We start from the raw sequence: 54,807 nt of genomic DNA, 5'->3' as shown, positions 1-54,807 counted from the left end.
ACCTGCCGTCCCGGACCTGCCCGGCCCTGCCGTCCCGGACCTGCCCGGCCCTGCCGTCCCGGACCTGCCCGGCCCTGCCGTCCCGGACCTGCCCGGCCCTGCCGTCCCGGACCTGCCCGGCCTGGTCGCGTTCGGCGAACTGCTCGCCTTCGAGCGGATGGCCGTCGACGCCCGGCTCGCCCCCGACCTGCGCCGCCGGGCGGCCCTGAGCGAGATGGCCGCCGCCGAGATCGGCAACTACCGTCGGCTGGCCGACCGGCTCGCCGCGCTCGGCGTGCTCCCCGACGACGCGATGGCGCCGTACGTCGCGCCGCTGCAGGCGTACCACGACTCGACCGAGCCGCGGGACTGGGCGGAGGCGGTGACCAAGGCGTACGTGGGCGACGCCATCACCGACGACTTCATCCGGGAGATCGCCGCAGCCCTGGCCGAGCCGGACCGCCAGCTCGTCCTCGACGTGGTGCACGACTCCGCGTACGCCGACTTCGCCGTCGCCGAGATCCGGGCCGCCATCGCGGCCGACCCGAAGGTGGCCGGCCGGCTCTCGATGTGGGCGCGGCGGCTGGTCGGGGAGGCCCTGTCGCAGGCCGGTCGGGTCGCCGCCGACCGGGGCGCGCTGACCGCCCTCATCGCCGGCAGCGACCGGGTGGACGTGCAGGGACTGTTCCGGCGGCTGACCGAGGTGCACACCACGCGGATGGCCGCCGCCGGGCTGAACAACTGACGCGCGAGCCCGACGACTGACGCACCGGCACACGGAGTGCCGGACGAGTCGGCGTGCCGGGCCGGGTCGGCGGGGTCCGCGACGGGCGACGACGTCACCCGTCGCGGGCTGCCGACCGGGTCAGCGGACGGTGAAACCGACCGCCCGCGGCGACGCCTCGGCGATCTCGACGTAGGCGACCTTGTTGACCGGCACGATCACCCGCCGGCCCTTCTCGTCGGTCAGGGAGAGCGTGCCCTCGTCCTTGGCCATGGCGTCGGTCACGATCTGCTCGATCTCGGCCGGCGACTGCGCGCTCTCCAGCACCAGCTCGCGGGGCGCGTACTGCACGCCGATCTTGACCTCCACAGTGCCTCCTCGTTCGGGCGAAAGAGCCGCCGAGGGGAAGGCTATCCGATCTCGCGCCCCGATGCTCAGGCTGACTCACCTTGCAGCGGGAAGCTGGCGATGCCCCGCCAGGAGAGTGCGGCGACCAACGCCTCCGCCTCCGCCTTGGGCACCTGCCGGCCGCCGGCCAGCCAGAACTGCGCGGCGGTCTCGGCCGCCCCGACCAGGCCGGAGGCGAGCAGCTCGGCGTGTGCCCGGCTGACCCCGGTGTCGGAGATGATGGTGTCGGTGATGGCCGCGATGCAGCCCTGCTCGACCCGCTCGGTGCGCTGCCGGACCGCCGGGTCGTTGCGCAGGTCGGACTCGAAGACGAGGCGGAACGCCTCGCTCTCGTGGTCGACGAAGTCGAAGTATGCGCGCACCGACGCGCCGACCCGCTCCTTGTTGTCGTTGGTGCCGCGCATGGCCTCGTCGACCTTCGCGAGGATCGCGTCGCAGTGCGTGTCCAGCAGCGCGAGGTAGAGGTCCATCTTGCCGGGGAAGTGCTGGTAGAGCACGGGCTTGGAGACTCCCGCCCGTTCGGCGATGTCGTCCATCGCCGCCGCGTGGTAGCCCTGGGCGACGAACACCTCCTGCGCGGCGGCGAGCAGTTGCTTGCGGCGCGCCGAACGGGGCAGGCGGGTGGGCCGGCCGGCTGTCTGTGCACCGTTCCCCACAGCGGTCATGGGAACCTCCGAGTTTCTTCGTACGAGCCGGCATTTCACCCGAACCGGTCTGGGCTCATGGCCCGTCGCGGAATTGGCCCGCCGCTGTAACTTATCGCCACTGTCACCACACGGTAGCCTCAGCGGGGGCGACCAAGGAGCGCGCGGTGAGTGAAACAGGGCAACCCGGTGCCGCCACCCCGGGAGAGCACGGCGACGGGACAGGTCAGCAGGACGACCTGGGCCGGGCCGGCAGCGGGTGGGCGCCCTCGGCGGCCGGATGGTCCCGGGGCCAGGAGATTTCCGGGGCCCGCGAGCAGGGCTCAGCGTGGGGTCCGCCCGACCCGGGTCTCGGCTGGGCCGCCTCCTCACCCCGGCACGGCGACCTGCCGTCGCCGCTGCCCGGTCCGCCGGCCGCACCCGAGCCGCCGGCCCGGGCCAACGGTCACCACGTCAACGGCGTCAGCCACGCCGACGACGCGGCAGCCGGCCGCCAGGCCCCGGTGAGCGCCCCGCCCGGCATCCTCGGCGAGCAGCGCCGCGACCCGGGAGGTGACCGGCTGGTGGTGCCCGCGCAGCGGCCGGCGCCCGCGGCCGAGGAGCCGTCGGGCCCGCAGCACGGGCTCGCCGAGCCCGAGACCGGCCCCGCCCGGCACTCCTCCGCGGACCCGTCGGCCGGCCGCCAGCCGCGCTGGGCCGACCCCGGCCTGCCGACCTCGGCCCCGCCGGCCATGCAGGTCCCGCCCGTCGGCACGGCGGCCAGCGGCTTCGAGGTGCCGCCCGGCTTCCACGCGCCGACCGTCGACCGCTCCACCGAGGAGCCCTCCCCGGCCGCCGGTGCCCCCGGCTGGGCCGACCCGTTCCCGCCGGAGCCGCCGTCCCCCGCCCCCCGGCGCCCGTTCCCGCCGGCCGGCGAGCGCCCGCCCGCGCCCGAGGCGTCGACGGGCGACCGGCCGGCGACCGGCGACCGGCTCTCCGGCGTCGACCGCGCGCTCGGCGCGGAGCGCGCCTTCCGGCAGGAGTACGGCTCCGACCGTGGCCCGGTCGCCGGGCAGGACCCCGCCGAGCAGGCCGGCGGCTCGGGTGCCACCGGCCCCGACCGCGTGCCGGGCGTCGAGCAGGTGGCCGCGGAGCACGCGCCGGGCGCCGACCGTGGGCCCGGCGCCGGCCGGGAACCGGGCGACTCCCGCGCGCCCGCCGCCGAACGGCCACCGGCGACCGAGCCGGACTGGTCCGGCCCGAACTGGAACCGGCCGAGTTGGGGCGGCGGTTGGGCGCCCCCCTGGTCCCGTGAGGAAAGCGAGCCGGCCGGCCGCCGGGCCTGGGACGAGCCCGCCGCCACCGGCCGCCGGTCCCGGGCGGAGGACGAGCCGGCCGGCCGCCGGGCACGCGAGGAGGACGAGCCCGTGGGCCGCCGGTCCCGCGAGGACCGGGCGTCGGGCTGGACCGCCGAGCCGCACCGACCCTACGAGCCGCCGCGCGCCGAGCCGCCCGGCCGGTCCTACGAGGTCGGCCGGACCGAGTCCGCGCCGCGCCCGGCGTACGAGACGCCGGCCGAACCCGCCGACGGGGCGGCGTCGCCCGCGGCCGACCGGTCCCTCCCGGTCCCGGCCGAGCGGCCCGCCTGGGCGGGCGGGGGGCCGTCCGGCGCGCCCGCGAGTGCGCCCCCGGCTGCGTACGACCTGGCCGGCACGGCGGAGGGCACCACTCCCGCGCCGGCCGGGGACGAGACCGCGGGCCCGACGGTCCGGCCGTTCCGGCTCCGGCCGGTGAGCGAGGAACGGCCCCCGGCATCGCCGGAGGCGTCGGGCGGCCCGCAGGCCGCCGCCGGTCCCGCCGCCGCGGCCACCACGAGCGGAACCGGGCGACGTGACCGCACCCCGTCCGCGCCCGCCCCGACGAGCGCACCTCCCTACGCGGCCCGCCGATCCGCCGCCGAACCGGCGTCGACGGCTGAGTCGGCCGGCGACGACCGGCTCCCGGACCGCCCGTCGGCGGTGTTGCCGCAGCGCGTCCCCGCCGAACCGGACGTGCCCGTCGTGCCGGAGCCGCCAGCCGTGGAGCCACCCGCCGAAACCCCGGAACTCGCCCGCATCGCCACCCATCTGCGCCGCGACGACGAGCCCGCACCGCTGCGGGAGCGGCCGGAGGGCTTCGACGTCAACGCGATCCTCGACGCCGTACGCGGGGTGGCCGGGGTTCGCGACGCGGCCCTGCGCCGCACCCCGGCCGGCGCGCACAGCCTGCGGCTCGACCTGGCCGACGGGGCCGACCCGGCCGAGGTGAGCCGGCTGGTCGCCCGCCTGCTCCAGGAGCGGATGGGGCTCGCCGCCGCCCCGCGGAACGTGCCCGGCATGCCGGCCGCCCCGGCCCCGCCGGTGCGCCGCCGGTCGGCCGAGCCGCGCGCCGCCGAGACCAGGTCGCCGGGCTCCGCCGGGCCGCCGGCCGCCGAGACCCGGGTGCCCCGCAGCCGCGCGGCCGGCAGCCCGACCGATGCCGCGCAGGCCCGTGCCGAGCAGCGTCCCGAGCCGGCGCCGGAGCCCCCGCGTCGACGCCGGCAGTCCGCCGCCCCGCACCGGGGCCGGGCCACCGTGGAGGAGCCGGGCTCGGTGTCGGCCGCCCCGGCCGGGACCCCCACCGGCAGCCCGGCGACCGTCGGCACGTCGTACTCGGGCGGGCAGGTGACGACGACGGAGTCCGCGCCGTCCCGGCCGTTGGACACCGGCGGCGCGGCCGGTCCCCGGGTGGTGATCGACCACGTCCAGGTGAGCACCTTCGGGCTCGACGCCACCGTGGAGGTGCGCCTCGTCGCTGGCGGGGCGAGCGCCGCCGGCTACTCGACGGGACCGGCGGTCGACGGGTACGTGCTGCGGCTCTGCGCGGTGGCCGCCGCGGCGGCGGTGGACGAGCTGCTCCGCGGCGGGGATCCCGGGCCGGAGCGGGGCCGCTGCTTCGTGGAGCACGCCGCGGTGGTGCCGTTCGGCAACTGCGAGGTGGCCACGGTCGTGGTGCTGCTCGTCTGCGACGGCTGGGTCGAGCAGCTCGTCGGCTCCGCGCTGGTCGCCGGCGATCCCCGGCAGGCGGTCGTCCGGGCCACCCTGGCCGCGGTCAACCGCCGGATCGAGGCGCTGCTGGCCTGAGCGCGGGGGTGCGGTCCGACGCGCCGGGGAAAGCGGCGCGCGGGCCGCAGGCGTGGTCCGAACGCTGCCGAGCGCCGCAGGCGCGGTTCGACGCGCTGCCGGGCGGGGCGGGCACGGGCAGACTGGAGGGATGAAGCGCGCCACCCTCTGGCCGGACCATCTCCTCCCCGAGCACTCCGTCCCGCCGCCCTGGCCGGGGCGCGAGGTGCGCCTCGACGGCACCGTGACGTACGTCCGGGACACCCCGGCCACCGCCCCCGGCGCGCAGCCGGCGCTCTACGTCCACGGCCTGGGCGGCTCGTCGCAGAACTGGACCGACCTGGCCGGCCTGCTCGCCGACCGCCTCGACGGGCAGGCCATCGACCTGCCCGGGTTCGGCCGCAGCGAGCCGGGGCGCCGCTACACCGTCCCGGCCTTCGCGGAGCGGGTGATCCGGTGGATCGAGCACTCCGGCCGGGGGCCCGTGCACCTGTTCGGGAACTCGCTGGGCGGGGCGATCTCGGTGCAGGTGGCGGGGCTGCGGCCGGATCTGGTTCGGACCCTGACCCTGATCTCGCCGGCTCTGCCGTTCCTCGACTTCCGGCGCTCGTTGCAGGGTCGGATGCTGCCGCTGCTGGCGATCCCCCGGGGCGAGCGCCTGGCCGCCCGGCAACTGGCCAAGCTCGCCCCCGAAGTGATGGCCCAGCAGGTCATGGAGGCGTGCATCGGCGACCTGAGCCGGATCAGCGAGCAGCGCCGGCAGGAGGCGCTGGAGGAGATCCGGGTGCGCTACGAGGCCGAGCACTACGCCGCCGCGTACGTCCGGACGTTCCGCGGCCTGGTCTCCAGTTTCCTGCGGTCGTACCTGCCGGGGTCGGGGTCGCTGTGGCGGCTGGCCGGTGTGGTCCGGGCGCCCACGCTGGTCATCGGAGGGCGGCACGACCGGCTGGTGGACGTCCGGGTGGCGCCGCAGGCCGCGCGGGTCGTCCCGGACAGCCGCCTGCTGATGCTCGACGGCGTCGGGCACGTGGCGCAACTGGAGGTGCCGCGCCTGGTCGCCCGTGCCGTGCTGGGCCTGCTCGCCGAAACGGGGGACACCGCGAAGCGGTCCGACATGGCAGGCTGACCGGGATGTCCTCCGCCCGCCGCCGCCCCGCCCCGCCCCCGACCCGGGGCCATCGGGCCGCAGCCTCCGCCGGCGGGCGTAGGCACTCCACGGGCCGGGCGCCGGCCGCCGCCCAGGGCCCGGACCTGTGCCGTCCCCGGCACCGCCGGCCGGCCCGCCGGCGTCGCCTCGTCGAGCTGGTCGCACTCCTCCTCGCGGTTGGCGCGGCGGTGGCTGTGGTCGCCGACCGGCGGGGCGCCGACGTCGACGCGGAGGTGCTCACCGCCGAGGAACTGGCCCCCGCGCCGGCGGTCGCGCCGGTGTCCGCCTCGCCGGTCCCGGCGTCGCCCGCCGCCGCCACCATGCCCCCGCCGCCGGTGCTGCGGCTGCCCGGGCCGGTGCCGTCGGCGGGCCGGGGCAGCTTCGGCTACGACGACCGGGTGCGCCCGGTGCTGGGGGAGGCCGGCAGGCTGCACCGCTACCGGGTCGCCGTGGAGTCGGGCTCCGCCGAGGACGCGGGCGAGTTCGCGGCCGCTGTCGAGGAGGCGCTCACCGGGCCGGGGAGCTGGGTCGACGGCGGGCTGCGGTTGCAGCAGGTACGCGCGGACGACCGGCACGACTTCACGGTCTACCTGGCCACCGCCGCCACGGCGGGCCGGATGTGCGCGGCGGGCGGGGTCGACATCCGGGTGGGCGGGCGGCCGTACACGTCGTGCCGGGCGCCCGGCAAGGTGATCATCAACCTGGACCGTTGGCGGCTGTCGGTGCCGCACTACGTGAGCGCCCGCGTGCCGCTCTCGGTCTACCGGACGTACGTGGTTAACCACGAGGTCGGGCACCAGTTGGGGCACCGGCACGAGCGCTGCCCGGGCAGGGGCCGCCCGGCGCCGGTGATGATGCAGCAGACGCTCTTCCTCAACGGCTGCGTCGCCAATGCCTGGCCGTACCGCGACGGTCGGCGTTACGCCGGGCCGCCGCTCTAGCCGCCGCCGGCCGGACAGCGGGGCAGGAGCGCGCCGCCGGCTACGGCCTGAACTAGCCGTAGCCGGAATCGCGGCAAAAGCGCGGAAATGCCCAGATCGGCGTGGGACGCTCAGGTCATGACGTCGTCGTCCCCTTGCGACCCGCCTGGTCCGCCGACCCACCGTCCGTCGCCGTCGCCGCGACCCCTGTCCCGGGACCGCCGCCTGCCGGCCCTGCTCCGGGACCGGCGCGCCCTCGGGATCGGTCTGGCCCTGCTGCTCGCGGCGTCCGCCGTGGTGACGCTGGCCCCCCGGCCCGGCGGGCAGGCCGGCGAGCCGTCCACGGGTGATCCGGGCCGGGCGGCGTACGGGGCGGCGGCGGGCGAGCACGAGCAGCGCCCCACCCACACCCCCTACCCGCGGGAGGGCACGGGCAGCTTCGTCGCCGCGACCGGGGACTCCCCGGTGCGGGGCACCGACGGGCCGGTCCGGCGCTACCGGGTGGCCGTGGAGTCGGGCACCGGCCAGGACGTCGCCGCCTTCGCCGCCACCGTCGACGAGGTGCTGGGCGACCCGCGCGGCTGGACCGCCTCGGAGGAGTTCCGGATGCAGCGGGTGGCCGAGGCGGACGACGCCGACTTCACCGTCTACCTCGCCACCCCGGACACCTCGGAGCGGATGTGCGCGGAGGGCGGGCTGAGTACCGAGGGCTACACCTCCTGCCGGCTCCCCGGTCAGGTGATCATCAACCTCGCCCGCTGGCTGGAGGCCGTCCCGGACTACGGGGCGCCGCTGGAGATCTACCGCGCCTACGTGGTCAACCACGAGGTGGGCCACGAGTTCGGCGAGGAACACCAGGCCTGCCCGGCCCCGGGCGAGCCGGCTCCGGTGATGCAACAGCAGACGTACGGACTGGACGGCTGCGTCGCCAACGCCTGGCCCTACGTCGACGGCTCGCGCTACGAGGGCAAGCTGGTCCCCGGGATCTGAATATTCCCGCTCCCGCAGTTCGGGCGACGTGTCCCTCCTCATGGCCGACCGGCCCCACGACGGGCGACAATGGCTCGGTTCGCCATCAGCCGATCCCGGGGAGTCCACCGTGTCGTTGCCCCCGCTCGTCGAGCCCGCCGCCGAGCTGACCGTTGACGAGATCCGCCGCTACTCGCGCCACCTGATCATTCCGGACGTCGGGGTCGAGGGGCAGAAGCGGCTGAAGAACGCCCGGGTGCTCTGCGTCGGCGCCGGCGGTCTCGGCTCGCCGGCCCTGATGTACCTGGCCGCCGCGGGCGTCGGCACCCTCGGCATCATCGACTTCGACACCGTCGACGAGTCCAACCTCCAGCGCCAGATCATCCACGGCGTCTCCGACGTCGGCCGCTCCAAGGCCGAGTCGGCCGCGGCGTCGGTCCGGGAGATCAATCCGCTGGTCGACGTGGAGATCCACAACACCGCGCTGGACCGGGACAACGTCCGCGACATCTTCTCCCGGTACGACCTGATCGTCGACGGCACGGACAACTTCGCCACCCGATACATGGTCAACGACGCGGCGGTGCTGCTCGGCAAGCCGTACGTCTGGGGGTCGATCTACCGCTTCGACGGCCAGGCGTCGGTGTTCTGGGCCGAGCACGGCCCCTGCTACCGCTGCCTCTACCCGGAGCCCCCGCCGCCCGGCATGGTCCCCTCCTGCGCCGAGGGCGGCGTGCTCGGCGTGCTCTGCGCCTCGATCGGCTCGATCCAGGTCAACGAGGCGATCAAGCTGCTCGCCGGCATCGGGGAGCCGCTCGTCGGCCGGCTGATGGTCTACGACGCCCTGGAGATGAGCTACCGCAAGATCAAGGTCCGCAAGGACCCGAACTGCGTGCTCTGCGGCGAGAACCCGACGGTCACCGACCTGCTGGAGGACTACGAGGACTTCTGCGGCGCGGTGTCGGTGGAGGCGCAGGAGGCGGTGGTCGACTCGACCATCACCGCGCTGGAGCTCAAGGAGTGGCAGGACGCCGGCAAGGACATCTTCCTCGTCGACGTCCGCGAGCCGGCCGAGTACGAGATCGTCCGGATCCCCGGCGCGACGCTGATCCCCAAGGGGGAGATCATCTCGGGCGAGGCGCTGGCCAAGCTGCCGCAGGACCGGCAGGTCGTGCTGCACTGCAAGTCCGGGGTCCGCTCCGCGGAGGCGCTCGCCGCGCTCAAGGCGGCCGGCTTCCGCGACGCGGTGCACGTGCAGGGCGGCGTGCTCTCCTGGATCAAGCAGATCGACCCGTCACTGCCCGCGTACTGACCGGTCGCACCAGAGGCCCTTCCGCCCGTGCGGGAGGGCCTCTGTGCCGTGCCGCCAGCCCCGGCACCGGACCCGGTCCGCGCGTCGCGCCGGTCGACGGTGGCTGCCCGGTGGACCCGGCCGAGCCGTTTCCCGGAGGCGGGACCGACTTTTCGCAGGTAGCGTGTCCGCCGTGATCGACATGGACGCCGCGATCGGCTTCGTCGTGGCGCACGGGGACGCGGTGGACCGCGCCCGTCTCTCCCGGTTGCGCACCGGCGCGCCGGTGCCGGTGGAGCTGCTCGACGAGGCCGAGGCCGGGCAGGCGCCCGGCGGTGGCTGGCCGGCAGTGCTCGGCGGCGAGGTCGCCTCGGTCGACGCGACCTGCTTCCGCCTCGCCGAGCTGGACGACCTCGGCGCGCTCGGCCGTCCCGCCGCCCGGCACGCGCTGGACTGGCTCGCCGCCCGGCAACTGCCCGACGGTGGCTGGGAGGAGGACCCGCGGCTGGCCGGCCTGGCTCCGGAGTGGGCCCGCCCCGGTGACCCGGAGGCCCGGCTCTACCTGACCGCCAACGCCGGCTACTGGCTGACCGTCGCCGGGCTCGACGCGCGGGCCGCCGGCCCGCTGGACCACCGGGTCGGTGGGGCGTACGCCGGGGTGGTGCAGGCGGCGGCGCACGCGCTGGCCACGGCGCTCGCCCCCGACGGCAGTTGGCCGTCCTTCCTGCCGGCCGGGTGGCTGAGCGCGGCGGTGCTGCACCGGCAGCAGATGTACGACGAGTCGGCGCGTATCCAGGCGGTGCTGGCCGAGCGGGTGCCGAAGATGTCCCCGGCCGACGTGGCGTGGCTGGCCGCCACGCTGCGCCGGGTCGAGGTGGGCGAGGAGCAGTGGTTGCTGGTGTCCGCCCGCAGGCGGCTCGCCGAGACCCAGCGCAGCGACGGCGGCTGGGACAGCGACGACGGACACCAGTTCGACGTGCACACCACGCTGACCGCGATCCGGGCCTGCCGCCCGGCGGTCACTTCAGCTGGCTGATCACCAGCGGCCACCAGCCGTCGGGGGTGAACGCGGCCGGGTCGATGCTCTCCAGCACCATCCGCAGCTCCTCCGCCCGTTCGGCCCGGCCCGGCTTGCCCTCGTCAGCCTCGACGAAGAGCGCGAACTGGTAGAGGAACTCGACGAAGGCGCGGAAGTGGGTGTTCACCGGCTGCACGTCCTGCTGCTCCAGGTCGAACTGGAGGATCTCCCCGGTGCGCGGGTCGAGCACGTAGAGCAGGTCGGTGTTGTCGGCCACCGCGCCGACCACGATCAGCCGGATGTCCAGCGAGCCGTCCTCGGTGGTCAGCTGGATGGTGTCGTACAGCTCGATGTCGCCTTCGAGGAAGGCGGTGAAGACCACCGCCACGTCGAGCGGGATCTCGTCGCCGTCGGGAAGCATCTCGGGGGTGAAACCCCCCTCCAGCCACGCCTCGCGCGGGTACGGGATGAGCTCGTCCTCGTTCCACAACGCGGTGAACCGGGGATCAGCAGCCATGACGGTCCTTCGCGGGGTCGACGGGTGGGTCAGGAGGAAAGGCCGGCGGCGATCAGCAGCCGCCGCCAGTTGTCGGCGTACTCGCCGGCGTGCCGGCCCTTGCGCAGCCGCAGCTCGACGGCGGCGGGACCGAAGACGGCGGCCGTCAGCTCCGGGTAGCGGGGGCCGAGCACGTACTCGTCGAAGAACGTGGCGACATCGGGGGCGATGACGGTGAACTCGACGTCCTCGTCGGGGTGCTCGTACTGGTAGACGTAGGCGCTGGACTCCATGTAGTAGACGTCCAGGTCTTCCCGGTCGAGGTAGATCGGGTCGCCGCCGCGGATCTCGGTGCGGGGGCCGGCGGGGACGCTGTCCATCTCGTAGCCGACGATCAGCGGGCTGCCCATCGGGTCGTTCGGGTTGACCTCGGCCTCCTCCCACGCCTGCGGGGTGAGGATCTCCTTCGGCGCGTGGAACCGGAAGTCGTCGCCCTCGATGCGCCGGAAGAGGCTGTAGACCTCGGCGACGCCGGGCAGGTCCGCGATCGGCTCCAGCGGCGCCGGTCCCTCGATGCGCACGCCGAAGCCGTGCTCGGCCTCCACCCGGGTGAGCAGCGCCAACTTCTCGGCGATCCGGGCGAGGACGGCGGGGTCCGGCTGGGTCATGGCACGACCTTCACGATGACCGGGGTGCCCGGGGGCACGTCGCGCAACGCCACGGGGAGATCTCTCGGCCGATCTCGCGGTTGGTCCAGGCGTCCATCAGCCTGAGGTTAGCGTGTTCGTCCTTTCCGTCGAGTTGCAGCTCGTGGACGTGGTCCGGGTCGAGTCCCTGGCCCCGGGCGCTGACCGGCCCCCGGCCGCCGTAGAGGCGGTCGACGAGGTCCTTGTTGGCGAGGTACCGGTTGGTCTCCGGGGCAGCCTGGCGATCCGGCGCAACTCTCCACTACGGAGGCTCAGCCGCGCAGGTGGCCGTCCCCGGTCACCACGTACTTGGTGGAGGTCAGCTCGGGCAGGCCCATCGGCCCGCGGGCGTGCAGCTTCTGTGTGGAGATGCCGATCTCGGCGCCGAAGCCGAACTCCCCGCCGTCGGTGAACCGGGTCGAGGCGTTGACCATCACGGCCGCCGCGTCCACCCGGGCCACGAACTCCCGGGCGGCGGTGGCCGAGTCCGTGACGATCGCCTCGGTGTGCCCCGTGCCGTACCGCCGGATGTGCGCGACCGCCACGTCGAGCGAGTCGACGACGGCGACCGAGATGTCCGCGGAGAGGTATTCGGTGGCGAAGTCCTCGTCGGTGGCCGGCACCACCGCCGGCGAGTGGGGCGCGACGCGGTCGTCGCCGTGCACGGTCACGCCCGCGTCGGCGAACGCGGCCAGCACCGGCGGCAGGAAGGCGTCGGCCACCGCCGCGTGCACCAGCAGCGACTCGGCGGTGTTGCAGGTGGACAGCCGCTGCGTCTTGGCGTTCAGCGTGATCGCGACCGCCTTCGCCAGATCGGCGGCGGCGTCGACGTAGACGTGGCAGTTGCCGACGCCGGTCTCGATGACCGGCACCGTCGACTCCTCCACCACCGTGCGGATCAGGGACGCGCCGCCGCGCGGGATCAGCACGTCGACCAGGCCACGGGCGCGCATCAGCTCCTTGACCGAGTCGCGGGTGCTGGCGTCGAGCAGTTGCACCGCGTCCGCCGGCAGGCCCGCGCCGGAGACGGCGTCGCGCAGCACCGCGACCAGGGCGGCGTTGGAGTGCGCCGCCGACGAGGAGCCGCGCAGCAGCGCCGCGTTGCCGGACTTCAGGCAGATTCCGGCGGCGTCGACGGTCACGTTCGGCCGGGCCTCGTAGATGATGCCCACCACGCCGAACGGTACCCGGATCTGGCGCAGCTCCAGCCCGTTGGGCAGGGTCGAGCCGCGGACCACCTCGCCCACCGGGTCCGGCAGCGCGGCCATCTGCCGCAGCGCGTCGGCGATGCCCGCCACCCGCCCCGCGTCGAGGGCGAGCCGGTCCAGCACGGCCCCGCTCAGCCCGGCCGCGCGCCCGGCCGCCACGTCCGCCTCGTTCGCCGCCAGGATCTCCGGCGTACGCGCCACCAGCGCGTCGGCCATCGCGACCAGCGCGGCGTCCTTGGCCGTACGCGTGGCGACGGCCAGCGCCTCCGCCGCCGTACGCGCCCGTCGGGCCTGCTCGCTCACGCTCATCGCCGCACTCATCTCCTCAGTCGTTAGGAAGGGCCCCTTGCTATACAGAATCCGATAACAAGGTGCCCTTCCTTACAGCAGTACCAGGTCGTCGCGGTGGACGACCTCCCGTTCGTACGCCGGGCCGAGCGCCGCGGCGAGTTCCGAGGTCGACCGGCCGAGCAGCCCGGGCAGCTCGACCGCGTCGTAGTTGACCAGCCCCCGGGCGACCGGCGCGCCCTCGACGTCCACCAGGTCGACCGGGTCGCCGGCGGTGAACGCCCCGTCCACGGCCGTGATCCCGGCGGGCAGCAGCGACTTGCGCCGGCCCACCACCGCGGCGACCGCGCCCGGGTCGAGGTGCAGCCGCCCCCGGGGCGAGGTGGCGTGGGCCAGCCAGAAGAGCCGGGCCGCCGGGCGCCGGCGGCTCGGGTGGAACAGGGTGCCGACCGGCTCGCCGGCCAGCGCCGGGGCGGCCAGCGGCGCGGCGGTCAGCACCACCGGGATGCCGAAGCCGGTGGCGATCCGGGCCGCCTCCACCTTCGTCACCATGCCGCCGGTGCCCACCCCGGCCCGCCCCGCGCCGCCGATGTCGACGCCACTCAGGTCCCGCTCGTCGCGCACCTCGCTGATCCGGCTGGAGCCCGGGCGGGTGGGGTCGCCGGTCCAGAGGGCGTCCACGTCCGAGAGGAGCACCAGCAGGTCGGCGTGGACCAGGGCGGCGACGAGGGCGGCCAGCCGGTCGTTGTCGCCGAACCGGATCTCCTCGGTGGCCACCGTGTCGTTCTCGTTGACGATCGGCACGGCCCGCAGGTCGAGCAGCTTGCGCAGGGTGCGGTACGCGTTGCGGTAGTGCGCCCGCCGGGTCACGTCGTCGACGGTGAGCAGCACCTGCCCGACGGTCAGCCCGTGCCGGGCGAAGGCGGTCGCGTACCGGCCGATGAGCAGGCCCTGCCCGACGCTGGCGGCGGCCTGCTGGGTGGCGAGGTCGCGCGGGCGCCGGGCCAGCCCGAGCGGGGCGAGGCCGGCGGCGATCGCGCCGGAGCTGACCAGCACGACCTCGCGGCCGTCGGCGGCGAGTGCGCCGAGGGTGCCGACGAGCGCGTCGACCCGCCCGTCGTCCAGCCCGCCGGCGGCGGTGGTCAACGAGGAGGATCCGATCTTGACGACGACCCGTCGGGCCGCCGTGACTGCGTCGCGCACCCGCCTATTCTGCGTGGTCGGTGCGGGCGCGCCCCGTCGCGTTCTCATATCGTGGCGGGTCGTGAGACCTGACGAGTACGTCGAGGCGGTGCTGGAACTGGTCGAGCGGATCCCGCCCGGCCGGGTGATGTCGTACGGGGCGGTCGCCGACGCGCTGGCCGAGCGCTCGGGACGGGCGTCGGCCCGGCTGGTCGGCTCGATCATGGCCCGGCACGGCGGCGGGGTGCCCTGGCACCGGGTGGTGAACGCGGCCGGCCGCCTGCCGCCCGGTCACGAGCGGGAGGCGCGGGCCCGGCTGCGCGCCGAGGGCACGCCGCTGCGCGGCGACGGGGTGGACATGCGGGCGGCGGGCTGGTCCCCGGAAGAGGGGATGTGACCAACGCCATAACATGAGTAACATTCGGCCCCATGGACGCGCCGCCGGGTGGAGCCGGCTCGCCGGGCGCCGCCGCGCCGGCCGTCCCGGTGCCGACGGCCGCCGGCCCGCCCGCGCCGGGTGGGCTGCCGCGTCGGGTGCACGCGGGGTACGCGCTCGGTTCGCTGGCCACCGGCGCGTTCGGCACCGTGCCCGGGCTGCTCCTGCTGCCCTACCTGACCGACACCCTCGGGGTCGCGGCGGGCGCGGCCGCCCTGCTGGTGCTCCTGCCGAAGGCGTGGGACGTGCTGGTCAACCCGGTCGCCGGCCGCATCTCCGACCGCACCCGGTCGCGCTGGGGCGCCCGCCGGCCGTACCTGCTGGGCGCCGGGGTGGCGCTCGGCGTGCTCTTCGCCGCCATCTTCGCCGCGCCGTTCGGGGCCGGGCCGGCCGCCGGGGCGTACGTCGCCGTCGCCTTCCTCGCCACCGCCACCGCGTTCGCCTTCTTCCAGGTGCCGTACGTGGCGATGCCGGCCGAGCTGACCGGCGACTACGCGGAACGTACCCGGCTGATGAGCTGGCGGATCGCGGTGCTGGCGCTGGCCATCCTCGTCTCCGGGGCGGTGGCCCCGCTGGTGCGCGACGCGGGCGGCGGTGGCGTTGCGGGGCACCGTTGGATGGGGCTCTTCGTCGCCGGGCTGATCGTGGCCGGCGCGCTCGGTGCGTTCCTCGGCACCCGGTCCGCCCCCGAGGGCACGGTGGGGGCGAGCGAGCCGACGTTGCGCGCCCAACTCGCCGTCGCCGGGCGCAACCGGCCGTTCCGGGCGTTGCTGGTCTGCTTCGTGGTGCAGTCCGCCGGGGTGGCCACGATCCTCGCCGGGGTCAACTACTTCGCCGACCAGATCCTGCGCGACCCCGAGGGCGGGCCGACCGTCCTGTTCGCCTGCTTCGTCGGGCCGGCGCTGCTGGTGATGCCGCTCTGGACCCGGGTCGGCGCGCGGGTCGGCAAGCCGAGCGCCCTGGTCGCCGCGTCGCTGATCTTCGCGGCGGGCGCGCTGGCCCTGGTCGCCGCGCCGGTGCTGCCGGGGGCGGCGGTCTACCTCCTGGTCGCCCTGGTCGGCGTCGGGTACGCGGGCCAGCAGGTCTTCGCCCTCGCCATGCTCCCGGACTGCATCGCGTACGACACGGCGCGCACCGGCCGGCGGCAGGCCGGCGTGTTCACCGGCCTCTGGACGGCGGGGGAGACCCTCGGGCTGGCCCTCGGTCCGGGCATCTTCGGCCTCGTGCTCCAGCTCAGCGGCTACGTCTCCTCCGACACCGGCACGGCCGCCGCCCAGTCCGACGGCGCCCGCCTCGGCATCCTGCTCGGCTTCACCGTCCTCCCCGCACTCCTGGTGGCCCTGGCCGTCCTCTTCCTCCGCCCCTACGACCTCACCCCCGCCCGCCTCGCCGAAGCCGAGGCCCGAGCCCAGATCCAGGCCGCCTCCCGCCCCGCCGTCGATCCGGTCGGGGTGGGGACGAATGCCGCTGAACCCCACGGAAAGGGCACCACGACTCCATGATCGACGAGAGGCCGGGCCGGAGCGCGCTGCCCGGGAGCGGGGTGCCCGCCGAGCGGGTGCTGGCCGAGCTGCGGGCGCTGCGGGGCGCTGACCGGCCCACGCACGGGGGGCGGCTCTTCGCGTACGTCTACGACCCGGCGGTGCCGGGGCTGGACGAGCTGGCCGCCGCCGCGCACGCCGGGAGCGCGCACGTCAACGGGCTCGACCCGACCGCCTTCCCGTCGCTGCTGGCGATGGAGAACGCGCTGGTCGGCGCGGCGGCCCGACTGCTCGGCGGCGGCCCGGGCGGCGCCGCGCCGGACGCCGTCGGCAGCGTCACCAGCGGCGGGACGGAGTCGCTGATCCTGGCCGTGAAGGCCGCCCGGGACGCCCATCCGGAGATCGCCGCGCCCCGGATCGTGGTGCCGGCCAGCGCGCACGCCGCGTTCGCCAAGGCGGCGCACTACCTGCGGGTCGCGCTGGACCCGGTGCCCGTGTCGGCGGCCACGCTCCGGCCCGCCGCCGCCGACGTGGCCGCCGCCATCGGCCCGGAGACCGTCCTCGTGGCCTGCTCCGCCCCCTCGTACGCGCACGGCGTCGTCGACCCGGTCACCGAGATCGCCGGGGTGGCCGCCGAGGCCGGGGTGCGCTGCCACGTTGACGCCTGCTTCGGCGGCTGGACCCTGCCGTACCTGCGCCGGCTCGGGGCGCCCGTACCGCCGTTCGACTTCGCCGTCCCCGGGGTCACCTCGATCTCGGTCGACCTGCACAAGTACGCGTACGCCCCGAAGGGCGTGTCGGTGCTGCTGCACCGCGACCCGGCGCTGCGCGCCCCGCAGTACTTCGCGTACGCGGACTGGCCCGGCTACACGATGGTCAACCCGGTCATCGCCTCGACCCGCTCCGGCGGCCCGATCGCCGCCGCGTACGCCACCCTGCGCCACCTAGGCGACGACGGCTACCTGCGGCTCGCGGCGGCGACGCGGGACGCCGTGGCCGGGCTGGCCGACGCCGTCCGCGCGGTCGACGGGCTGCGGCTGATGGCCGAGCCGGAGTCGACCGTCGTCTGCCTCACCGCCACCGACCCGGGGCTGGACCTCTTCGTGCTGGTCGACGAGCTGACCGCCCGGGGCTGGCACACCCAGCCCCAGCTCGCGTACGCCGACCTGCCGCCGAGCGTGCACCTGACCGTGACCGCCGCGGTGGCGCCCCGGGTGGCCGAGTTCGGCCCGGCCCTGGCCGACGCGGTGGCCGCCGCCCGGGCGGCCGGGCCGGTCGCGCTCCCCGGCGAGCTGCTCGCCCTCGCCACCACGCTGACCCCCGACGCGCTCACCCCGGACCTGATCGCCGGACTGGCCGCAGGGCTGGGTCTGGGCGACCTGGCCCCGACCGGTGCGGACGCCCCGGCGGGCCCGGTGCCGGGGCGGACGGCGGTGGTGAACACGCTGCTGAACGCCGCGCCGCCCGCGCTGCGGGAACGGCTGCTGGTGGAGTTCGTCGGCCTGCTGCAACGCCCCGCCTGGTGACCGGCGGCGGCGCCCCGTGCCGCCGCCGGTCACCTCCTACCGGGCGCGGTCGGGTCACGCGGCGGGCAGCCTGAGGTCGGTCGGAGCGGTGTTGTCGGCGGGGGTGCGGTCGGCGGGGAAGGCGCCCCCCACGTTCGCCCGGACGGTCAGCGCGAAGCCGGCGAGTGTGCGCGCCGGCCCGCCCGGCGCGACGTCCACCCGCACGCGGAACCGGTACGACCGGGAGCCGCCCGCCGGGATCTGGCTGTCACCCGTGCAGAACATCGTCTTCGTGTCGTCGTTCTGGCCCTGGTGGAAGCAGCCGCCGATGCCGGTGCCGTCGAGGTTGATTGTCGCCTCCACCGGCAGCACCACGATCAGGTCCCCGCTGTCGTAGGCGCGGGTGCCGGCGTTGGCCATGGTGACGTCGAGCCAGCCGGCGTAGGTGCCGCCGGACGGTTGCAGGGTGAGGGCGCGCGGGGCGTCGATCGACAGGTCGACGTACCGGGCCGAGGTCGCCGACGGCGTGCCGCCGGGGCGGGGCCCGGACGGGGCCGGCGCGCCGGTGGTCGGCGCCGGCGTCGCCGTGCGGCTCGGTGTCGCCGAGGGGGTGCCGCTCGGGGCTGCGGGCGGGCTGGACGGTGACGGCTCGGGCGGGGCCGATCCGGTCGAGGGCCGGGCGGAGGGAAGGTCGGTGGGGTCGGTCGCCGTCACGGGTGCGGGCGGCAGACGGACCGCGCTCCCGGCCAGCCCCACCGCGCCGGCCAGCAGGACGACCGCCGTCGCCACCGCCGGGACGGCGGTCCGGTTGCGCAGCCGGCGGTACGCCCGGCGGCGCGGCTCGTCCGGATCAGGGTCGGTGACCTGACGCAGACTGGCCGAGCGCAGTTCGGCGAAGGCGCCCGCCAGCCGGTCGGGACCCAGGTCCCGCTGGTCCATCTCAGTCCACCGTCCTTCGGGTCGGGGGTGCCGCCGGGCGGCTGCCGTCCGGATGCTCCGGGCCGTTGTCGGAGAGGCTGGCGGCGAGTGTCGTGCGGGCGCGGTGCAGCCAGGACTTGACCGTCCCGGGGGCCACCGCGCAGTCCTCGGCGATCTCGCCGACAGTCAGTTCGGCCAGGTAGTACAGCACCACCGCGCGTCGCTGCTGGGCCGGCAGCGTACGGAGCGCGGTGGCGAGCGCGACCCGGTCCGGGCCCGGTCCGTCCACCGCCTCCAGCCGCTGGCGCTGGTGGAACAGCCGGGCCGTTCGCAGCCGGCGCCACCGGCTGACGCCCGCGTTCCAGGCGACCCGGCGGACCCAGGCCACCGGGTCGTCGTAGCGGGCGATCCGGTGCCAGCGCGGCCACGCCCGGCTGAACGCCTCCTGCACCAGGTCCTGGGCCTCGCCCATGTCGCCGACGAACGCGTACAACTGCACCACCAGCGGCTGGAAGTGGTGGCGGTAGACGTCGTCGAAGCCGGGACCGGCATCCTCCACCACCGCGGCCCTCACCTCGATCGTCGGTCGCTCCGTCCCGCGTGGCGGAGGGGTGGTGCGCGGCCGTGGGGTCACCCACGGCCGCGCATCGGTCTGCGTCATTGTCTTCAGTCGGCGGCGGTGACGGTGAACGCGGCGGTGTTGTCGGCCGGGTCGACGTCGAGCCGCTCGCCGTCCCAGCCGAAGACGGCGTACAGCCGCACCGAGCCCGTGCCCAGGTCGCCCGGGGCGACCTCCGCGGGCGCGCGGAGCAGCAGCGACACGGTGCGCTCCTCACCCGGCAGGAACCGCCCGCCGGGCACGGTGCAGGCGCCGGCGCAGGTCTCCTCCGGCTCGATGCCGGCGAGGCTGACCCCGGCCGGCAGCTTCGGCTCCAGCCAGTACGCGTCGTGCGCGGCGTCGCCCGCGACCCGCACGGTCACCGGCAGCCGACCCCGCCAACTCCCGTCCTCCTGCCGGGTCAGGGTCGCCGCCCCCACCGCCAGCGACGCGTCCGTCAGGGTGTCCCAGACGTACGGCTGGGGGTCGCGCAGCGAGCCGGTGGTGGAGCGGAACAGCGTGCTGAACTCGCTGCTGTCGTTGGTCGGGTTGGCGTCCCCGGTCTCGACCGCCACCCGGCCCGACGGGGCGGACATGGCGTGGTCGCGCAGGGTGGTCGACACCCGGAAGTCGACGGTGAACTCTCGGCGCTCACCCGGCTGGAGGTCTCCGCCGGGAACCAGGCAGTAGATCGTGCGCACCGGGTTCGGGCTGCCGGAGAAGCACGGCTCCGCCGGGGTGAGCCCGGCGAAGGCGCCCGGCACCGGCTCGGTGACGGTCAGGTTGAGGGTGCCCGCCTGGGCACCCCGGTAGGTGACGGTCACCGGCAGGCTGCCGGCGTACCCACGATCGGTCGGTTCGAGCACCAGCCGGCCGACCGACACCGACGTGTCGGCGGGCACGGCTGCGGCCTGCGCGGCGGGCACCGCCGTGCCGAGCAGGGCGAGCCCCGCGCCCAGAACGCCGGCGGCGAGCCGACGGGCGATGGTACGTGCCATGTCCGTGTCCTCCAGTTCCCCGTGGTTCCGCCCGCGGCCCTCGCCGTCGGGCGGTGTTACGGGCAAGACACCTGTCACCCCCGGGAACGGTTGCGGCCGGACGAACACGAACTGACGTCGCCTAGCCGACAGTGGGGCGGCCGAAGTCGCGCGGACCGAGCGACCGGTCGGCGGGCCCGGGGGCTGTGGTTGACTGGTGGCGGGGCTCGGGGAAGGGGGCGGTCGTGCAGGTGCCGGGAGTGCTCGGCGAGCCGATCCGGTTCGTGCTGAACTGGGGCCGCCGCTACTCGCTCTGGGTCTTCAACTTCGGCCTGGCCTGCTGCGCGATCGAGTTCATCGCCACCAGCATGGGCCGGCACGACTTCATGCGGCTCGGCGTGATCCCGTTCGCGCACGGCCCCCGGCAGGCCGACCTCATGGTCGTCTCCGGGACGGTCACCGACAAGATGGCCCCCGCGATCAAGCGGCTCTACGACCAGATGCCCGAGCCGAAGTACGTGATCTCGTTCGGCGCCTGCTCCAACTGCGGCGGCCCCTACTGGGACTCCTACTCGGTGACCAAGGGCGTCGACCAGCTCATCCCGGTCGACGTCTACGTGCCCGGCTGCCCGCCCCGGCCAGAGGCGCTGCTGCACGGCATCCTGCGCCTCCAGGAGAAGATCGCCGCCGAGCAGTCCGGGATCGGCGGGGTGCCCCGGCCGGACGCGCTGGCCGCGCCGGTCGACGCCCCGCCCGCCGACGCCGGGTCCACCGGCGCGGTCCCGCGCTCGGCGGAGTCGCTGACCGCCCCGCCGGTTCGCCCGCCCACCCGCTGAGGCGCGTACGGTCCGCGCCGACCCCGGCCGTGTGCCCACCCGCGCCGACCCCGGCCGTCGGGTCGGGAAGGGCCGGTCGGTCGGACGACACCCCCGGGTGGTCGGCGGGGGCTAGCCTGCGCACCATGAGCCAGTCCGCGGACCAGCGTTCCGCCCACATCGTCCACGTGCTCACCGAGGAGTTCGGCGAGTCGATGGCGCTCGACCCGGCCGCCTTCCGGCGCAAGTTCCGCAAGATGGCCGCGTCGCCGTTCGCCTTCTACCGGGGCAGCGCCTCGCTGTTCTACGCCGACCAGCTCGGCGCCTTCGCCGACGACCGGTTCCTTGACGAGCGGACCAGCCGGGTGTGGATCCACGGCGACCTGCACGCGGAGAACTTCGGCACGTACATGAACGCCTCCGGACAGCTCGTGTTCAACGTCAACGACTTCGACGAGGCGTACGTCGGGCCGTTCAGCTGGGACCTGAAGCGCCTGGCGGCCAGCGTGGCCCTGCTCGGCTACGCCAAGGCGCTCTCCGACCGGGCGATCAGCGACCTGGTCGCCGGCTTCGCCGGGTCGTACCTGACGGAGCTGCGGGCCATCGCCGCCGGCGGCGACGACGCGATCGGCTCGATCACCCTGGACAACGCCGACGGGGTGCTGCGCCGGGTGCTCCAGCAGGCCCGGCTCAACACCCGGGTCGACCTGCTCGCCACGCAGACCACCATCGACAACTACGAGCGGCGGTTCTCCCTCGGCGACGGCGTCTTCGAGGTCGACGGCGAGACCCGGGCGAAGGTGTGCGCCGCGTTCGAGCACTACCTCGGCACGTTGCCGGTCTCCTCGGCCCGGCTGCGCCCGGTGGCGGCACACATCAAGGACGTGGTGCTGCGCAAGGGGGTGGGCATCGGCTCGGCCGGGCTGCCGTCGTACAACCTGTTGCTGGAGGGGCACACCCAGGCGCTGGAGAACGACGTCGTCATCTACATGAAGCAGGCCCAGGTGCCGGCGGTCGCCCGGCACATCGCCGACGAGTCGATCGCGGGCTACTTCCAGCACCAGGGGCACCGCACCGCCGAGTCGCAGCGGGCGCTCCAGGCGCACGCCGACCCGTGGCTGGGCTTCACCGAGCTGGACGGGGTCGGCCAGCTCGTCGCCGAGGTCTCCCCGTACGCGGCCGACCTCGACTGGGCCGACGTGAACGAGCCGGAGGAACTGGCCGGGGTGCTGGCCGACCTGGGCCGGGCGGTCGCCCGGATGCACTCGGTCGCCGACGACGAGTCGAGCCACGACCTGGTGGACTACTCCACCGAGGAGGCCATCGTGGCGGCGGTGGACGCCGACGAGGCGGGTTTCGTCGCACACCTCGTCGACTTCGCCCACGCGTACGGGGTGCGGGCCCGGCAGGACCACCAGCTCTTCGTCGACCTGTTCCGCAACGGCCGGCTGCCCGGCCTCTGAGCGGTGTCAGGAGGCGAACTCCAGCACCACCTTGATGTCGTCCGGTTCGGAGGTGTACGCCTCGGCGTACGCCTCCACCGGCACGCGGCGGGTGATCAGCGAGCTGAGCCACGACTGGTCGGCGCGGGTCAGCGCCTCGGCGGCCAGGTCCCAGTGCCGCCGGTTGGCGTTCACCGACCCGAACACCACGTTGTTCTCCAGCACCAGGGCGCGGTTGAGCGCCCCGGCGTCGAAGTCGATGGTCCGCCCGCCGCTGGACACCCCGGTCAGGCAGACGATGCCGGTCGGCCCGGCCTGGCACATCACGTCCAGGACGACGACCGGCGCCCCGGTGCACTCCAGCACCACGTCCGGTGCGAAGTCCAGTTCGCTGACCGGCCCGGTGTGGTAGGTCGCCCCGAGCGCCCGGACCAGCTCCGGCTTCGGCCCGGTGGTGCTGCGGTCCAGCACGTGCACGGCGAGCCCGCGCTGCGTGGCCAGCAACGCGGCCAGCAGGCCGATCGGCCCGGCCCCCGTGACCAGCACGATCTGCGGCTGCCACTTCGCGCGGGCGCCGATCCGCTCGATGTGGTCCCACGCCTTCGCGACCACACTGGTCGGCTCCAGCAGCATGCCGACCGGGGCGAGCGCCCGGTCCAGCCCGACGGCGAACCGGGGTTGCACCCGCCACCGGTCCCGGGCGAAGCCGGGCAGCGCCTTGATGCCGTGCTCGGTGAACTGCCCGTTGCGGCACATGTCCCACTCGCCGACCGCACAGTTCGGGCAGGGCACCGGGTCGGGGCGCCGCACGATGCCGGCCACCAGGTCGCCGGGCTGCAGGGTGCCGGACGGGTCCTCCAGCACCCGGCCCAGCGACTCGTGCCCCAGCACCAGCCGGTCCGTACCGGGGGGCGCCTCGCCGTACTCGCCCGCGATGATCTCGTGGTCGGTGCCGCAGATCCCGACCGACAGCGCCTCGACCAGGATCGAGCCCTCCTCGGGCGACGGCTCGGGATGGTCCTCCACCAGCCGCAGGGAGTCGGCGACACCAGGGGTGACAGTCACAGCACGCACGGCCTCATCTTTCCCCGCCGGCCAGCCCGCCGCCGGGCAAAGCGGCCAGATCGCCCGCGAATCGGCGGGACCGGCCGGGGCCGTCCGCCGCCCGGGGGCCTCGGCTCGCTCCGGCGGGCCCCGCGGAAGAGGCCCTAGGATCAGCGGCATGACTCCGGAAGAGGTCGGCCAGCGGATGGTCGCGCTGCTCGCGCCCGCCGAGGCCACCCCGTCGGTCTCCGGCGGTCAGGCGCACGCCCGCGCCACCGTCGACGTACCCCCGGCGACCTGGCCGGACGCGCTCCGCGCGGCCCGCGACGACGCGGAACTGGCCTGCGACTTCTTCGACTGGCTCTCCGCCGTCGACGAGCTGGCCGGCGGCTTCGACGTGGTGGCGCACCTCTGGTCCACCACCCACCGGCACGGCCTCCTGCTGCGCACCCGCGTGCCCCGCGAGGCGCCGGCCGTCGCCTCGGTGGTCGACGTCTACCCGGGCGCCGCCTGGCACGAGCGGGAGACGCACGAGATGTTCGGCATCGACTTCCCCGGCCACGCCGGGCTGGCGCCGCTGCTGCTGCCGCCCGAGTTCGAGGGTCATCCGCTGCGCAAGGAGTTCGTGCTCGCCTCGCGGGTGGCCAAGCCGTGGCCGGGCGCCAAGGAACCGGGCGAGTCCGAGGCCGGGGGCGGGCGCCGACCGGTCCGCCCGCCGGGCGTGCCCGCGCCGGGGGAGTGGGGGACGACGCCGACGCCGGCCGGCGCGGGCGGTGCCGGCGAGGGCCCGCGCGGCGGCGTCCCGGCCCGCCCGGCCCGGGAGCGGCCCGCCCGGCCGGCCCCGGGGGCCCGTCCGGCCCGTACCGCCCGGCCCGCCGGCGGTCCGGCGCCGGCCGACCCGACCGCCGAGGCTCCGGCGCCGGCCGACCAGACCGCTGCCGACGGTCCGGGGGCAGCCGGCCCGACCGCCGCGGACGCCGGTCCACTGCCGGGTGCGCCCGGCGGTCGCGGCGAGGGGGCCGCCCGCTCCGGACCGCCGGCCGACCGGCCGTCCGGGCAGGGGCCGGCCGCGACCGAGCGGGCCGACGACGGAGGTACGCCCTGATGCCGCTGTGGTTGGAGCTGGTGATCCGGGTGGGTGGCGTGCTCGTCGCCTTCCTGACGCTGCCGCTGCTGGTCGGCCAGGCCGAGCACAAGGTGATGGCGCACATGCAGGGTCGGCTCGGCCCGATGTACGCGGGCGGCTTCCACGGCTGGGCCCAGCTGGTCGCCGACGGCGTGAAGTTCGTGCAGAAGGAGGACGTCACGCCCCGGGAGGCGGACCGGGCGGTCTTCCGGCTCGCTCCGGCGGTGGCGCTCGTGCCCTACCTGCTGGTCCTGCTGGTGATCCCGCTCGGCCCGGACGACCTGGTCGGGCAGCCGCTCGACATCGGCCTGTTCTTCGTGCTGGCCGTCGTCGGGGTGGGCGTGCTGGCGGTGCTGATGTCGGCGTGGGCGTCGGCCAACAAGTACAGCCTGCTCGGCGGGCTGCGCGGGGCGGCCCAGCTGCTCGGCTACGAGCTGCCGCTGGTGCTGGCCGCCGCGTCGGTGGCGATGGCCGCCGGCACGCTGAGCCTCTCCGGGATCGTGGCGGCGTGGCAGCCGTGGTGGCTGCTCTGGCAGGCCCCCGCCATGGTCGTCTTCTTCCTCGCCGGGCTCGCCGAGATCCGCCGCCCGCCGTTCGACATGCCGATCGCCGACTCGGAGCTGGTCTTCGGCTACATGACCGAGTACACGGGCCTGCGGTTCGCCTTCTTCCTGCTCGCCGAGTACGTCGGCATCGTGGTGATCGCGGCGCTCACCACCGTGCTCTTCCTCGGCGGCTGGCAGGGGCCGTTCGCCGATGCGCAGCTCGGCTGGCTGTGGACCCTGCTGAAGGTCTTCGCCGTCTCGTTCGTGATCATCTGGCTCCGGGTGTCCTACCCCCGCCTGCGCGAGGACCAGCTCCAGCGCCTCTGCTGGCTCATCCTGGTCCCCGTCTCCCTGGGCCAGCTCGTCCTGACCGCCGCCGTCCGCGTCGCGCTGTAAGGAAGGGCACCTTCCTAACGTATTCGGTATAGGAAGGGCCCCTTCCTTACACCTCGGCCGGGTGCCGGCTCAGCGCAGCGGGGTGTGGGCGGGGTCGACCCGTTCCGCCGGCGGGGGCGGCGGGGGCGGGGTGCCGTTGCCGAAGGGGCGACCACCGAGGGCCTCCCGGCCGTGCGGGGTGAGCCAGTTCCCCAGGTCAGGGCCGAGCGGCACCACCCCGGTCGGGTTGATGTCGCGGTGCACCTCGTAGTAGTGCCGCTTGATGTGGTCGAAGTCCACCGTGTCGCCGAAGCCGGGGGTCTGGAACAGGTCCCGGGCGTACGCCCAGAGCACCGGCATCTCGGTCAGCTTGCTCCGGTTGCACTTGAAGTGGCCGTGGTAGACCGGGTCGAAGCGGACCAGCGTGGTGAACAGCCGCACGTCGGCCTCGGTGATGGTGTCGCCGACCAGGTAGCGCTGCCCGGCCAGCCGGTCGCTCAGCCAGTCCAGCCGGTCGAAGAGCCGGTGGTACGCCTTCTCGTACGCCCCCTGGTCGCCGGCGAAGCCGCACCGGTAGACGCCGTTGTTGACATCCCGGAACAGGATCGCGCTCAGCTCGTCGATCTCGTCGCGCAGCCGCTCCGGGTACAGCTCGGGCGCGCCCGCCCGGTGGTACGCCGTCCACTCGGTGGACAGGTCGAGGCTCATCTGCCCGAAGTCGTTGGTGACCACCTGCCCGGTCGGCACGTCCACGATCGCCGGCACGGTGATGCCGCGCTCGTAGCCGGGGAACCGCGCGAAGTACGCCTCCGCCAGCCGCTCGATGCCGAGCACCGGGTCGCGCCCGCCCGGGTCCAGGTCGAACGTCCAGCTCCGCTTGTCGTGGGTCGGGCCGGCCACCGCCATCGAGATCGCGTCCTCCAGCCCGAGCAGCCGCCGGACGATGATCAGCCGGTTCGCCCACGGGCAGGCGCGGCTGACGGCCAGCCGGTACCGGCCGGACTGCACCGGCCAGCCGTCCCGGCCGTCGGCGGTGATCCGGGTGGCGATGTAACGCTGGTCCCGGGTGAACTCGCCGCCCGGCTCGACGTACCTGCCGCCGGTCCGCATCAGCACCTCGTCGCCGCTGGCCGTGCCGCCGCTGCGGCCCTCGGTGGTGTCGCCCACGCCCGCTCCCTCCGCCGTCGCCTGTCGCTCGTCCCATCATGGCGGTTCCGTCGCCCGCCGGCGCACCGAGCGCCAACCCTTCGCCGGCGCACCGAGCGCCAGCCCGCTGCGCCCGCGGGCTCCTCCCGGCACGGCCGGCGTCCGGGTCGGGCCGCGCGGCCGGCGGTTACGCTGCCGCGATGACCGATGTGGAGGCGACGGCCCGGCGCTTCATCGCCGACGTGTGGAACGCCGCGCGGGAGGAGTCGGCGTACGAGCTGATCGCGCCGGAGTGCCCGGGGCTGGGCGGCGACGGCCCGGAGGCGACGCTCGCGTGGCACCGGGAACGCCGCGCCGCCTTTCCCGACCTGCGCTACAAGATCGTGGACGTGGTGGCCGCCGGGGACCGGGTGGCGGTGCACTGGCGGGCAGCCGGCACCCAGGTCGGCCGGTTCGGGCCGGTGCCGCCGACCGGACAGGTCGTCAGCTACTCGGGGGCGAGTTTCCTGCGCTTCGACGACGCCGGCCGGATCGTCGACGTGTGGAGCTGCAACGAGCTGTTCCAACTCCTCCAGCAGCTCGGCGTCGAGATGCTCCCGCCCGCCGCGGGTGGGATCAGCGGGACCTCGGCATGATCCTGCTGAGCGGGATGTCGATCTCCCACGGCTCCGGAACCAGGATGCCGTCGGTCATCCGGGCCTGCTCGACGTAGACGCGCTTCGCCGGGTCGAGCTTGTGGGTGTGCACGACGATCCCCGACTCGGTCTCGATCCGCCAGAAGTAGGGGATGTCCGCCTCGGCGTAGAGCGCGGGCTTGAGCACCCGGTCGATGCTCCGCGACCCCTCCGAGACGATCTCGACCACCAGCATCACCTCGTGCGGGCGGTAGTGCGAGGGGTTGCGCGAGGCCGAGTCCAGCTCGGTGACCAGCACGTCGGGGATGAACGCCCGGGTCCGGGAGAGTCGCACCTCGACGCCCTGCGTGACGTCGAGGTCGGGCGGGCAGGTCTCCTGAAGAGCCGCACCGAGCATCAGTGCGATCGACTGGTGGAGTCGCGTGGGGGAGGGCGACATGATGGGGTTGCCGTCCAGGAGTTCGTGACGGCGGCCGTCGTCAGGCAAGCGGTCGAGATCGTCGGCCGTCCACTCGCCCGGCGGCGGATAGTCGTCGTGCAGCGCGGCGGTCATGGCGAGCCCTTTCCGGTGCGTCGTTCTCCCCAGGGTCACGCTACTCTCACCGACCCCCGGGTGGTGGTCGCGCGCGGGGGGGGCCACAGGGCAGGATGGTCGGCATGACCGACCGCAGCGAGCGCAGCGAGCCGGGCGGCGCCGGCCCAGAACGTGGCCTGCCGGGCGCGGGCCTGGTCAAGGGGCTCGCGGTCACGCTGAAGACGATGACCCGCCGCTCGACCACCCAGCAGTACCCGGACGTCGCCCCCGAGCTGCCGCCCCGCTCGCGCGGGGTGATCGCGCTGCTGGAGGAGAACTGCACGGTCTGCATGCTCTGCGCCCGGGAGTGCCCGGACTGGTGCATCTACATCGACTCCCACAAGGAGGAGGTGGCGGTGCCCGGCGCCGCCCGCCCCCGCCAGCGCAACGTGCTCGACCGATTCGACATCGACTTCTCGCTCTGCATGTACTGCGGCATCTGCGTGGAGGTCTGCCCCTTCGACGCGCTCTACTGGTCCCCGGAGTTCGAGTACGCCGAGTACGACATCAAGGACCTGCTGCACGACAAGGACCACCTGGGGCAGTGGATGGGCACCGTGCCGCCGCCGCCCGCGCACGACCCGAACGGCGAGCCGGCCAAGGAGGAGACCGCCGCCGCGCGCAAGGCCGCGGTTCCGGCCACCCCCGCCGCCCGTCCGGCCGCCCCGCCCGTACGTCCCGAGCCCGAGGCCGGCGCATGACCGGTGTGGACGTGCTGCTGCTCGCCCTCGGCGCGGTGGCGGTCGGTTCGGGGGTGCTGGTGGTGGCCACCCGGCACCTGGTCCGGGCCGGCCTCTACCTGGTGGTCTGCCTCGGCGCGCTGGCCGGGATGTACCTGGTGCTCACCGCCGAGCTGGTGGCCTGGGTGCAGGTGCTGATCTACGTCGGCGCGGTGGTGGTGCTGCTGCTCTTCGCGGTGATGCTCACCCGCGCCCCGATCGGCGCCTCCGACGACCTGGACCGGCCCGGCTGGCCCGCGGCGCTGATCGGCGGGGGCACCGGGTTGGGCCTGGCGGCCCTGCTGGTCGACGCCTACCGCTGGACGGCCGTGGACCTGCCCGACGCGGGCACCGCGGAACGCCTGGGCGACCAGATCTTCCGGAGCTGGGTGCTCCCGTTCGAGGTGCTCTCGGTGCTGCTGCTGGCCGCTCTGGTCGGGGCCATCGTGCTCTCCCGTCCCGACATCGGCCGGCCGAAGGACGGGCCGGGCACCGACCGGTCCGACAGCGGCAGGCCGAAGACCGACCGGCCGGGCGCGGCCCGGCCCGGTGGGCGGCCGGGCGCGGCGGTCACCGGGGGCGGTCCGGGCGGCGACGGCGGGCGGTCGCGGTGAGGCCCGTCATCCCGTACGTCACCGCCGGGCTGCTGTTCGGCCTCGGCGTCTACGGCGTGCTGCGTCGGCGTAACGCGGTGCTGGTGCTGATGGCCGTCGAGCTGATGCTCAACGCGGTCAACCTGATCCTGGTCACCGCCGACACCACCGTGCGGTCGCAGTTGCCGCACGGCGGGCAGGTCTTCGCGCTCTTCGTGATCGTGCTGGCCGCCGCCGAGATCGGGGTCGGCCTGGCGATCGTGCTCCAGCTCTACCGGCTCCGGGCCAGCGTCGCCGTCGACGAGGTCCCGCTGACCGAGCGCCCGCCGGCCGCACGTCCGGCCGGGCCGGCCGCGGCCGGGGTCGCCGGCGGGACCGCCGCCCGGCCCGGGTCCGCCGCCGGGACCGACGCCCGGCCCGGGCCCGACCGTCCGGAGGGGGAGCGGTGAGCACGACCACGACGCTCGGCGCGCTGCTTCCGGCCGTACCGCTGGTCGCGGGCCTGCTCGGCCTGCTGCTGCCGCCCTCGCCGCGCGGCGCCGGGACGGGCGGGGACCGGGCCCGCCGGACGGCGATCGCGCTCGGCGTGGCCGGGGCGGCCGGCGCGCTGGCGCTCGCCGTCGCCCTGCTGGTCGCCCTCGACCGGCCGGCCGAGGCGTCCACCACCTGGGTCGACCTGGGCGGGCTGACCGTGACCCTCGGGGTCCGGCTCGACTCGGCCGCCGCGCTGGTGGCCGTCGCGGTCGCCGCGGTGGCCCTGGCCGTGCAGGTCTACTCGATCGGCTACCTGCGCCGGGGTCCGCACGACGACGTCGACGCCGACCACCGCTACCCGCCGTACGCGGCGCAGATCAGCCTCTTCACCGCCGCCATGCTGCTGGTGGTGGTCGCCGGTGACCTGATCCTGCTGCTGGTCGGCTGGGAGGTGATGGGCATCTGCTCCTATTTGCTCATCGCCCACGACCGCCGGCTGCCCGAGGCGCCGGCCGCCGCGATGAAGGCGTTCCTGGTGACCCGCGTCGGCGACGTCGGCTTCCTGCTCGGCATCGCGCTGCTGGGCGTCTCGGCCGGCAGCTTCCGGATCGCCGACGTGCTCGCGCACGACCACGGCACCGGCACGCTGACCGCCGCCTGCCTGCTGCTGCTCGCCGGGGTTGCCGGCAAGAGCGCCCAGTTCCCGCTGCACACCTGGCTGCCGGACGCGATGGCCGGCCCGACGCCGATCTCGGCGCTGATCCACGCCGCCACCATGGTCGCCGCCGGCGTGTACGCGGTGACCCGCCTCTACCCGCTGTTCGAGGCGGCCCCGGTCGCGCTGGCCGTGCTGGGGGTCATGGCCTCCGTCACCCTGCTGCTCGGCGCGTTCGCCGCCACCGCGCAGGACGACCTCAAGCGGGTGCTGGCCTGGTCGACGGTCTCCCAGATCGGCTACATGACCGGCGCGCTCGCGGTCGGCTCGACTCCCGCCGCGCTGTTCCACCTGCTCACGCACGCCGCGTTCAAGGCGCTGCTCTTCCTCGCCGCCGGCGCGGTGATCCACGCGGTCGGCACCACGCTGATGTCCCGGATGGGTGGGCTGCGCCACGCCATGCCGGTCACCTTCTGGTGCACGGTGGTCGGCCTGGGCGCCCTGGCCGGGCTGCCCCCGCTGTCCGGCTTCTGGAGCAAGGACGGCGTGCTCGCCGCCGCCGGGGAGGCCGCCCTGCACGGCACCGGCCCGGCCCCGTCCTGGGTGGGCTGGCTGGTCTGGCTCGCCGGGCTGGTCGGCGTCGCGGTCACCGCCTGGTACGCCACCCGCCTGCTGCTGCGCACCTTCTTCGGCGAGACGCGGATCCCGCTGGCCCACCCGCACGACCCGCCCGCCGTGATGCGCTGGCCGGTGCTGCTGCTCGCCGTGCCGGCCGCCCTGCTCGGCCTCGCCGGCTTCGACTGGGCCTTCGCCCGCCGGCTGCTGCTCACGCCCACCGCCGGCGCGCCGGCCGGGGAGCACGCCCTGATCCACGTCGGCCCGGAACTGCTGCTGCCGCTGGCACTGCTGGCCGTCGGGGCGGGGCTGGCCTGGCTCCGCTGGCGGCGGGACCCGGCCGCCGACCCGGCGACCGCGCTGGGCCCGCTGCGGCCGGTCTTCGCCGCCGCGTTCCGGCTCGACGACGTCCAGCGTGCCCTGGTCGTACGTTCGACGACGGCGTTGGCCCGGGCGACGCGTACGACCGACGAGGTGGTGGTGGACGGCGCGGTCGAGGGCAGCGGCCGGGCCGCGCTCGGCCTCGGCAGCGGGCTGGCGGCCCTGCACCGGGCCGCGCTGCCGCGCGCGGCAGCCGGGGTGCTCGCCGGCGCGCTGCTGATCGGGCTGGCCGCCGCCCTGATCGGAGGGGCGCCGTGAGCGCGAGGAGTGAGCCGGGTTTGCGAGCCCCGCAGTCGCGAACCGAGGTGACGTCCGTGAGCGCGAGGAGTGAGCCGGGTTTGCGAGCCCCGCAGTCGCGAACCGAGGTGACGCCGTGAGGTTCGGGGAGTTCCTGCTGGTCGCGGTGCTGGCGCTGCCGGCGCTGGGTGCGCTCGCGGTGGCCGCGACGCCCCGGGAGCGGGCGGCCCGGGCGCTCGGCACGGCCGTCGCCGGGCTGACCCTGGTGGCCGCCACGCTGCTCGTCCTCGGCGAGCGCGGCTGGGTCACCTACGCGGCCGACGTGCCCGCGGTGCGCCCGTGGCACCGGCTCGACCTGCCCTGGGTGCCCGGTCTGGACCTGCGCTTCCACCTCGGGGTGGACGGCATCTCCTGGCCGCTGGTCGTGCTGACGGCCCTGCTCACCCTGCTCTGCTGCGCCTACACCCTGTGGCGGGTGCCCGAGGGCGGCAGCGGGCGGGCGCTGGTGGCGCTGCTGCTGGTCGTCGAGGTCGGCATCCTCGGCACCTTCCTCGCCCTCGACCTCGTGCTGTTCTTCGTGTTCTTCGAGGTCGTCCTCCTGCCGATGTACGCGATCATCGCCGGCTGGGGCGGCGCGGACCGGCGGCGGGCGGCCCGCAAGTTCGCCCTCTACACGCTGTTCGGCTCGGTGCTGCTGCTGGTCGGCGTCTACACGGTGGTGGCCGCCGCGGGCACCGCCGACATCATGGCGCTCACCGGCGGAGCCGAGCTGTCCCGGAGCACCCAGCTCGCCGCGTTCACCCTGCTCGCGCTGGCGTTCGCGGTGAAGAGCCCGCTCTGGCCGCTGCACTCCTGGCTGCCCGACGCGCACACCCAGGCGCCCACCGTCGGCAGCGTCGTCCTCGCCGGGGTGCTGCTCAAGATGGGCACGTACGGGCTGATCCGGATCGCGGTCGGCGTGGCGCCGGAGGGCGCCCGCTGGGCCGCCCCGGTGCTCGGCGTGCTCGCGGTCGCGGCGATCCTGGTCGGGTCGCTGGTCTGCCTCGCGCAGCGCGAGCTGAAACGGCTGATCGCGTACTCCAGCGTGGGGCACATGGGCTTCGTGCTGCTCGGGGTCGCCACGCTCACCACCACCGGCATCCAGGCGGCCCTGATCGGCAACGTCGCGCACGGGGTGATCACCGGCCTGCTGTTCTTCCTCGCCGGCGCGGTCAAGGACCGTACGCACACCGGGGCGCTCGACGAGCTGTCCGGGCTGCGGGAGACCGCGCCCCGGCTCGCCGGGCTGTTCGGCTTCGCCGCCGTCGCCTCGCTCGGCCTGCCCGGGCTCGCCGGCTTCTGGGGCGAGGCGTTCGCGGTGGTGGCCGCCGTCGAGGTCGGAGGGCCGCTCTGGACCACGCTGGGCGTGCTGGCCGCGCTCGGCGGGGCGCTCACCGCGGCGTACTTCCTGCGGTTGCTGCGGCGGGTGACGCACGGGCGGCCCAGCCCGGCGGTCGGGCGGCTGGCTCCCGGCCTGGCCGGCGCGGAACTGGCCGCGTGGGCGCCGCTGGTGCTGCTGGCTCTCGCGGTCGGTCTGGCCCCGACCCTGGTGCTCGGCGTCGCCGAGGCCCCCGTGGACGCCCTCGTGGAGGTGCTGCGATGAGCGAGCCGGGCCGACGGAACGGACGCGGCGAGGTGTCGGCGTGAGCGTGGTGCAGAGCGTCGACAACGTGGCGCTGCTCCCGGCGTACCTGGCCGCCGGGACGGCCGTGCTGGTGCTGCTCGCCGACCTGCTGGTGGCCCGCTCCCGGGTCACGCTGGCGACGGCCGCCGCCGGCGCGGTCGCCACGGCGCTCGGCGCGGCCCTCGTCGGCGCCGGGGACGAGCGGCGGACGTTCTGCGTCGGCCCCGACTGCTCGTACGTCTTCGGCGGCCGGGCCGCCCTGGTCGCGGCGGTCGTCGCCCTGCTCACGCTCGGGGTGCTCGCGCTGTCCGGGCCGCTGCTGCGGGCGGGGCAGTCGCCGACGGGGGAGTACTGCTTCCTGCTCGCCTGCTCGATGACGGGCGGCGTGGTGCTCGGCGCGGCCGGCGACCTGATCACCCTGGTCGTGGCGCTGGAGACGCTCACCCTGCCGCTCTACGTGCTCGTCGGGCTGCGCCGGGGCAGCCTGGCCAGCGCCGAGGCGGCCGTCACCTTCTTCGTGGTCAGCGTGATCGCCACCACGCTGACCCTGCTGGGGGCGGCGCTGCTCTACGCGGCCACGGGCGGGCTGCACCTGGGCCGGCTCGGCGCGATCCTGACCGACCGGCCGGACCTGCTCGACCTGCCGTTGACCACCGCCGCCGTGGCGCTGGTCGTGCTGGGGCTGGCGTTCAAGGTGGCGACGGTGCCCTTCCACGCCTGGGCGCCGGCCACCTACGACGGCGCCCCGCTGCCGGTGGCGGCATACCTGTCCACCGCCTCGAAGCTGGGCGGCGTGGTGGCCCTGCTCGCCGTCGTGCAGCACGCGCTGCCGGCCCACGTGACGGGGCCGGTGCTCGCCCTGCTCGCGGTGCTGACGATGACCGTGGGCAACCTGGTGGCGCTGCGCCAGCGGCGTACGGTCCGGCTGCTCGCCTGGTCCTCGGTGGCCCAGGCCGGCTACATCCTCGCCCCGCTGGGCGCGTTGGCGCTGGCTGCCGGACGCACCGCCGACGCCCGCACCGCCGCGTACGCGGCCGCCGTCGCGTACGCCGTCTTCTTCGTGGTGCTGGAGCTGGCGGCCTTCGCGGCCGTGGTGGCGTTGCGCCCGGCGGGCGCGGACGGCGGCACCGTCGACGACCTGCGCGGCGCGGGCCGTCGGCACCCGTGGCGGGCGGCGGCGCTGGGGCTGGCGCTGATCGGGCTCGCCGGTCTGCCGCCGGGCCTGGCCGGCCTCTTCGCCAAGGTGACCGTGGTCCGTTCCCTGCTGGACGGCGGCGCGGGCTGGCTGGCCCTGGTGGTGGCCGTGAACGCGGTGCTCGGCCTCGCCTACTACCTGCGCCTCACCGCCGCCCTCTGGGCCGCCCCGCCCGTGGCTCCGACGGCCCCGGTCGCCGGGCCCACCGCCCCCGCCGGTGGGGACGCCACGCCGGTCGGTGCCCCGGCCCCCGCCGTGCGGGCCGGGACGGTCGGCGCGGCGCTGGTCGGGGCGACCGTGGTGGCCGTGGTGATCGGTTTCGCTCCGCAGCTCGTGCTCGACCTCGCCGCCCGCTGAGCGAACCCGTCAGGCGGCGGGCTCCCGCGCCCGGATTCCCGCTGATCGTGGCGGTAATCGCAGGCGGGCACTCCGGACATCCCAGGCAACTCACAGCCATGAGACGGATGGTTGACGGGTACCGGGTTGTTGAAACGGTCAGCGGGTCCCGCGTGGATCCGCGCACCGAAGGAGTGATCGTGCACCACAACCGTCTGAAGACCGCCGCGTTGCTCGGCCTGCTCACCTCGCTGATCCTGGCGGTGGGCTACTGGTTCGGCGGCAGTGGCGGACTGGTCATCGCCGTCGTCGTCTCGCTGCTGATGAACGGCGTCACCTACTTCTACTCCGACAAGCTCGCGCTGCGCTCGATGCGGGCGCAACCGGTCAGCGAGGCACAGTTCCCCGAGCTGTACCGGATGGTCCGCGAGTTGGCCACCGAGGCCGGGCAGCCGATGCCGCGCCTCTACGTGAGCCCGACGTCCCAGCCCAACGCGTTCGCCACCGGGCGGAACCCGCAGCACGCGGCCGTCTGCGTGACCCAGGGGATCACCGAGATCCTCGACTACCGGGAGCTGCGCGGGGTGATCGGGCACGAGCTGTCGCACGTCTACAACCGGGACATCCTCATCTCCAGCGTGGCGGCCGGTCTGGCCGGCATCATCACCATGCTGGCGAACATCGCCTGGTTCATCCCGCTGGGCGGTGGCGACGACGAGGACTCCCCGAACCCGATCGTGCTGCTGCTCACCATCGTCCTGGGCCCGATCGCGGCCACCGTCATCCAGCTCGCGATCAGCCGCAGCCGGGAGTTCCAGGCGGACGCCTCCGGCGCCCGGCTGACCCGGGACCCGCTGGCCCTGGCCAGCGCCCTGCGGAAGATCCACATGGGCACCCAGCGCCGGCCGCTGCCGGCCCAGGGGCAACTCACCAGCACCGCCCACCTGATGATCGACAACCCGTTCCGGGGCGGCGGCGTGGCCGCGCTCTTCTCCACCCACCCGCGGATGGAGGAGCGGGTCGCGCGCCTGGAGCAGATGGCCGCCAGCAGCGGCCCGGTGCAGTTCCAGCGCTGAGGCGTTGATCACCTCTCCGCCCGTGCCCGGCGCCGCCGGGCACGGGCGGACCGCTGTGTGAGCGTGTTAACCGTTTCGTCCCGAGGCCGGCCGGCGTTAGGGTCGGAAGGGGTTTTCGCTCATTACAATTCCTTGGAGGTCGACCGTGGCCGCACTGCGCCAGTACCTGGGCGTCTGGCGGATCCCCGGGGCACCGATGCTGCTGGTCACCGGCATCATCGGGCGGCTCGGGATCGGGATGACGCCGCTGGCGCTGCTGCTGGTCGTCGAGCAGGTCACCGGGCGATACTCGCTGGCCGCCGTCGCCGGGGGCATCTACGCCCTGGCCGGCGCGGCGCTCAGCCCCGTGGCCGGCCGGATCGCCGACCGGATCGGCCCCAGCCCCGTGCTGCTCGGCACGGCGGTCGCCCACCCGCTCGCCCTGATCGGCCTGCTCTGGTCCGCCCGCGCCGACGCCGGCAGCCTGGCGCTGGTCTTCGTGGCCTCCGGCGTGGCCGGGGCGACGTACCCGCCGCTGACCGCCGCGATCCGGGGCGCCTGGAACGACCTGACCTCGCCCGCGTCGGGCCGGCGACAGCTGCGCAACACCGCGCTCGCCGCCGAGACCACCCTCTTCGAGATCGTCTTCGTGCTCGGCCCGCTGCTGGTCGCCGGCTTCATCCTGGTCGCCGACGCCAAGGCCGCCCTGGTCGGTTCGGCCGTGGTGACCCTCGTCGGCACCACCGCGGTGGCGCTGGGCCGGGTGATGCGGGGCTGGCAGCCGCACCCGCGCGAGCACCACACCAGGGGGCTCGGGCCGCTGCGCGTCCCCGGTTTCCCGGCGCTGCTGCTCTGCGTGGCCAGCCTCGGCATCGCCTTCGGCGCGGCCGGCGTGACCGTGCCCGCGTTCGCGACCGACTACACCTCCGACGACCCGGACAGTCTCGCCGGCGTGCTGCTGGCCGTCTGGGGCGTCGGCAGCGCGTTGGGCGGGTTCTGGTTCGGCGTCCGCAAGCCGGCCCGGAACATGACCCGGCAGTTCGCGCTGCTGCTCGCCGCGGTGGCCGGCAGCTTCGCCGTCTTCGCGGTGATGCCCACCCCGGCGGCGCTGGGCACCGCCCTGGTGATCGGCGGCGCCACGATCGCGCCCGCGCTCACCCTGGAGAACACCCTGGTCGGCCGGATCTCGCCGACCAGCATGCTCAACGAGGCGTACACCTGGGTGGTGACCATGTCGGTGGGCGCCAGCGCCGCCGGCGGCGCGGTGGCCGGCCTGATCGTCGACCACGCCGGCGGGGTGCCCTGGGCGTTCCTCTTCGCCGGGGCGGCGGTCGCCGTCGGGGCCGGGATCGCGGCCCTGCCCGCCGGCCCCATCGCCCGCGCGGAGGCCACCGCGGTACGCGCCGAGGATCTCGTGCCCGCCTGACCCGCACCGCCGGTCGCCGGCTGACCCGCACCGCCGGTCGCCGGCTGACCCGCACCGCCGGTCGCCGGCTGTCCCGGCCGCCGGCGGGGTCAGCGCTGCTGCGTCATCCGGTCGGCGAGGCGACGCAGCGCCGGCGCGGCGGCGAGCAGCGCCTTCCGGTCGGCGTCGTCCAGGCCCGCCAGCGCGGCGCCGAGCAGGTCCCGCCGGTGCCGCCCGTACGCGGCGATCCGCTCCCGCGCCGCGTCGGTCAGTTCCAGGCGGACGGTCCGCCGGTCGACCGGGTCCCGGTCCCGGTGCAGCAGCCCGGCGGAGGTCAGCTCGCCGACCAGCGTGCTGACCGTGTTGGGCGCGGTGCCCAGCCGCTCCGCGGCCTCGCGGACGCCGACGCCCGGCTGCCGCTGCACCAGCCGCAGCACCTCCACCTGCGCGTCCGGCAGGGCGACGCGGCCGGCCCGCTGGCTGGCCGCCCGGCGCAGCACCCGGTGCAGGTCGCCGAGGGCTCCGCTGAGCTGGTCCACCGTCTCGTCCGTCACAGGACACTCTCCCCGCTTCAACAACTCTGTGGGCAGAGCTATCGTATGCGGGCCGCCGCCACGGAGGGGACCGCCATGCCGCACGCCACCGCGCCGCCCGTACGCCCGGACGAGCGCGTCGCCGCGCCGACGGGACGGGCCGCCGCGGTGCTGCTGGTGCTGCTCGGCACGATCACCGCGTTCGGGCCGCTCTCCCTGGACACCTACCTGCCGGCGTTCCCGGAGATGACCCGCGACCTGGCCGCCAGCCAGGCACAGATCCAGCTCTCCCTCACCACCTGCCTGATCGGCATGGCGCTCGGCCAACTCGTCACCGGCCCGCTCAGCGACCGCTGGGGCCGGCGCCGACCGGTGCTCGTGGGCGTCGGCGCGTACACCCTGCTGTCGCTGCTCTGCGCGGCCGTGCCGTCGGCCGAGGCCCTGGCCGCGGCGCGGTTCGCGCAGGGCTTCGCCGGCGGCATGGGCGTGGTCGTCGCGCGCGCCGTCGTCCGCGACCTCTACGCCGGCCGGGACGCCGCGAAGTACTTCTCCCGGCTCACCCTGGTCTTCGGTATCGCCCCGATGGCCGCGCCGGCCTTCGGCAGCCTGGTGCTGCGTTTCGGCTCCTGGCGTACCGTCTTCGTCGCCCTCGCGGTGATCGGCGCGCTGCTCGCCGCCGCCGTCGCGTGGCGGCTGCCGGAGACGCTGCCCGCATCCCGACGCAGCACCGGCGGCCTCGCCGCCACGGCCGCCGCCGGCCGCTCGCTCTTCACCGACCGGATCTTCCTGGGGTACGCGCTGGCGCAGGGCCTCGCCTTCGCCGGGCTGTTCGCCTACATCTCCGGATCGTCCTTCGTCTTCCAGGACGTCTTCGGCGTCTCGGCCGGCACGTTCAGCCTGATCTTCGGCGTCAACGCGCTCGCCCTGGTCGCCGTCGGTCAGGCCAACGCCCGCCTGCTGGACCGCTTCGAGCCCCGCAGGCTGCTGATCGGGCCGCTCGGGGTGGGGGTGCTGGCCGCCGCCGCCGTGCTCGCGGGCGCGCTGCTCGACGCCCTGCCGCTGGTGGCGGTGGCCCTGTTCGTCTTCGTCGGATCGCTCGGCATGGTGACGCCGAACGGCACCGCGCTCGCCCTGGACCGGCACGCCGCCCACGCCGGCACCGCCGCCGCCCTGCTGGGCGCCATCCAGTCGGTGGTGGGGGCGGCAGCGGCGCCGCTGGTCGGGCTGGGCGGGGAGGGCAGCGCCGTTCCGATGGCCGTGGTGATCACCGGTGCGGCGGTCGCCTCCCTCGCCGTCGTCCTCACCCTGGCCCGCCCGCGCCGGTCCACCACGGCGACCTCCGCCGAGGGCTGACTGTGAGCATGGCGGGACTGGTTCCCGCCGGTGGTAGGTGGCGGCGTCAGAAGTTGAAGTCCCGGATCGCGGCGCCGCCCGACGCGGCCGTCGCCACGAAGAACTCGACCAACTCGGCGTGGTGCCGCTCCAGGCGGTCGAGGTCGTCGTCGTCCCAGAGGCCGGGGTAGACCCTCGCCTCGGACATCCCCTTCGGGTCGAAGTGCCGCGCAAGCGCCTCGAACGGCGTCGCGCTCAGGGCGCGGGCGGCCTCGGCGACCCTGCCGTCGTCCCAGCCGAAGAGGGTGCACTCCTCGTCGATGACGTCGCCGTTCTCGTAGAGGTCGACCCCCACCTCCGCCCCGTCCAGCAGGAACTGGAGGCCGGCCCAGGCCTTGTCGAGGCAGCAAACCGGCCGATCCTCGTCGTCGACGACGTGCTCCGCGGCCCACTCCGGGTCCGCGAACGCCCGGTCCAACTCCTCCGAGGTCACCCGGGTGAACGACAGCACACTCCCCATGGATCCACCACTCCACATCGGCCCGGTCGAATCGGCGGCCAGTCTGATAGCCCCCTCCGACGACCGGCGGGCACCGGCGAGCACCACGGAGCCCGACCGCAGGGGCCCAGGCCCTCGCCGGGCCGCCGGCCGTCAGACGGAAATACCGAACGACGACCGACGGCAACGACGTCTGCCAGGCTGCAGCAGGTCGACGACCTGATGATCAGCCAGGGCGGCTGAGGCTTACCGATAGTTCGTGAACTGGAGGGCGAGGCCGAAGTCCTCGCCCTTGAGCAGCGCGATGACGGCCTGGAGGTCATCCTTCTTCTTGCCGGTGACCCGGAGCTGGTCGCCCTGGATCTGCGCCTGGACGCCCTTCGGGCCCTCGTCGCGGATCTTCTTGCTGATCGCCTTGGCCTTGTCCGAGTCGATGCCCTGGATGACCTTGCAGTCGATCTTGAAGGTCTTGCCCGACGAGCGCGGGTCGCCGGCATCCAGCGACTTCAGCGAGATGTTCCGCTTGACCAGCTTCTCCTTGAAGACCTCCAGCGCGGCCCGTACCCGCTCCTCGGTCTCCGCCTGGAGGCTGATCGCCTCCTCGCCCGACCAGGAGATCTCGGCGCCGGTGCCCCGGAAGTCGAACCGCGTCGCGAGCTCCTTCTCCACCTGGCGGAGGGCGTTGTCGACCTCCTGGCGGTCGACCTTGCTCACGATGTCGAACGACGGGTTCGCTGCCATGCTCATGCTCCTGCTGTCCGGCGGTTTGTGGTCCTGTGTCCCCCGCTGACCAGCGGTACGACCCCCTGACGGTACCCGGTTGCGCTCCTGCCGGGGGGAGCCGCTATCCTTGCTTCCGCTGCCGCGTTACGACGCGGTGGGGTGCCCTGGCGGGTTGCCCGAGCGGCCAATGGGAGCGGACTGTAAATCCGTCGCGAAAGCTACAGAGGTTCGAATCCTCTACCCGCCACCAGGAGCACCAACGGCCCCTGACCAGCAGGAATGCTGATCGGGGGCCGTTGTCGTTTGTCTGGCCGAGTCCGGCTGCGTCCAGCCGTTGACGACTGGTTGTGGGCAGATCGTGGGCGGGTCGATCTTGCCTCTGGGGGCTCCTCTGGGGCTGCGCCTGCCGGGCTGGCGCGGGCCGTGCGCGTAGGGACCGGCTGAGGGCTCTACGGCTGGCGTGTCGCTGGCTGCGGGAGGTAGGCCGGGGGCAAGCCAGTCCCGGGGTTGGACTGGCGCGGCAGTCGGAAGCCCCGGCCCTCGACCAGGTCGACCCGTTCGGCTTCCGTACCGCCCTGGCCGTAATCGTGCCGCTGCGGATTTGGGGGCGGCGGTCCGGCGGCAGTCGGCGGCTCTCCGCCCCGGTGCCGAAGGCAGCCGGGGCGGCTTGCCGCCGGCCGGCTCACCGCCCCCGCGCCGCGCGGAGCGCGGCGCCTTGATCAGAAACAGGGATATTCGGCAGTTACGTGTCCGGCACTCATTTCTTCCGCGGCTGATGTGCGACATGCGTCCGCCAACTGATCTGCGACAGGCCACGCGCTTCTCGCGGCATGAGAGGGTCGGGAGCGGTTGCCGCCTTCGATGCGTCACGGTCGGCCCTCACCGTCTGGCAGGCAGGCGGGGTTAGCCGAGCGGGCACAATGCCGTGGTGGACTGGCCGTTGAAGGTGCCGACCCCTGTGACCAGGACGACTGAGTAACCAAGGCCGACTGTCGTGCACGTGCTGGCACGTTGTCCGGCGCTCATGTCCAGCGCTCAGACAGGGACCGCGACAGGATGCAGGGTGCCGCTTTTATACTCGGCTTGAAGGTGACTGGCGCTCGCATTAACTGTCACATGCCGGACACTTTGGGCGACCGGGCAGGCTGAACGGTCCTGATGGGCGGCCGAACGGTCCGTCCCCGATCCCCAACAGACGGTCGGAAACGCAGGTTGTGAGATCGACCATCTCCACCTTCGACGTTAGCCTGGGGAGATGGGGTACCCATACGAGGACTTGGACGATAGCCAGTTTGAGAGGCTAGTGGTGGAGTGCATGCGGGAGCTCTTCGGCGATGGCGTGCAGTCATTCACGCCTGGACCCGACGGCGGCCGAGACGCACGCTTCCACGGCACTGCCGCCAGGTTCCCCAGTACCGCCGAGCCTTGGACTCAAATCACTATCGGTCAGGCGAAGCACACCAACGCCACCAACGCGCATTTTAGTGACAGCGACTTCAGCAGCACCGCCGAGAGTTCCGTGCTTTCAGAGGAAATCCCGCGAATCCGGAAGCTCGTAGCAGACGATGAGGTGCACAACTACATTCTTTTTAGCAACAGGCGCTTGGGCGGGGTCACTGCCCCTGCAATTATCAAACGCCTTGCTGAGGAGACCGGCCTCGACAAATATCGGATCCATCTCGCTGGCATTGAGTTCATCGATGCCACGATTCAAAGGTATCCAGATATCCTGCGACGAGCCCGAATCGACCCACTCGATGGCCCGCTGCTCGTGAGTAGCTACGATTTGGCTGAAGTCATACTGGCGATCTCCAAAGGACTTGAGGCCCCGCTACCGCCCGACGATGCCCCTGTTGTCGATCGGGTTGGATACGAAGAGAAAAACCGCATTAACGGAATGACTCCGGAGTTTGCGAAGGTGCTCAAGGATCGCTACCTGCACGAAACTCATAGGATTAAGAGATTCTTGGCAGACCCGTCTAACGCTGACATCTTGCGACATTACGAGGGTGCGGTCGATGAGTTTCAGCTAAAGATAATCGCAAAGCGTAAGAGCTATCAGTCATTCGACGCTCTATTTAACTACCTCGTGGATCTTCTCTTCAATCGAGACGCCGTTTTGTCGCGAAACCGACGTCTAACTCGGGCGATGGTGTTTTACATGTACTGGCACTGCGACATCGGAGAGACTCCAGATGCTGCGGCCCAATAAGCACTCCCACCCGGATCAGACCGTGTTGGCGGCTTCTACCGTGCTACTCGCCGAACTGAAGCACAAGCGAGCTGTGTCGTATACCGACCTCAAGACCACGCTCGACAAAGCGACCCGGGGATCCGACTACCTGTTCACTCCCGCAGTGAGCTTGTTGTACCTCCTCGGCCTTGTGGAATACCGCGCAACTGCCGATCTATTTGAATATGCGGGGAAGTGATGAGGCTAAAGAGGATCTACTCCAATAGGCCGGATATTTTCGCGCCAATAGAGTTCAACGAAGGATTCTCGGCCGTCATGGCCGAAATTCGCGTCCCCGCCAATCGCCTTCTTGACACACATAATCTTGGCAAGAGCACCCTCGCAGAGCTTATCGATTTCTGTTTGCTGAAGGGCAAGAGCGGCAGCTTTTTTCTCTACAAACACAAGTCTCTCTTCGAGAAGTTCATCTTTTTCCTAGAAGTTGAACTGCCCTCCGAGGGGTACCTCACCATTGGTCGCCCCGTTGATCCCGGCTCAAAAATCCATTTCAAGCGCAGTAAGACGTCGATCGAGGACATGGCGGCACAAGGGAGTCCCGACTGGGATCACTCAGGTGTGTCCTTTGAACGTGCCAAGTTGCTGCTAGACGGAATGCTAGCGCTTGACGCGATCCGACCTTGGGGTATCCGAAAGCTAGTAGGTTACCTAATTCGCTCCCAAAGGGACTATCTCGACGTTTTTCAGCTCAGTAAGTTCGCCGGAAAGCACCAGGACTGGAAGCCCTTCGTTGCGCACCTACTCGGCATGAACTCCACACCTGTAGTTGGCCTGTATCAAAAGAGGGAGGAGCTTGTAAAAGCCAACGCAGATCTTGCCACCCTAAGTCGAGAGTGGAGTGGTGAGGATGTCGATCCGTCTGTTCTTGACGGTCTAATCTCCGTGAAGAAGCGCGACATCGACGCCAGGACGGGGGCCCTCGCGAGTTTCAACTTCCAAGAGGAAGACAGTCGCGCCACGTCAGATCTAATCGATCGCACCGAAGCACAGATTTCGGCACTGAACGAAGAGAGCTATCGCTTAACGCAGCTGATTCAGCGCATCGTGGAGTCTCTGGAGGAGGAGCAGGTTCTCTTTCGGCCAAAGGATGCTGAAAAGCTTTTCCGCGAAGCAGGCGTCCTTCTCGGGGATCAGGTCAAGCGTGAATACGATCAGCTCATCGCATTCAATCGATCGATCACAGTGGAGCGGCAAGAGGCCCTTCAGTCCCAGCTAAGCGAGAGCAGGGTCAGGCTTGCAGAGTTGCGGGTAGAACTGGACGCCCTCAACCAACAGCGCGCTCAGTCGCTGGATTACCTCAGAGTCTCTGATTCGATGGAGAAGTACAAGGCGTTGTCCTTGGAGCTGAGCAACCTTCAAGGTGAGTTGAGCGTACTTGAGGCCAAGCGAAATGCCGCAGCCAGACTGGCGGAACTTCGGCGGCAGCAGCGGAGCCTAACTGAGGACTTCGGACATCTTCAGACTGAGGTCGAGACCCAGATCGAAGAAATTAGCCGCGATGAGGAAAGCCGCTTTGGTCGGCTTCGCCGCTACTTTACCCAGATCATCTATGAGGTTTTGGGGCAAAACGCAATTATCGCTATCAGGATGAACGGTCAGGGCGGTCTAGATTTTACCGCCGAGTTCATTGAAAATAGCGGCGTGGCAACAAGCGGCGATCGCGGTACGTCCTACCGAAAGCTCCTCTGCATTGCCTTCGACCTAGCCTTTCTTCGAACCTACCTCGATGTTCCATTTCCTCGTTTCGTCTATCACGATGGCGCATTGGAGCAGTTGGAGCCGCGTAAGCGTGAGAAGTTGATCGGTGTGTTCCGCGAGTATGCGGCACTTGGCGTACAGCCGATAATCTCACTTCTCGACAGCGACTTGCCGGAACCGGTTGGCTCAGGTCTGGAAACGCTAATGCCAGAGGACATTGTGGTTACGCTTCATGATGAGGGCCAGGAGGGTCGCCTGTTCAGGATGGCGAAGTGGTAGCAACTTACCCGGCGACGCGGTTCGGGGGTTACAGGGCGCAGTCGGGTAGCCGATAGGTTCTTACTACTTCTTGCGCCCTGCCGCTTCTTCGCACAATCACCTCTCGTTCAATTAGCGCGGCTCCCACTTCTATCTTGAACAAGATAGCGAGGTCCGCATCAGCTGCAACCTCACGCTCCTTTGTCTCAGCTTGGCTGGCGGGAGGGACGAAGGCGACCGCGTACGTGCCACGTCCGTGTTCGGTAGCAACCAGCCCGGCGTCCCGCAAAGCAGCGATTGCGTGGCGGATCGTTCCGCGGCTCACCCTGAACTCGGAGGTAAGGGTGCTTTCTGCGGGCAACAAGGCGCCTGGCGGGATCTCGCCGTCCTCGATTCGCTGTCTCAGCTCGTTAGCGATAGTCCGATATCGGGGCTGGCCATAGTGCGGGGTGGGCACCTGCTCACCGTACCTGGCACTTGTCTTACCAAGCGCCAACCAAGTGACCCGTTTCGGCGTATGGACAACTCGTCCACTCGTAGGTACGTTTCCTCATGTGCGGCCGAAGTGACGGTCTGTATCAGGGGTGGTGCCATGCCGGCCCTGGCCGCACCTACGCGTGGCGTCCTGTCGGGCCGGTTGCGGTAGCCGCGCGGACAAGTTGGTTCGGCGATATTCGACCCGTCCGCGTTCGGACGGTGCGCCGTGCCTTCATCCGGACCGGTGGCCAGGTGCATTCCCCCGTGGCTGGCCACCGGTCCCCGCCTACCTGTGGAGGTGCGATGTCCGGTTCTCATCGTCGGCGCCGCTGGTTCTCGTCCTGGCGCTCCTGGAGGCGTCCGTCGGCCCGGTCCGCCAGCACCAACGCTCTGTCGAGTCCACGCCAGGCTTTTGTCCCGACCTCGCAACGGTGGTCCGTGGAGCCGACGCGGGAGTTGCCCGCGCTGCGGTACGCGCCGCTGATGACGCGGGCGCAGGCCTACCGGGGCAACGGTGGGCGGTGGCCGCGATGAGCCGTACGAGCAAACCGGCCGGCGTCACGAGTCATCCGGACTGGTGCGCCCCGGATCGCTGCGGCCTCCTGGTGCCGCCGCTGATGACGCACATGGCCCGCCGTCATCGCGGCCCGATGCACCGGGTCGGTGACACCAGGGCGAGCGGGCTCATCGTTACGTACCTCATCGGTGCCGACGCCCAGGTGCCCTTCGTCGCGGTTCATGCGACGTGTCGGGCCGGGAACGCCTGGGCGGAGCTGCCGTTGCCGCAGGTTGCCGAACTGGTCGAGACGCTCCGCGGGCTACTGAAGCAAGCTGACGGCCACCAGGGGGCCGACGATGAGTGAGGGCGAACCCATGGCGATGCGTCGGCCGTCGTCTTTGATCAAGCCGGTCGTGTGCCCAGTGTGGTGCAGGGGCTGCGGACCGAGCGACCCGATGCACCGGGGCTTCCCGTCCACCATTGGGCGGGAGCGGACTGGCTGGGTCACCGTTCAACTACTTGTCGATCGGTTCGCGCGCCGGGACCTGGCCGTGAAGCTCGACGCGACCCGCTACGGCGCAACGCAAACCGTGCTCCTGTCGCCAGCGCAGGTGGACCGGCTCATTGACGAGCTGACGCAAGCCCGCCTGGAGATGTTGGCAACGGTTGGTCGACACAGATGGGTGGGGGAGACGCAGTGAACACCAACAGTCGTCCGGTCATAGCGGTCCCTAGCGCTTCCGGCCCTCGCCGTGCGCAGTCACCGCGAGCGGCGGTAGCGGTCCCTCCGGTTCCCGAGCGGCCCGCCGGCGGGACCACCTGGCAGACGTTGGAACGTCTAGGGGGTACGGTGACCGGTGTGCATGGCCGGGACTGGCGCCCTCGCTACCTGCAACTCGCGGAGGAGTTGCGGGCAAAGATCATGAGCGGTGAGCTGGCGCCCGGCACGCTGATGCCGAGCGAGACAGAGTTGGCCGAGACGTCTGGCCTGTCCCGGACCAGCGTCCGCAACGCAATCCGACAGCTTCGGGAATGGGGCCTGGTCCGGGCCGAGCAGGGGCGCGGCACCTACGTGCGGGCACCCCGCCAGCGGGTACGCCGTCGCAACACTGAGCGATACCAGTGGGAGAAAGACCGGGTTCTGCTCGACGAGGCTGAGCGGTTGAAGACCGGCGCAATCGAGCACGACACCGGCCTGACAGTCGACGACCTCAAGTTCCACGCCGAGTACTCCCGCGTCGACGCGGACGAGGAGATGGCGGTGGCCTTGCAGGTCGAGCCGGGCACGCCGCTGCTGCGCCGGGTCTACTGGACGTCCTCCCGCCACGAGAACGCGCCGCTGACGCTGTCCTACTCCTACCTCCCGTACGACCTAGTGGCCGCGAACCCGGACCTGCTCGACGAGAGCAAGGAACCATGGCCCGGCGGTACGCAGCACCAGCTCTACACGCTGGGCATCGAGCTGGACCGGATCGACGACGAGGTTCGGGCCCGGCCGCCGTCACCTGATGAGGCCGAACTGCTGGACATCGACCCGGGCGTCTCCGTGCTCACCGTGCGAAAGACCTCGGTCGACACCACGGGCCGCGTCGTCGAGGTCGCCGACGCGGTGATGCCGGGTGACCGCACAGAGCTTGTGTACTCCCACAAACTCCAACGGTGGAAAACTTGACGCAGATCGTCTCGGTCATCACTCCAGTCCACGCGCCCAGCATCGAGCACCTCGCTGGCGCCTACGAGTCGTTGGCCAAGCAGGAAATGCCTGCCGGGTGGGACTGGCAATGGCTTGTCCAGGAAGACGGGCAGACCGGCGCCCTGGTCGACGCGCTGCCCGATGATCCTCGGATCAGCCTCGGCACCGGCCGTTCCGGTGGACCTGGGGTGGCCCGTACCCTTGCGCTGGCCCGGGTGTCGGGGGATCTCATCAAGGTCCTGGACGCCGATGACCAGTTGACCCCTGGTGCGCTTGCCCGGGACATCGCCGCGTTCGCCGCGCATCCTCACATCGGCTGGGCTACCTCGCGCGTACTCGACTTGCTGCCCGACGGGTCGACGGCCGGATGGGACAAGGACCCGGCCGGCGGGGTCGTCGACCGCGGTTCGGTCCTGTCGTTCTGGCAGGCCAACGACTACCGGGCATCGGTGCATCCAGCGACCCTGTGCCTGCGGCGGGATCTCGTCTTCGCCCTGGGCGGCTGGATGGCCCTGCCCGCCAGCGAGGACACCGGCCTCCTGCTCGCCGCCAACGCGGTGAGCGAAGGTTACTTCACCCGCGAGTACGGCCTGCTCTACCGCAAGTGGCCCGGCCAGGTCACCAGCCAGGCTGCACACCGGGAGCCGGGCGAGTATCAGGCCCGGATGAGGATCATCGAGGCCAGAGCTAGCGTCCTAGCCTCGATGATCCCGCACGGCCTACCGCTCACGCCCCTGGCGTAGCCTCGTGCCCCGGCATGCCATGGGTGCGGCGCCGCTGCTTCATTTCTGCCTCGTAGATGTGCCGCCGCCCACCGGCCAGCTTCTCCCGCGCGTCCCGCTCGATCTCCTGGAACGCGGCGTAGTAGCCGTCGTCGAACTCCTCCACGATCTGGAAGGTCCACCGGCCCGGCAGCAGGTTACGTCCTAGAAGTTCGTGCTCGACTCGGTTCGCCACCTCGTCATGGCCGGCCTGTCGCAACAACTCAATCACTCGGTCCAGCGTCAGGTCCGCTCCACCGATCAGTTGATGGGCCGAATAGAGATGTCCACGGACTCTATGTACCGTCTCTAGGGCTTTGCTCAGCTCCCCCAATGCTTCTATCGTCAAGTCATCCACGCCTTGGGGCCGAGAGTGTGCCGAGTCCACTGACTGCTCCTGCTTCTCCATCTTGCCGCACTACCCAGCCACCAGCTGCTTAATCGCCGAGTGGGCTTGCAACCGCAAGAAGCGCTCGAAGATTATTCGACCTCAATCTTGAAGTTCGATTCTTTCTCAAGACCCTTTCCCGTTTCCGACTTCTTCCAACCTTTTGGCCATACACTGGCTCTCACTTCTTTCTCTTCCGAGACAGTCGCTCCGGTAAAATCGAACTCCCCAGCAATTTCGAGGACTCGAAAGAAGGCTTGACCTTCGAACCGTGCATCATCGAAACTCACGTCTCCGCCGAAGGTGGACCGATCAAAGCCGAGCCTGTCGCAGAACCGACTGCCGTCGAACCATGCATCCTTGCCGAACTCTGCTCTCAAGAAGCGGAGATTGGCCTGGAAGACGCAGTGGTCAAGGTTGGCGTCCGCCGCGAATGAAGAGTAATCGAAGAGTGTGGTGCCCCCAAACGCGGCGAAGCTAAAAGTCGCTTCTTCCTCGAACTTGGCTCGCGTAAATCTGACCGAATCTCCGAAGTGGCTTCTGCCGAACTCCGCGCCTGATGCAAATCGCGCCCCTGCGAAATTCGCCTCTCCTGCAAAATGGGCGGCCCGAAAGTCGGGGCAACTATTGAACGTTGCGCCCAAGAAGTTCGCTTTGCCTACGAACTTAGCTCCGTTGCAGCTAAAGGTGCCAAGTTGTGTACGCGAGAAATCGGCATCAATTAGAGTGGCCTCTGCCAAATCGAAACTGAGGCTGCCCCAGAATATTCCGCTCGAAACTGCCTGCTCATCGTCCTTGGCATGCCTGACCAAAATCCTCTGCGCGGCAAGTCTTACCTGCCGCTCGCCAGCCCATCTCTCCGTCTGCTGGACATGCTCGGTCACATTATCAGATGGCTGATCCGTGTTCGGAGCAGGCGGGAGTGGCATCCGCAGGTACGCACAGATTACTTCTGTAATGCTTTGCCGATGCATCGGATTGTCTTGCGCTAGTCGTTCAAGAGCATAAAGGCCCGCAAGCCTGACAGGCGCCTTCTCTGAACCCAGCTGCTCTGCTGCTTTAACGTATAGCTCCGTCACTCGTTTTTCGCCAGCATCGTACTCCGTCGCCTGCTGGCTCCGTTCAGCTAATTGCTGGCGACGAAGCGCCAGCAATAGCGCAAGGGCGCCAGCAACGCCTGCGCCTACCGATAGGCCGGTCCGGATTGCATTTATTCGTAGCTGCGCCTTCTGTGGGTCAGCCTCTTTGGGTACTGCCGACTGCAGCCATAAGGTTGCAGTCCAAGTGGCGACTACAACAACTAATGCTCCAGCGGGAAAGACCCATGATCGAATAGGCCTGAGCTGTCGGTCCGGGGGTAATGGTGCAGCAGATGGCGCTAGCCCTGGTTTGGTGCGCCGATTGAGCCGCATTCCAAACACTAGAGCGGCTATGCCAAGCGCCGCGATTGCAACCGCGAGCCAAAAATCGGCCAATCTCGGGAGTGTCCTAAGCCACCATTCGGCCGGTATGGGAGTGAGGATCGCTAGAACAACTAAAACCGCTCCGACGATTAGTAAGGCTTTGGATGCGCGGATAGTCACGTAAACATGATCCCTTACTCCTCTGATCATCCGGCCCGCGCATACCAATTCGGACATACCTCCTGATTAATGGCAATATGCGCGACGACGGCTTCAGAGAACTTGTTGACTTGTCTGCCAAGTGCCGTCTACCTTGGAGCCTCAACTTGGCAGACATGCCAACAACCTGGAGGTTGAGCGATGGCTCTGCGTGGCGGTACGAGGTTCGCCGTGCGTTGTGAGGACGTGTTCCCGGCGGGGTGCGCGTTGGTGCCCGAGTCGCTGGGTGAGGTGGAGGACTACGACGAGAAGACGGGGCGGCGTTCGCCGGCGAAGGACAAGTTGACCGGCCAGCGGGTGTGGCAGGTCCGGGTGATGGACCTGGACCCGGAGCTTGGGAAGCGGTCCCGGGAAACGACGGTGAAGATCTCGGCGGACTACCAGCCGGTGCCGCCGACGGGCGCCCCGTTCGAGGCAGTGGAGTTCGACGGCATGACGGTCACGCCGTACGTGTCGAACAACGGCCGGATGGCGTATTCGCTGCGGGCGACCGGGATGCGCGCCCCGGCGGGCGTGGCCAACAAGGCGGCGGCGTAGCCGCATCAGGTGGGGGCGGGGCTGTCAGGTCTTGGCGGACGGCAGCCCCGCCCTCTGTCTCTTCCCCCTGCTCTGTCGAGAGAGGTAGTGACGTGTCCAAGCGTAGGCGTTCGGCTGCCCCGGCTCAGCCTCGGTGCGGCGTGTGCCAGTCCCGGTTCGACCCGGCCGGCGGTGCGGCTGACCGCTGCCCGCTCTGCGTCGGACAGCTCGTTCTTCCCCTTCCTCCGGTCCGGGACTCGTCGGGTCGGTTCGTGTCGCTGCGGGGTGCGCGATGATGCGCCGGCCGCGGGGCGAGGTGGTGATGACGACCGCCGGGGATCTGATGGTGATCCGGCCGAAGCGGTTCGAGCTGCCGATGTGGGCGGTCGTCCTCGGCCTGGTGCTGCGCTGGCTCGCACGGGGCTGCTGGTGGTGCCTGCGCCACCCGGTCACCGTGGGCCTGGCCGTGCTCGCCGTCGTCCTCTACGCCGACCACGGCTTGGCGGGCCTGGTCGTGCCGCTGGTCCTGGCGTCGGCGGTGTCGGCCGTGTGGCGGTGGCGCGATGAAGAGTCCTGGTGGCGGTGGTGCGCCGGGCCGCTGCTCGGCCGGTTCCGTCAGGTCTTCGTGTACCGGCGGGCGTGGCGTGAGGCCATGACCCTGTGCGGCCTCGCCGAGACGTACGACCATCGCGCGGTCCTGCCCGAGCTGCTGCGCGTGCGCTCGGACCAGGCCCTCGACGTGCTGACCATCCGCATGGTCCGCGGGCAGACCCCGGCCGACTTCCAGCAGGTCACGGCGAACCTCGCGTACGCCTTCGGCCGGCGGCACGCCCGGGTCTACTCCGAGCGGCCCGACGACCCGCCGAACCGGACCGGCTATTGGGCGTTGCTGCTGCGGCTGGTGGACCGGGTGCGGTTCCGGGACCGGCCGACCGTGATCTACCTGGTGCTCGTCCGCACCGATGCCCTGCGGCCGGTCGTGGCCCCCTTCGACGCTCCGGCCGTCCCGGACTTCACCGCCCTTCCCCTCGCGCGACGGGAAGACCTGGGCACCTGGTCCCTGCACCTGCTCGCCACGCACGTCCTCATCGGCGGGGCCACCCGGTCCGGCAAGGGCTCGGTGCTCTGGTCTCTGGTTCGCTCGCTGGCCGGCGGCATCACCTCCGGCCTGGTCCGGCTCTGGGTGATTGACCCCAAGGGCGGGATGGAGTTCGCCATGGGCCGGCCGCTGTTCGCCCGGTTCGCCTGCAAGTCCTTCGAGGCCATGGCCGACCTCCTCGACGAGGCCGTGACAGTCATGCGGGAACGGCAGGCCCGGCTCGCCGGCACGGTCCGGGTGCACACCCCGACCGAAGCTGACCCCCTGGTCGTGGTCGTCATCGACGAGATGGCTGCGCTGACCGCGTACCTCCAGGACGTCGAGCTGCGCAAGCGCATCGCGGGCTCGCTGGGCTTGCTGCTGTCCCAGGGTGCCGGCGTCGGCGTCCTGGTGGTGGCCGCGTTGCAGGACCCGCGCAAGGAGGTGCTCCCGTTCCGGGACCTGTTCCCGACCCGGATCGCGCTCGGCCTGACCGAAGCGGCGCAGGTCGACCTCGTGTTGGGAGACGGTGCCCGCAACCGGGGCGCCCTGGCCGACCAGATGCCCCGGTGGGCCAAGGGCGTTGGCTACGTGATCCTCGACGGCACCCCCGAACCTCTGCGCGTGCGGTTCTCGTACATCACCGACGACCACATCCGCGAGCTTGCCCGGGAGTACCCGGCCCCGGCCGACGCGGCGGACATCCTCGCCCAGGTCGGCAGGGAGTCGACCCCCGAACCGGTCCGGCCGTCCCTGCCCCGGCCGCGTCGCGGGCCACTGCTGCCCGACGCGCTGCGCAACATCCTCGACGCCGACGGAGGTGAGCCGCGGTGACCACCCAGACCGACAGCCGGCGCTTCTACCGGCTGCGCGCACCCAACCCAACCGGCCCGACGGCGGTGTCCGTCCGCGTCGACCCCGACCGGCCCGACCCGTACCCGGTCTATCTCGCCGTCGGCGGTGGCCGGCGCCGCATGCACCTGACCCCCGACGAGGCGTGGGCGCTGTGGCGCTGCCTCTCCGAAGCGGTCGCCTCCCTCGGCGAACCGCCCGACCACATCCGTACCCGCGTCGCCCCGGCCCGGAGGTAACCCGATGTCCCTCAAGCGCTTCTTCATCGGCACCCACCGCATCAAGCCGCTGCACATCGAGCTGAATGACTCCCCGGACCGGCTCGCCGCCGCCCTGCACGGCCTAGCGCACATGGTCCACCGCCGCCGAGACCTCGACGGGCAGCGCATCAGCATCACCCTGACCGTCCGCAACCCCGGAGGCCGCCGATGATCCGCGCACGAGCCGAGTCCGGCGTACGCGTGCTGATCCTCCTCGCCATCGGCACCATGGCTGGCGCCGCCGCCTTCACTCACGTCCACGACCTGACCGTTGCCCACGGCCAGCCCGACTGGATCGGCTGGGCCAACGCCGTGGCGGTCGAGCTGATGGCGATCTACCTCGGCTTGGAGATCCGCGCCCGCCGTCGCGTTGGCCGTCCCGTCGGTCTGGTCGGCGTGCTTCTGGTCGCCTTCGCGCTGCTCTCCCTCGCCGCCCAGGTGGCAGAGGCCGAACCGTCGGTGTGGGGCTGGATCGTGGCGGCGGTGCCGTCGCTGGCGTTCCTCGCCCTGGTGAAGGTCGTCCTGTCCAGCGCACCCGCCACCGTCCCGGCTGCCGAGCCGGACCAACCGCCGGTCGACTGGACCTACGAAGTCCCGGAGCAGGTCGTCACCGAGCCTGAACCGCAGCGACCGGCTGAGCCGATCGTGCCCGCCCCGGCGGTCCGCCCGGCCCCGTCGGCGGTGCTGCCTCCGCTCGGCGTCGTCCAGCCCAACCGGCCCCAGGTTGTCGGGATCATCCGATGACCGCTCCGACCCTGCCCGGTCTCGCCCAGGCTGCCCCGACCCCGGTTGCTCCTCGGCCGGGGTCGCGGGCGGCCCGCATGGCGCTGCCTCGCTCGGTCGACGTGCTCAAAGAGATCGCGGCTGAGTACGGCGTCTGCGTCCGTCCGCTGGCCATGCGTCGCACCGACCTCGACACCGGCCTGACCGAGGTCATCGACCTGCCCTGCGGGGCGACCCGTGAGGACAAGTGCGCGCCGTGCGCGAAGAAGAACCGCCGGCTGCGGCAGGCCCAGATCCGGGAGGGCTGGCACCGCGACGACGAGCCGCTACCCGGCCCGGAACCCGCGACCGAGGAACAGAAGGCGCTGATCCTGCTTCGGGCACACTTCGAGTTCGCCCGGGACGAAGCATGCCGGGCCAGCCAGTACGACCAGGTCGCCGACCTCGACGAGGCCATCCGCGAGGTGGAAGAGGCCATCGCCGCTGAGGGCCTGCGCGGGCGCGTCGGGCCACCCCATGGCAACGTCGACGAGAACCAGGACGACGAGCCCGGCCGCCGGCGCAAGCGTTCCACCAGGCGGCGCCAGGATGCCCCCGACCTGCCCCGGCGCAAGGTCGAGCGGCGCACCGTCGGCAAGACCTACACCGCCCCGGACGGGTCGACCTTCCGGCCGTCGATGTGGCTGACTCTCACCCTCGACTCGTACGGGCCGGTCCGCCCCGATGGCACCCCGGTCAACCCCGACCGGTACGACTACCGCCGTGCTGCCTGGGACGCCGTGCACTTCCCCCGGTTGCTCGACCGGTTCTGGCAGAACCTTCGCCGCTGCGAGGGCTGGAACGTCCAGTACGCCGGCTGTGTCGAGCCCCAACGACGCCTCGCCCCACACGCGCACTTCGCCATCCGGGGCACCATCCCCCGCGACGTCCTGCGCACCGTGGCGGCGGCCACCTACCACCAGGTGTGGTGGCCTTCGGTCGATGTCCAGCGGTACACCCTCGACCGGCTCCCGGTCTGGGACGAGCAGGCGGCGGCATGGGTCGACCCCGACACCCACGAGCCGCTGACCACCTGGACGGAAGCCCTCGACGCCATCGACGACGATCCGGACGCCGAACCCGTGCACGTCGTCCGCTTCGGCGCTCAGGTCGACGCCCGCGGCGTCATGCCCGGCACCGAGGATGCTGAGCGGACCATCCGGTACGTCACGAAGTACATCACCAAGCACACCGGCGACTGCCACAAGGCGACCACCGACCGGCAGCGCAAGCACCTCGACCGGCTCTGGCAGCAACTCCAGCTCACCCCGTGCACCGACCGTTGCGCGAACTGGCTGCTGTACGGCGTCCAGCCGAAGAAGGCACACGTCAAGCTCAAGCCGGGCCGCTGCAAGGGAAAGGTCCACCAACGGGACACCCTCGGCATCGGCGGCCGGCGCATCCTCATCTCCCGCGACTGGTCCGGCAAGACCCTCGCCGACCACAAACACGACGCGCGGGCCTGGGTGCGGGCACTGCTCGGCGCCACCACCGACAGCGGCGCGGCCAGCGAGACCGGGCAGCTCGTCGACGACCAGGGCGCCACCGCCGAACGGGTCCGGCACGCCTGGGAACTCGCCC

At 72.3% G+C, this 54,807-nt stretch carries 54 protein-coding genes, 1 tRNA gene and 1 pseudogene (1 of these 56 running past the window's edge); 38 read left to right on the top strand and 18 right to left on the bottom strand.

Going from position 1 to position 54,807, the window contains the following annotated elements:
- The first annotated feature begins 16 nt into the window (after positions 1 to 16).
- On the top strand, positions 17 to 724 hold the full coding sequence (locus tag AB0G14_RS01725) for a ferritin-like fold-containing protein (protein ID WP_357692792.1): 708 nt from the start codon (positions 17 to 19) through the stop codon (positions 722 to 724).
- Positions 725 to 844: 120 nt separating this feature from the next.
- Here AB0G14_RS01725 and AB0G14_RS01720 read toward each other — a convergent pair whose 3' ends face one another.
- Both AB0G14_RS01720 and AB0G14_RS01715 read right to left on the bottom strand, forming a co-directional pair.
- Positions 845 to 1,072 carry a DUF3107 domain-containing protein gene (locus tag AB0G14_RS01720; RefSeq protein ID WP_091102353.1) on the bottom strand — a complete coding sequence of 76 codons (228 nt, stop codon included), beginning with the start codon at positions 1,070 to 1,072 and terminating at the stop codon, positions 845 to 847.
- Between the two features lie 65 nt (positions 1,073 to 1,137).
- The gene (locus tag AB0G14_RS01715; protein ID WP_357692665.1) at positions 1,138 to 1,776 is read right to left on the bottom strand and encodes a TetR/AcrR family transcriptional regulator; all 639 of its coding nucleotides are present in this window, start codon (positions 1,774 to 1,776) and stop codon (positions 1,138 to 1,140) included.
- Between the two features lie 752 nt (positions 1,777 to 2,528).
- On the opposite strand from AB0G14_RS01715, the gene AB0G14_RS01710 reads away from it, so the two are divergent.
- The 6 genes from AB0G14_RS01710 (at position 2,529) to AB0G14_RS01685 (ending at position 10,237) form a co-directional block, all read left to right on the top strand.
- Positions 2,529 to 4,895 (top strand): hypothetical protein, encoded by a 2,367-nt coding sequence (locus tag AB0G14_RS01710; protein ID WP_357692790.1) that lies wholly within the window; start codon positions 2,529 to 2,531, stop codon positions 4,893 to 4,895.
- 130 nt (positions 4,896 to 5,025) lie between these two features.
- Entirely contained in the window at positions 5,026 to 6,000 is a 975-nt protein-coding gene (locus AB0G14_RS01705; RefSeq protein ID WP_357692663.1) for an alpha/beta hydrolase, read from the top strand.
- Positions 6,001 to 6,005: 5 nt separating this feature from the next.
- Entirely contained in the window at positions 6,006 to 6,962 is a 957-nt protein-coding gene (locus AB0G14_RS01700) for a DUF3152 domain-containing protein (RefSeq protein WP_357692661.1), read from the top strand.
- Between the two features lie 117 nt (positions 6,963 to 7,079).
- Complete coding sequence (locus AB0G14_RS01695) at positions 7,080 to 7,931, top strand: DUF3152 domain-containing protein (protein WP_357692659.1); 852 nt, start codon at positions 7,080 to 7,082, stop codon at positions 7,929 to 7,931.
- A gap of 109 nt (positions 7,932 to 8,040) precedes the next feature.
- A complete protein-coding gene (gene moeZ, locus AB0G14_RS01690; protein ID WP_357692657.1) occupies positions 8,041 to 9,222 on the top strand; it encodes an adenylyltransferase/sulfurtransferase MoeZ in 1,182 nt (393 codons plus the stop codon).
- A gap of 181 nt (positions 9,223 to 9,403) precedes the next feature.
- Positions 9,404 to 10,237: a prenyltransferase/squalene oxidase repeat-containing protein gene (locus AB0G14_RS01685; protein ID WP_357692788.1), complete on the top strand. Its 834-nt coding sequence runs from the start codon at positions 9,404 to 9,406 to the stop codon at positions 10,235 to 10,237.
- Here AB0G14_RS01685 and AB0G14_RS01680 read toward each other — a convergent pair.
- The 4 genes from AB0G14_RS01680 to proB form a co-directional block, all read right to left on the bottom strand.
- Complete coding sequence (locus AB0G14_RS01680; RefSeq protein ID WP_357692655.1) at positions 10,221 to 10,736, bottom strand: SUKH-4 family immunity protein; 516 nt, start codon at positions 10,734 to 10,736, stop codon at positions 10,221 to 10,223. The genes AB0G14_RS01685 and AB0G14_RS01680 overlap by 17 nt on opposite strands.
- Before the next feature lie 29 nt (positions 10,737 to 10,765).
- Positions 10,766 to 11,383 carry a hypothetical protein gene (locus AB0G14_RS01675; protein ID WP_357692653.1) on the bottom strand — a complete coding sequence of 206 codons (618 nt, stop codon included), beginning with the start codon at positions 11,381 to 11,383 and terminating at the stop codon, positions 10,766 to 10,768.
- Between the two features lie 290 nt (positions 11,384 to 11,673).
- Entirely contained in the window at positions 11,674 to 12,918 is a 1,245-nt protein-coding gene (locus AB0G14_RS01670) for a glutamate-5-semialdehyde dehydrogenase (protein ID WP_357692651.1), read from the bottom strand.
- 72 nt (positions 12,919 to 12,990) lie between these two features.
- Positions 12,991 to 14,100: a glutamate 5-kinase gene (gene proB, locus AB0G14_RS01665; RefSeq protein ID WP_357692649.1), complete on the bottom strand. Its 1,110-nt coding sequence runs from the start codon at positions 14,098 to 14,100 to the stop codon at positions 12,991 to 12,993.
- A gap of 61 nt (positions 14,101 to 14,161) precedes the next feature.
- On the opposite strand from proB, the gene AB0G14_RS01660 reads away from it, so the two are divergent.
- The 3 genes from AB0G14_RS01660 to AB0G14_RS01650 are packed head-to-tail and all read left to right on the top strand — an operon-like array spanning position 14,162 to position 17,522.
- Positions 14,162 to 14,476 (top strand): MGMT family protein, encoded by a 315-nt coding sequence (locus tag AB0G14_RS01660; RefSeq protein WP_350711609.1) that lies wholly within the window; start codon positions 14,162 to 14,164, stop codon positions 14,474 to 14,476.
- Between the two features lie 32 nt (positions 14,477 to 14,508).
- Complete coding sequence (locus AB0G14_RS01655; RefSeq protein WP_357692647.1) at positions 14,509 to 16,017, top strand: MFS transporter; 1,509 nt, start codon at positions 14,509 to 14,511, stop codon at positions 16,015 to 16,017.
- Entirely contained in the window at positions 16,014 to 17,522 is a 1,509-nt protein-coding gene (locus AB0G14_RS01650) for an aminotransferase class V-fold PLP-dependent enzyme (protein ID WP_357692645.1), read from the top strand. Before AB0G14_RS01655 ends, AB0G14_RS01650 begins: the two co-directional genes overlap by 4 nt.
- Before the next feature lie 54 nt (positions 17,523 to 17,576).
- On the opposite strand, the gene AB0G14_RS01645 is transcribed toward AB0G14_RS01650, so the two are convergent.
- From AB0G14_RS01645 to AB0G14_RS01635, 3 genes are all read right to left on the bottom strand, one after another.
- Entirely contained in the window at positions 17,577 to 18,440 is an 864-nt protein-coding gene (locus AB0G14_RS01645; protein ID WP_357692643.1) for a hypothetical protein, read from the bottom strand.
- A gap of 1 nt (position 18,441) precedes the next feature.
- A complete protein-coding gene (locus tag AB0G14_RS01640) occupies positions 18,442 to 18,981 on the bottom strand; it encodes a SigE family RNA polymerase sigma factor (RefSeq protein ID WP_357692641.1) in 540 nt (179 codons plus the stop codon).
- A gap of 104 nt (positions 18,982 to 19,085) precedes the next feature.
- Positions 19,086 to 20,015 (bottom strand): hypothetical protein, encoded by a 930-nt coding sequence (locus tag AB0G14_RS01635; RefSeq protein WP_357692639.1) that lies wholly within the window; start codon positions 20,013 to 20,015, stop codon positions 19,086 to 19,088.
- 224 nt (positions 20,016 to 20,239) lie between these two features.
- Here AB0G14_RS01635 and AB0G14_RS01630 point away from each other — a divergent pair, with 224 nt between their 5' ends.
- Positions 20,240 to 20,830, top strand: coding sequence for an NADH-quinone oxidoreductase subunit B family protein (locus tag AB0G14_RS01630; protein WP_350711598.1), 591 nt, complete (start codon positions 20,240 to 20,242; stop codon positions 20,828 to 20,830).
- Positions 20,831 to 20,955: 125 nt separating this feature from the next.
- Positions 20,956 to 22,272, top strand: a complete 1,317-nt coding sequence (locus AB0G14_RS01625) for a DUF2252 domain-containing protein (RefSeq protein WP_357692637.1) — start codon at positions 20,956 to 20,958, stop codon at positions 22,270 to 22,272.
- A gap of 6 nt (positions 22,273 to 22,278) precedes the next feature.
- Here the strand turns inward: AB0G14_RS01625 and AB0G14_RS01620 are convergent, their stop codons facing one another.
- Positions 22,279 to 23,325: a glucose 1-dehydrogenase gene (locus AB0G14_RS01620; RefSeq protein ID WP_357692635.1), complete on the bottom strand. Its 1,047-nt coding sequence runs from the start codon at positions 23,323 to 23,325 to the stop codon at positions 22,279 to 22,281.
- Positions 23,326 to 23,473: 148 nt separating this feature from the next.
- Between AB0G14_RS01620 and AB0G14_RS01615 the strand changes: the two are divergent.
- A pseudogene (locus tag AB0G14_RS01615) lies at positions 23,474 to 24,121 on the top strand (NADH-quinone oxidoreductase subunit C); the annotation flags it as partial.
- Between the two features lie 278 nt (positions 24,122 to 24,399).
- Complete coding sequence (locus AB0G14_RS01610) at positions 24,400 to 25,362, top strand: complex I subunit 1 family protein (RefSeq protein ID WP_357692633.1); 963 nt, start codon at positions 24,400 to 24,402, stop codon at positions 25,360 to 25,362.
- Between the two features lie 69 nt (positions 25,363 to 25,431).
- Here the strand turns inward: AB0G14_RS01610 and AB0G14_RS01605 are convergent, their stop codons facing one another.
- The gene (locus AB0G14_RS01605; RefSeq protein ID WP_357692786.1) at positions 25,432 to 26,451 is read right to left on the bottom strand and encodes a glutathione S-transferase C-terminal domain-containing protein; all 1,020 of its coding nucleotides are present in this window, start codon (positions 26,449 to 26,451) and stop codon (positions 25,432 to 25,434) included.
- A 236-nt stretch (positions 26,452 to 26,687) separates the two neighbouring features.
- Here AB0G14_RS01605 and AB0G14_RS01600 point away from each other — a divergent pair, with 236 nt between their 5' ends.
- Positions 26,688 to 27,122: an ester cyclase gene (locus tag AB0G14_RS01600; protein WP_357692631.1), complete on the top strand. Its 435-nt coding sequence runs from the start codon at positions 26,688 to 26,690 to the stop codon at positions 27,120 to 27,122.
- Here the strand turns inward: AB0G14_RS01600 and AB0G14_RS01595 are convergent.
- Positions 27,103 to 27,714 carry a Uma2 family endonuclease gene (locus AB0G14_RS01595; RefSeq protein ID WP_357692629.1) on the bottom strand — a complete coding sequence of 204 codons (612 nt, stop codon included), beginning with the start codon at positions 27,712 to 27,714 and terminating at the stop codon, positions 27,103 to 27,105. The genes AB0G14_RS01600 and AB0G14_RS01595 overlap by 20 nt on opposite strands.
- Before the next feature lie 56 nt (positions 27,715 to 27,770).
- Here AB0G14_RS01595 and AB0G14_RS01590 point away from each other — a divergent pair, with 56 nt between their 5' ends.
- The 8 genes from AB0G14_RS01590 to AB0G14_RS01555 all read left to right on the top strand — a co-directional run bounded on the left by AB0G14_RS01590 (position 27,771) and on the right by AB0G14_RS01555 (position 37,045).
- Positions 27,771 to 28,397: an NADH-quinone oxidoreductase subunit I gene (locus AB0G14_RS01590; protein ID WP_357692627.1), complete on the top strand. Its 627-nt coding sequence runs from the start codon at positions 27,771 to 27,773 to the stop codon at positions 28,395 to 28,397.
- Positions 28,394 to 29,029: an NADH-quinone oxidoreductase subunit J gene (locus AB0G14_RS01585; protein ID WP_357692624.1), complete on the top strand. Its 636-nt coding sequence runs from the start codon at positions 28,394 to 28,396 to the stop codon at positions 29,027 to 29,029. Before AB0G14_RS01590 ends, AB0G14_RS01585 begins: the two co-directional genes overlap by 4 nt.
- The gene (gene nuoK, locus AB0G14_RS01580) at positions 29,026 to 29,457 is read left to right on the top strand and encodes an NADH-quinone oxidoreductase subunit NuoK (RefSeq protein WP_357692622.1); all 432 of its coding nucleotides are present in this window, start codon (positions 29,026 to 29,028) and stop codon (positions 29,455 to 29,457) included. The genes AB0G14_RS01585 and nuoK overlap by 4 nt, the downstream gene beginning before the upstream one ends.
- The gene (locus tag AB0G14_RS01575; protein WP_357692620.1) at positions 29,454 to 31,391 is read left to right on the top strand and encodes an NADH-quinone oxidoreductase subunit L; all 1,938 of its coding nucleotides are present in this window, start codon (positions 29,454 to 29,456) and stop codon (positions 31,389 to 31,391) included. The genes nuoK and AB0G14_RS01575 overlap by 4 nt, the downstream gene beginning before the upstream one ends.
- Before the next feature lie 115 nt (positions 31,392 to 31,506).
- Positions 31,507 to 33,012 carry an NADH-quinone oxidoreductase subunit M gene (locus tag AB0G14_RS01570; RefSeq protein ID WP_357692618.1) on the top strand — a complete coding sequence of 502 codons (1,506 nt, stop codon included), beginning with the start codon at positions 31,507 to 31,509 and terminating at the stop codon, positions 33,010 to 33,012.
- 40 nt (positions 33,013 to 33,052) lie between these two features.
- A complete protein-coding gene (locus AB0G14_RS01565) occupies positions 33,053 to 34,585 on the top strand; it encodes an NADH-quinone oxidoreductase subunit N (protein WP_357692617.1) in 1,533 nt (510 codons plus the stop codon).
- A gap of 179 nt (positions 34,586 to 34,764) precedes the next feature.
- Positions 34,765 to 35,640 (top strand): zinc metalloprotease HtpX, encoded by an 876-nt coding sequence (gene htpX, locus AB0G14_RS01560; RefSeq protein ID WP_350711578.1) that lies wholly within the window; start codon positions 34,765 to 34,767, stop codon positions 35,638 to 35,640.
- 145 nt (positions 35,641 to 35,785) lie between these two features.
- Positions 35,786 to 37,045, top strand: coding sequence for an MFS transporter (locus AB0G14_RS01555; RefSeq protein ID WP_357692615.1), 1,260 nt, complete (start codon positions 35,786 to 35,788; stop codon positions 37,043 to 37,045).
- An 89-nt stretch (positions 37,046 to 37,134) separates the two neighbouring features.
- Here AB0G14_RS01555 and AB0G14_RS01550 read toward each other — a convergent pair whose 3' ends face one another.
- On the bottom strand, positions 37,135 to 37,578 hold the full coding sequence (locus tag AB0G14_RS01550; protein WP_357692613.1) for a MarR family transcriptional regulator: 444 nt from the start codon (positions 37,576 to 37,578) through the stop codon (positions 37,135 to 37,137).
- 75 nt (positions 37,579 to 37,653) lie between these two features.
- On the opposite strand from AB0G14_RS01550, the gene AB0G14_RS01545 reads away from it, so the two are divergent.
- Positions 37,654 to 38,910, top strand: a complete 1,257-nt coding sequence (locus AB0G14_RS01545; protein ID WP_357692611.1) for a multidrug effflux MFS transporter — start codon at positions 37,654 to 37,656, stop codon at positions 38,908 to 38,910.
- A 46-nt stretch (positions 38,911 to 38,956) separates the two neighbouring features.
- Here AB0G14_RS01545 and AB0G14_RS01540 read toward each other — a convergent pair whose 3' ends face one another.
- Both AB0G14_RS01540 and AB0G14_RS01535 read right to left on the bottom strand, forming a co-directional pair.
- On the bottom strand, positions 38,957 to 39,409 hold the full coding sequence (locus AB0G14_RS01540) for a YfbM family protein (protein WP_357692609.1): 453 nt from the start codon (positions 39,407 to 39,409) through the stop codon (positions 38,957 to 38,959).
- 225 nt (positions 39,410 to 39,634) lie between these two features.
- Positions 39,635 to 40,129: a YajQ family cyclic di-GMP-binding protein gene (locus AB0G14_RS01535; protein WP_357692607.1), complete on the bottom strand. Its 495-nt coding sequence runs from the start codon at positions 40,127 to 40,129 to the stop codon at positions 39,635 to 39,637.
- A 148-nt stretch (positions 40,130 to 40,277) separates the two neighbouring features.
- Between AB0G14_RS01535 and AB0G14_RS01530 the strand changes: the two genes are divergently transcribed.
- From AB0G14_RS01530 to AB0G14_RS01515, 4 genes are all read left to right on the top strand, one after another.
- Positions 40,278 to 40,361: transfer RNA gene (locus AB0G14_RS01530), tRNA-Tyr, on the top strand.
- 1,005 nt (positions 40,362 to 41,366) lie between these two features.
- Positions 41,367 to 42,323 carry an ABC-three component system protein gene (locus tag AB0G14_RS01525; protein ID WP_357692605.1) on the top strand — a complete coding sequence of 319 codons (957 nt, stop codon included), beginning with the start codon at positions 41,367 to 41,369 and terminating at the stop codon, positions 42,321 to 42,323.
- Positions 42,307 to 42,543 (top strand): ABC-three component system middle component 8, encoded by a 237-nt coding sequence (locus tag AB0G14_RS01520; protein ID WP_357692603.1) that lies wholly within the window; start codon positions 42,307 to 42,309, stop codon positions 42,541 to 42,543. The genes AB0G14_RS01525 and AB0G14_RS01520 overlap by 17 nt, the downstream gene beginning before the upstream one ends.
- Positions 42,544 to 42,620: 77 nt before the next feature.
- A complete protein-coding gene (locus AB0G14_RS01515; RefSeq protein WP_357692601.1) occupies positions 42,621 to 44,339 on the top strand; it encodes a DUF2326 domain-containing protein in 1,719 nt (572 codons plus the stop codon).
- A 28-nt stretch (positions 44,340 to 44,367) separates the two neighbouring features.
- Here AB0G14_RS01515 and AB0G14_RS01510 read toward each other — a convergent pair whose 3' ends face one another.
- Entirely contained in the window at positions 44,368 to 44,775 is a 408-nt protein-coding gene (locus AB0G14_RS01510) for a GntR family transcriptional regulator (protein WP_357692599.1), read from the bottom strand.
- Positions 44,776 to 45,325: 550 nt separating this feature from the next.
- Between AB0G14_RS01510 and AB0G14_RS01505 the strand changes: the two genes are divergently transcribed.
- The 4 genes from AB0G14_RS01505 to AB0G14_RS01490 all read left to right on the top strand — a co-directional run bounded on the left by AB0G14_RS01505 (position 45,326) and on the right by AB0G14_RS01490 (position 47,730).
- Complete coding sequence (locus tag AB0G14_RS01505; protein WP_357692597.1) at positions 45,326 to 45,658, top strand: hypothetical protein; 333 nt, start codon at positions 45,326 to 45,328, stop codon at positions 45,656 to 45,658.
- A gap of 187 nt (positions 45,659 to 45,845) precedes the next feature.
- Positions 45,846 to 45,995 carry a hypothetical protein gene (locus AB0G14_RS01500; protein WP_357692595.1) on the top strand — a complete coding sequence of 50 codons (150 nt, stop codon included), beginning with the start codon at positions 45,846 to 45,848 and terminating at the stop codon, positions 45,993 to 45,995.
- Positions 45,996 to 46,144: 149 nt separating this feature from the next.
- Positions 46,145 to 46,966, top strand: coding sequence for a GntR family transcriptional regulator (locus AB0G14_RS01495; protein WP_357692593.1), 822 nt, complete (start codon positions 46,145 to 46,147; stop codon positions 46,964 to 46,966).
- A complete protein-coding gene (locus AB0G14_RS01490) occupies positions 46,954 to 47,730 on the top strand; it encodes a glycosyltransferase family 2 protein (protein ID WP_357692591.1) in 777 nt (258 codons plus the stop codon). Before AB0G14_RS01495 ends, AB0G14_RS01490 begins: the two co-directional genes overlap by 13 nt.
- On the opposite strand, the gene AB0G14_RS01485 is transcribed toward AB0G14_RS01490, so the two are convergent.
- Both AB0G14_RS01485 and AB0G14_RS01480 read right to left on the bottom strand, forming a co-directional pair.
- Complete coding sequence (locus AB0G14_RS01485) at positions 47,714 to 48,157, bottom strand: hypothetical protein (protein WP_357692589.1); 444 nt, start codon at positions 48,155 to 48,157, stop codon at positions 47,714 to 47,716. The two genes, AB0G14_RS01490 and AB0G14_RS01485, sit on opposite strands and share 17 nt — an antisense overlap.
- 71 nt (positions 48,158 to 48,228) lie before the next feature.
- Complete coding sequence (locus AB0G14_RS01480) at positions 48,229 to 49,719, bottom strand: pentapeptide repeat-containing protein (RefSeq protein WP_357692587.1); 1,491 nt, start codon at positions 49,717 to 49,719, stop codon at positions 48,229 to 48,231.
- Between the two features lie 180 nt (positions 49,720 to 49,899).
- Between AB0G14_RS01480 and AB0G14_RS01475 the strand changes: the two genes are divergently transcribed.
- From AB0G14_RS01475 to AB0G14_RS01450, 6 genes are all read left to right on the top strand, one after another.
- Positions 49,900 to 50,295, top strand: a complete 396-nt coding sequence (locus tag AB0G14_RS01475) for a transcriptional regulator (RefSeq protein ID WP_357692585.1) — start codon at positions 49,900 to 49,902, stop codon at positions 50,293 to 50,295.
- A 301-nt stretch (positions 50,296 to 50,596) separates the two neighbouring features.
- Entirely contained in the window at positions 50,597 to 52,186 is a 1,590-nt protein-coding gene (locus tag AB0G14_RS01470; RefSeq protein WP_357692784.1) for an FtsK/SpoIIIE domain-containing protein, read from the top strand.
- The gene (locus tag AB0G14_RS01465; RefSeq protein WP_357692583.1) at positions 52,183 to 52,443 is read left to right on the top strand and encodes a hypothetical protein; all 261 of its coding nucleotides are present in this window, start codon (positions 52,183 to 52,185) and stop codon (positions 52,441 to 52,443) included. The genes AB0G14_RS01470 and AB0G14_RS01465 overlap by 4 nt, the downstream gene beginning before the upstream one ends.
- 4 nt (positions 52,444 to 52,447) lie before the next feature.
- Positions 52,448 to 52,636 (top strand): hypothetical protein, encoded by a 189-nt coding sequence (locus AB0G14_RS01460; protein ID WP_357692581.1) that lies wholly within the window; start codon positions 52,448 to 52,450, stop codon positions 52,634 to 52,636.
- The gene (locus AB0G14_RS01455) at positions 52,633 to 53,208 is read left to right on the top strand and encodes a DUF2637 domain-containing protein (RefSeq protein ID WP_357460196.1); all 576 of its coding nucleotides are present in this window, start codon (positions 52,633 to 52,635) and stop codon (positions 53,206 to 53,208) included. Before AB0G14_RS01460 ends, AB0G14_RS01455 begins: the two co-directional genes overlap by 4 nt.
- Positions 53,205 to 54,807, top strand: partial view of a replication initiator gene (locus AB0G14_RS01450; protein ID WP_357692579.1) — the 5' portion only. It continues 173 nt past the right edge of the window; only the first 1,603 of its 1,776 coding nucleotides appear in the window; the start codon lies at positions 53,205 to 53,207; its stop codon lies off the right edge, out of view. The genes AB0G14_RS01455 and AB0G14_RS01450 overlap by 4 nt, the downstream gene beginning before the upstream one ends.

The sequence above is a fragment of the Micromonospora sp. NPDC023814 genome (assembly GCF_040639595.1).
Classification (GTDB): Bacteria; Actinomycetota; Actinomycetes; order Mycobacteriales; family Micromonosporaceae; genus Micromonospora.
This window is presented reverse-complemented; position numbering and strand designations above follow the sequence as displayed.

Coding starts and splice junctions, on each gene's coding strand:
- AB0G14_RS01525 (WP_357692605.1), top strand. CDS start 41,367: ATGGGGTACCCATACGAGGACTTGGACGATAGCCAGTTTGAGAGGCTA.
- AB0G14_RS01655 (WP_357692647.1), top strand. CDS start 14,509: ATGGACGCGCCGCCGGGTGGAGCCGGCTCGCCGGGCGCCGCCGCGCCG.
- AB0G14_RS01670 (WP_357692651.1), bottom strand. CDS start 12,918: ATGAGCGTGAGCGAGCAGGCCCGACGGGCGCGTACGGCGGCGGAGGCG.
- AB0G14_RS01485 (WP_357692589.1), bottom strand. CDS start 48,157: ATGGAGAAGCAGGAGCAGTCAGTGGACTCGGCACACTCTCGGCCCCAA.
- AB0G14_RS01455 (WP_357460196.1), top strand. CDS start 52,633: ATGATCCGCGCACGAGCCGAGTCCGGCGTACGCGTGCTGATCCTCCTC.
- AB0G14_RS01520 (WP_357692603.1), top strand. CDS start 42,307: ATGCTGCGGCCCAATAAGCACTCCCACCCGGATCAGACCGTGTTGGCG.
- AB0G14_RS01695 (WP_357692659.1), top strand. CDS start 7,080: ATGACGTCGTCGTCCCCTTGCGACCCGCCTGGTCCGCCGACCCACCGT.
- AB0G14_RS01650 (WP_357692645.1), top strand. CDS start 16,014: ATGATCGACGAGAGGCCGGGCCGGAGCGCGCTGCCCGGGAGCGGGGTG.
- AB0G14_RS01505 (WP_357692597.1), top strand. CDS start 45,326: ATGAGCCGTACGAGCAAACCGGCCGGCGTCACGAGTCATCCGGACTGG.
- AB0G14_RS01645 (WP_357692643.1), bottom strand. CDS start 18,440: ATGGACCAGCGGGACCTGGGTCCCGACCGGCTGGCGGGCGCCTTCGCC.
- AB0G14_RS01540 (WP_357692609.1), bottom strand. CDS start 39,409: ATGGGGAGTGTGCTGTCGTTCACCCGGGTGACCTCGGAGGAGTTGGAC.
- AB0G14_RS01610 (WP_357692633.1), top strand. CDS start 24,400: ATGCCGCTGTGGTTGGAGCTGGTGATCCGGGTGGGTGGCGTGCTCGTC.
- AB0G14_RS01545 (WP_357692611.1), top strand. CDS start 37,654: ATGCCGCACGCCACCGCGCCGCCCGTACGCCCGGACGAGCGCGTCGCC.
- AB0G14_RS01700 (WP_357692661.1), top strand. CDS start 6,006: ATGTCCTCCGCCCGCCGCCGCCCCGCCCCGCCCCCGACCCGGGGCCAT.
- AB0G14_RS01470 (WP_357692784.1), top strand. CDS start 50,597: ATGACGACCGCCGGGGATCTGATGGTGATCCGGCCGAAGCGGTTCGAG.
- AB0G14_RS01635 (WP_357692639.1), bottom strand. CDS start 20,015: ATGGCACGTACCATCGCCCGTCGGCTCGCCGCCGGCGTTCTGGGCGCG.
- AB0G14_RS01535 (WP_357692607.1), bottom strand. CDS start 40,129: ATGGCAGCGAACCCGTCGTTCGACATCGTGAGCAAGGTCGACCGCCAG.
- AB0G14_RS01515 (WP_357692601.1), top strand. CDS start 42,621: ATGGCCGAAATTCGCGTCCCCGCCAATCGCCTTCTTGACACACATAAT.
- AB0G14_RS01460 (WP_357692581.1), top strand. CDS start 52,448: ATGTCCCTCAAGCGCTTCTTCATCGGCACCCACCGCATCAAGCCGCTG.
- AB0G14_RS01605 (WP_357692786.1), bottom strand. CDS start 26,451: ATGCGGACCGGCGGCAGGTACGTCGAGCCGGGCGGCGAGTTCACCCGG.
- AB0G14_RS01475 (WP_357692585.1), top strand. CDS start 49,900: ATGGCTCTGCGTGGCGGTACGAGGTTCGCCGTGCGTTGTGAGGACGTG.
- AB0G14_RS01600 (WP_357692631.1), top strand. CDS start 26,688: ATGACCGATGTGGAGGCGACGGCCCGGCGCTTCATCGCCGACGTGTGG.
- AB0G14_RS01675 (WP_357692653.1), bottom strand. CDS start 11,383: ATGACCCAGCCGGACCCCGCCGTCCTCGCCCGGATCGCCGAGAAGTTG.
- AB0G14_RS01680 (WP_357692655.1), bottom strand. CDS start 10,736: ATGGCTGCTGATCCCCGGTTCACCGCGTTGTGGAACGAGGACGAGCTC.
- AB0G14_RS01705 (WP_357692663.1), top strand. CDS start 5,026: ATGAAGCGCGCCACCCTCTGGCCGGACCATCTCCTCCCCGAGCACTCC.
- AB0G14_RS01685 (WP_357692788.1), top strand. CDS start 9,404: ATGGACGCCGCGATCGGCTTCGTCGTGGCGCACGGGGACGCGGTGGAC.
- AB0G14_RS01590 (WP_357692627.1), top strand. CDS start 27,771: ATGGTCGGCATGACCGACCGCAGCGAGCGCAGCGAGCCGGGCGGCGCC.
- AB0G14_RS01625 (WP_357692637.1), top strand. CDS start 20,956: ATGAGCCAGTCCGCGGACCAGCGTTCCGCCCACATCGTCCACGTGCTC.
- AB0G14_RS01585 (WP_357692624.1), top strand. CDS start 28,394: ATGACCGGTGTGGACGTGCTGCTGCTCGCCCTCGGCGCGGTGGCGGTC.
- AB0G14_RS01715 (WP_357692665.1), bottom strand. CDS start 1,776: ATGACCGCTGTGGGGAACGGTGCACAGACAGCCGGCCGGCCCACCCGC.